We start from the raw sequence: 57,671 nt of genomic DNA on the forward strand, positions 1-57,671 counted from the left end.
GCTGTGCCGGTTTCACCGACACTTCTTGGGGTTGTATGGTTAAGTGACTAAGCGTACATGGTGGATGCCTTGGCAGTCAGAGGCGATGAAGGACGTACTAACCTGCGATAAGCTGTGAGAAGTCGGTAAGAGACGCTATTACTCACAGATTTCCGAATGGGGAAACCCACCCGAGATAACTCGGGTATCTGTTACTGAATACATAGGTAACAGAGGCGAACCGGGAGAACTGAAACATCTAAGTACCCCGAGGAAAAGAAATCAACCGAGATTCCCTCAGTAGCGGCGAGCGAACGGGGATTAGCCCTTAAGCATCTTGGAAGTTAGTGGAACGGTCCTGGAAAGGCCGGCGATACAGGGTGATAGCCCCGTACACGAAAACAACCTTGATGTGAAATCGAGTAGGGCGGGACACGTGACATCCTGTCTGAATATGGGGGGACCATCCTCCAAGGCTAAATACTCCTGACTGACCGATAGTGAACCAGTACCGTGAGGGAAAGGCGAAAAGAACCCCTGTGAGGGGAGTGAAATAGAACCTGAAACCGTGTACGTACAAGCAGTGGGAGCCCTTCGGGGTGACTGCGTACCTTTTGTATAATGGGTCAGCGACTTACATTTTGTAGCGAGGTTAACCGTATAGGGGAGCCGTAGGGAAACCGAGTCTTAACTGGGCGTCTAGTTGCAAGGTGTAGACCCGAAACCGGGTGATCTAGCCATGGGCAGGTTGAAGGTTGAGTAACATCAACTGGAGGACCGAACCCACTAACGTTGCAAAGTTAGGGGATGACCTGTGGCTGGGGGTGAAAGGCCAATCAAACTCGGAGATAGCTGGTTCTCCCCGAAAGCTATTTAGGTAGCGCCTCGGACGAATACTACTGGGGGTAGAGCACTGTTTGGGCTAGGGGGTCATCCCGACTTACCAACCCCATGCAAACTCCGAATACCAGTAAGTACTATCCGGGAGACACACGGCGGGTGCTAACGTCCGTCGTGAAGAGGGAAACAACCCAGACCGCCGGCTAAGGTCCCAAAGTTCTGGTTAAGTGGGAAACGATGTGGGAAGGCTCAGACAGCTAGGATGTTGGCTTAGAAGCAGCCATCATTTAAAGAAAGCGTAATAGCTCACTAGTCGAGTCGGCCTGCGCGGAAGATGTAACGGGGCTCAAACCAGGCACCGAAGCCGCGGATTCACACTTATGTGTGAGTGGTAGGGGAGCGTTCTGTAAGTCTGCGAAGGTGTATCGAGAGGTATGCTGGAGATATCAGAAGTGCGAATGCTGACGTAAGTAACGATAAAGGGGTGAAAAGCCTCCTCGCCGGAAGACCAAGGGTTCCTGTCCAACGTTAATCGGGGCAGGGTGAGTCGACCCCTAAGGTGAGGCCGAAAGGCGTAATCGATGGGAAGCAGGTTAATATTCCTGCACGACTTGTAATTGCGATGGGGGGACGGAGAAGGCTAGGTGGGCCAGGCGACGGTTGTCCTGGTGAAAGTGCGTAGGTGGTGTTTCTAGGCAAATCCGGAGACACAACACTGAGACACGAGACGAACACACTACGGTGTGGAAGCCATTGATGCCCTGCTTCCAGGAAAAGCCTCTAAGCTTCAGATTACAAGTCATCGTACCCCAAACCGACACAGGTGGTCGGGTAGAGAATACCAAGGCGCTTGAGAGAACTCGGGTGAAGGAACTAGGCAAAATAGAACCGTAACTTCGGGAGAAGGTTCGCTCTTGACAGTGAAGTCCCTTGCGGATGGAGCAGTTGGGAGTCGCAGTGACCAGATGGCTGGGACTGTTTATCAAAAACACAGCACTCTGCAAACACGAAAGTGGACGTATAGGGTGTGACACCTGCCCGGTGCCGGAAGGTTAATTGATGGGGTTAGCGCAAGCGAAGCTCTTGATCGAAGCCCCGGTAAACGGCGGCCGTAACTATAACGGTCCTAAGGTAGCGAAATTCCTTGTCGGGTAAGTTCCGACCTGCACGAATGGTGTAACCATGGCCATGCTGTCTCCACCCGAGACTCAGTGAAATCGAATTCGCCGTGAAGATGCGGTGTACCCGCGGCTAGACGGAAAGACCCCGTGAACCTTTACTACAGCTTGGCACTGAACATTGAACCTACATGTGTAGGATAGGTGGGAGGCTTTGAAGGCGTGACGCCAGTTGCGCTGGAGCCGACCTTGAAATACCACCCTTGTATGTTTGATGTTCTAACGCAGGGCCCTGAATCGGGCTCGCGGACAGTGCCTGGTGGGTAGTTTGACTGGGGCGGTCTCCTCCCAAAGAGTAACGGAGGAGCACGAAGGTTGGCTAATCCTGGTCGGACATCAGGAGGTTAGTGCAATGGCATAAGCCAGCTTAACTGCGAGACGGACAGGTCGAGCAGGTACGAAAGTAGGTCATAGTGATCCGGTGGTTCTGAATGGAAGGGCCATCGCTCAACGGATAAAAGGTACTCCGGGGATAACAGGCTGATACCGCCCAAGAGTTCATATCGACGGCGGTGTTTGGCACCTCGATGTCGGCTCATCACATCCTGGGGCTGAAGTCGGTCCCAAGGGTATGGCTGTTCGCCATTTAAAGTGGTACGCGAGCTGGGTTCAGAACGTCGTGAGACAGTTCGGTCCCTATCTGCCGTGGGCGTTGGATGATTGAAGGGAGTTGCTCCTAGTACGAGAGGACCGGAGTGAACGAACCTCTGGTGTTCGGGTTGTCACGCCAGTGGCACTGCCCGGTAGCTAAGTTCGGAATCGATAACCGCTGAAAGCATCTAAGCGGGAAGCGAGCCCTGAGATGAGTCATCCCTGACCCCTTGAGGGTCCTAAAGGGCCGTTGGAGACCACAACGTTGATAGGTGGGGTGTGTAAGCGCAGTGATGTGTTGAGCTAACCCATACTAATTACCCGTGAGGCTTAACCATACAACACCCAAGAAGTGTTCTGGGCCTTGTAGCGAATGAGTGAACTACTTACAAATTCAGTGATAATGACAAAGCAAACTAGCCAAGTCGTTATTCACGTCAGCTTTCTGGATTAAAGAATTTGCCTGGCGGCCATAGCGCCGTGGAACCACCTGATCCCATGCCGAACTCAGAAGTGAAACGCGGTAGCGCCGATGGTAGTGTGGCATTCGCCATGCGAGAGTAGGACACTGCCAGGCACCCAATTAAACAGCATTGTGAAATATCACGGTGTTGGCCGAGAGGATGACACCTCGTTGAAACGGCAGACAATTTAGCAAAAAGCTAACCAGACAGCGGAGCGGTAGTTCAGTCGGTTAGAATACCGGCCTGTCACGCCGGGGGTCGCGGGTTCGAGTCCCGTCCGCTCCGCCACTAATTTGAAGGCCTTCCCGACCGGGAAGGCCTTTTTGCTATGGGCGATTTTTGCCCGGTGACCCACAGATTTATATACCAGAGTGAACACAAAGCCCGGCTTCATGACCGGGCTTTTGTATTTTTGGGCCCGATGCGTTTCCCGGGTGCCGATATTGTCGAGCTTTACAGCCATCGCTGGGAAATCGAGTTGGGCTATCGGGAAATGAAGCACAGCCTGCAGCAGCATAGACATGCGTACATGTCATCGGGGGCTATCCCAAAGCTGGTAGCAGAGCTGGATAAACAGGCGGGGCAGTTTGTGCTGTCAGAACGCAGGGCGCGAAGTTACCCCGCTGCGTAAAGCCAAGGCCACAGAGGTATAGTGTGAAAAAAGGTAATAAAAACAATGCCAGTCAGGCTTAACTGACAGGTATTAGCCCTTACTGGCTGGCTTTTATGTTTGTGGCTCACGGCGTGGCGCCGTAAGCCGCGAAAATCTGGTGATAGCGGCCATCCTGGAGCATCGCCTCAAGGCGCTCATCAAACAGATTGCGGGCATCGGCCGTTCGGAAGGCAAAGTGATAGACGGTGGGCGGGAAGAGGTCTGCTTGCCTGACCTGATTGCGCTCGTAGTGCTCGCCAGCCTGGGCGGTGGCAATCAGCTGGTCGAGGTAGTAGTAGAACACCCGCTCCTCCAGTACCACAGCATCGACCCTGCCGCGCATCAGCTGATGTACCTGCACCTGCTGCTTGGCTACCTCCTCATAGTGGGGATTCTGGTTGGCCATGGTGGCGAACGCGCCCCCCAAAATGATCCTTGCCCGTTGAAAGGCGGTGACCCGTTTTGAATGCAGATCATCCAGTGTACTGATGTGGGTGCTGCGCAGGGTGAAGATCCGGTTATGGAAGGTGATGACGGGGCGGGTCAGAAAATGGGGATCAACCATACCGGGTCTGACGTTGATGATGGCATCCAGCTTGCCGGACTCGAACAGGCGGAAGGTACGCTCCAGCGGCAGAAATTCAAAGCTGGGATCATAGCCGCTGCCGGCGAACGCCTCATTCAGCAGGTCCAGCTCGATGCCACGGTGATTACTTTCGATGACATAAGGAGGGATGGCAAAGTTGACCCCTATCTTGAGTGGCTTGGCCTGCAACTGGCCGGACAGCAAACTGGCCAGCAGTAGCAATAAAGGAGTGATCAACTGCATGGCACCTCTCACAAAGTGTTCCTGTCGAGAATATCCATCACTGTAAAGGAGGCAGCCATAAAACGTCATATCCCTTTCGGGCTGAGTGGTTCAGCCTTGAATGCATAAAAAAAGACCCTGAGGTATCAGGGCCTTTGCAATATTTCTGTTCTAGAAAGGTTAGCGTCACCTGATAAGAGGCAATTCTAAATATAATCAATATATTTCAACATGATAATGACATTTTCATTATTATTGTCAATTATTTTGTTAGGTTTCCCACGGTGTGGAAAGGAAAACTTTACACTTTTGGGCCACGGCTCAACATGAGCACATTTATAGTTGTCTCGCCAGAACGGTTTCTTTTGACGCTGTCCCAATTACGTGTTGAAAGGCTAATCTTGAAGTAGGCCATCACCTTGAGGTCTACCATCATGGATACCCCTGCCTTTCAACACCTGTTATCCCTCTTTCCACAGCTTACCCAGCGCCAGCGTCGTGTTGCCCAGCAGCAGCTCACGGCGCCACAAGCCATTACCTCGCTCAATACCCAGTTACCGGCATGCAGCGGTTGCCCTCATTGTCAGGCCGATGTCTCCCAGCTGGCGCCTTGGGGATGGAGTCGGGGATTGCGCCGCTAGGGGAGCCCGCAGAATTCGGAAAAAATCGTACGCTAAGGTTTTCCGGGCATCCGTAAGGGCCGAAACTTCCCGTCTTCCAGTCTGCGGCTCTGCCGCCAGACGTAATCGCCGGTTAGGTTGATGTGCTCCCAGCCCAGCGGCGACAGGAATTGCAGCAGCTCGCCGTCCACCGGCTTGCCGGCCTCGACCAACCCCTGGGTGGCGCGTTCCAGGTACACCGTGTTCCACAGCACGATAGCCGCCGTCACCAGGTTGAGGCCGCTGGCCCGGTAGCGCTGCTGCTCGAAGCTCCGATCCCTGATTTCCCCAAGGCGGTTGAAGAACACCGCCCTGGCCAGCGAGTTGCGCGCCTCACCTTTGTTCAGGCCGGCATGCACGCGGCGGCGCAGTTCAACACTTTGCAGCCAGTCCAGGATGAACAGCGTGCGCTCGATCCGGCCCAGCTCGCGCAGGGCCACGGCCAGTCCGTTCTGGCGCGGGTAGCTGCCGAGCTTGCGCAGCATCAGCGAGGCGGTGACGGTGCCCTGCTTGATCGAGCTGGCCAGGCGCAGGATGTCGTCCCAGTGGGCACGCACGTGCTTGATGTTCAGGGTGCCGCCGATCAGCGGGCGCAACGTCGGGTAGGCTTGCACGCCCTGCGGCACGTACAGCTTGGTTTCGCCGAGGTCGCGGATGCGCGGCGCGAAGCGGAAGCCTAGCAGGTGCATCAGGGCAAAGACGTGATCGGTGAAGCCGGCCGTGTCGGTGTAGTGCTCCTCGATCCGCAGGTCGGACTCGTGGTACAGCAGGCCGTCGAGCACATAGGTGGAATCGCGGACGCCGACATTCACCACGCGGGTGCTGAACGGCGCGTACTGGTCGGAGATATGGGTATAGAACAGCCGTCCCGGCTCGCTACCGTACTTCGGGTTGACGTGCCCGGTGCTCTCGCCCCGGCCACCCGCGCGGAAGCGCTGGCCATCGGAGGATGAGGTCGTGCCGTCGCCCCAGTGGGCGGCAAAGGCGTGGCGATACTGGTGGTTGACCAGCTCGGCCAAGGCCGCCGAATAGGTTTCGTCGCGGATGTGCCAGGCTTGCAGCCAGGACAGCTTGGCGTAGGTCAGGCCGGGGCTCGACTCGGCCATCTTGGTCAGCCCGAGGTTGATCGCATCACCGAGGATTGCGGACAGCAGCAACGTCCTGTCTTTGGCCTCGGCCCCGTCCTTCAAGTGGGTGAAGTGGCGGCTGAAGCCCGTCCAGTCGTCCACGTCCATCAGCAGTTCGGTGATCTTGATGCGCGGCAGTAACTGGCTGGTTTGGTCGATCAGCGCCTGCGCCCGATCCGGCACCGCCGCATCCAGCGGGGTGATTTTCAGCCCTGACTCGGTGAGGATGGCATCGGGCAGCTCGTTGTCCTTGGCCAGGCGGGTGACGGTGGCCAACTGCTCGTCCAGCAGCTGCAAACGCTCTTCCAGGTACTGGTCGCTGTTCGGGTTGATCGCCAGGGGCAGGGCCTGCTCGCGCTTGAGTGCGGCGAACTTCTCGGCCGGCAGCAGGTAGTCGTCGAAGTCGCGGAACTGCCGCGAGCCCTTGACCCAGATGTCGCCGGAGCGCAGGGCGTTCTTCAGCTCGGACAGGGCGCAGATTTCGTAGAATTTCCGGTCGAGGCCTTCCGGGGTGATCACCAGCGGCTTCCAGCGCGGCTTGATGAAGGCCGTGGGTGCATCGGCCGGCACCTTGCGCAGGTTGTCGGCGTTCATCTCACGCAGGGTCTGCACGGCTGCCAGCACGCCTTGCGCGGCCGGCCCGTGCTGTTCCCCAACTTTTCGCTCGGCGAAGAGTATGAACATGCGCCGCCGGCGACGAATCGCCAAATCTCACCGTATCTCCCGAGCGGACGATTTCGCACCGGTCTGCCCGTCGAAGGGCTTGCGATCGAACGGGGCGACCTTTTCTATGCATGTCCGCGAGCCAGCGTCTTTTATGGCACGGCGCTCGACGCCGACCTTCGGACGCGCGGCGTAAGCACGCTTGTCATGGCCGGGATAAGCACCACCGGCGTTGTTCTTTCAAGCGTCGCCTGGGCTAGTGATGCGGACTACGACGTGCGTTTGGTCCAGGACTGCTGCTACGACCCGGATCGGGATGCCCACGAAGCTCTGTTGCGTTCCGGGTTCGGCGGACGTGTACAGGTCGTGTAATTTTCGGGCCTCGCATGATCGCGGCCATAGCCGCAGGTGGATTGGTGCGAGGCAGGGCCAGTCCAAGTCAGGGTGCGGTCATCGCGGCGCCTGCAACTCTCAAAAACCCATCGCCGTAGCGGAGGTCTTGTAATCGCATGTCATTACGCACGCCCGATTTATTGTTCACAGCGATAGCACCTGCCATTTGGGGCAGCACCTACATTGTCACCACCCAATACCTGCCGAACTTCTCACCGATGACGGTCGCGATGCTGCGGGCGTTGCCGGCGGGTTTATTGCTCGTGATGATCGTCCGACAGATTCCAACGGGAATCTGGTGGATGCGCATCTTCATCCTCGGCGCACTTAATATTTCGCTATTCTGGAGTTTGTTGTTTATTTCGGTCTACCGCCTGCCGGGCGGGGTCGCGGCGACGGTAGGCGCTGTGCAGCCGCTGATGGTCGTGTTCATCTCTGCCGCTCTGCTAGGTAGCCCGATACGATTGATGGCGGTCCTGGGGGCTATTTGCGGAACTGCGGGCGTGGCGCTGTTGGTGTTGACACCAAACGCAGCGCTAGATCCTGTCGGCGTCGCAGCGGGCCTGGCGGGGGCGGTTTCCATGGCGTTCGGAACCGTGCTGACCCGCAAGTGGCAACCTCCCGTGCCTCTGCTCACCTTTACCGCCTGGCAACTGGCGGCCGGAGGACTTCTGCTCGTTCCAGTAGCTTTAGTGTTTGATCCGCCAATCCCGATGCCTACAGGAACCAATGTTCTCGGCCTGGCGTGGCTCGGCCTGATCGGAGCGGGTTTAACCTACTTCCTTTGGTTCCGGGGGATCTCGCGACTCGAACCTACAGTTGTTTCCTTACTGGGCTTTCTCAGCCCGGGGACCGCCGTGTTGCTAGGATGGTTGTTCTTGGATCAGACGCTGAGTGCGCTTCAAATCATCGGCGTCCTGCTCGTGATCGGGAGTATCTGGCTGGGCCAACGTTCCAACCGCACTCCTAGGGCGCGTATAGCTTGCCGGAAGTCGCCTTGACCCGCATGGCATAGGCCTATCGTTTCCACGATCAGCGATCGGCTCGTTGCCCTGCGCCGCTCCAAAGCCCGCGACGCAGCGCCGGCAGGCAGAGCAAGTAGAGGGCAGCGCCTGCAATCCATGCCCACCCGTTCCACGTTGTTATAGAAGCCGCATAGATCGCCGTGAAGAGGAGGGGTCCGACGATCGAGGTCAGGCTGGTGAGCGCCGCCAGTGAGCCTTGCAGCTGCCCCTGACGTTCCTCATCCACCTGCCTGGACAACATTGCTTGCAGCGCCGGCATTCCGATGCCACCCGAAGCAAGCAGGACCATGATCGGGAACGCCATCCATCCCCGTGTCGCGAAGGCAAGCAGGATGTAGCCTGTGCCGTCGGCAATCATTCCGAGCATGAGTGCCCGCCTTTCGCCGAGCCGGGCGGCTACAGGGCCGGTGATCATTGCCTGGGCGAGTGAATGCAGAATGCCAAATGCGGCAAGCGAAATGCCGATCGTGGTCGCGTCCCAGTGAAAGCGATCCTCGCCGAAAATGACCCAAAGCGCGGCCGGCACCTGTCCGACAAGTTGCATGATGAAGAAGACCGCCATCAGGGCGGCGACGACGGTCATGCCCCGGGCCCACCGGAACGAAGCGAGCGGGTTGAGAGCCTCCCGGCGTAACGGCCGGCGTTCGCCTTTGTGCGACTCCGGCAAAAGGAAACAGCCCGTCAGGAAATTGAGGCCGTTCAAGGCTGCCGCGGCGAAGAACGGAGCGTGGGGGAGAAACCGCCCATCAGCCCACCGAGCACAGGTCCCGCGACCATCCCGAACCCGAAACAGGCGCTCATGAAGCCGAAGTGCCGCGCGCGCTCATCGCCATCAGTGATATCGGCAATATAAGCGCCGGCTACCGCCCCAGTCGCCCCGGTGATGCCGGCCACGATCCGCCCGATATAGAGAACCCAAAGGAAAGGCGCCGTCGCCATGATGGCGTAGTCGACAGCAGCGCCGGCCAGCGAGACGAGCAAGACCGGCCGCCGCCCGAAACGATCCGACAGCGCGCCCAGCACAGGTGCGCAGGCAAATTGCATCAACGCATACAGCGCCAGCAGAATGCCATAGTGGGCGGTGACGTCGTTCGAGTGAACCAGATCGCGCAGGAGGCCCGGCAGCACCGGCATAATCAGGCCGATGCCGACAGCGTCGAGCGCGACAGTGCTCAGAATTACGATCAGGGGTCTGTTGGGTTTCACGTCTGGCCTCCGGACCAGCCTCCGCTGGTCCGATTGAACGCGCGGATTCTTTATCACTGATAAGTTGGTGGACATATTATGTTTATCAGTGATAAAGTGTCAAGCATGACAAAGTTGCAGCCGAATACAGTGATCCGTGCCGCCCTGGACCTGTTGAACGAGGTCGGCGTAGACGGTCTGACGACACGCAAACTGGCGGAACGGTTGGGGGTTCAGCAGCCGGCGCTTTACTGGCACTTCAGGAACAAGCGGGCGCTGCTCGACGCACTGGCCGAAGCCATGCTGGCGGAGAATCATACGCATTCGGTGCCGAGAGCCGACGACGACTGGCGCTCATTTCTGATCGGGAATGCCCGCAGCTTCAGGCAGGCGCTGCTCGCCTACCGCGATGGCGCGCGCATCCATGCCGGCACGCGACCGGGCGCACCGCAGATGGAAACGGCCGACGCGCAGCTTCGCTTCCTCTGCGAGGCGGGTTTTTCGGCCGGGGACGCCGTCAATGCGCTGATGACAATCAGCTACTTCACTGTTGGGGCCGTGCTTGAGGAGCAGGCCGGCGACAGCGATGCCGGCGAGCGCGGCGGCACCGTTGAACAGGCTCCGCTCTCGCCGCTGTTGCGGGCCGCGATAGACGCCTTCGACGAAGCCGGTCCGGACGCAGCGTTCGAGCAGGGACTCGCGGTGATTGTCGATGGATTGGCGAAAAGGAGGCTCGTTGTCAGGAACGTTGAAGGACCGAGAAAGGGTGACGATTGATCAGGACCGCTGCCGGAGCGCAACCCACTCACTACAGCAGAGCCATGTAGACAACATCCCCTCCCCCTTTCCACCGCGTCAGACGCCCGTAGCAGCCCGCTACGGGCTTTTTCATGCCCTGCCCTAGCGTCCAAGCCTCACGGCCGCGCTCGGCCTCTCTGGCGGCCTTCTGGCGCTCCTGCTGCGGCGTCCGCTCGTGGGCCGTGGCGCGGGTCCGCGCGCCGGCCTCGTGCGCCTGGCGCTCGCGGGCGAGGTCCAGGGCGGCCGTCTTCACGTTCTGCCTTGCGCAGATGAGATAGGGGAGCCCGCAGAATTCGGAAAAAATCGTACGCTAAGGTTTTCCGGGCATCCGTAAGGGCCGAAACTTCCCGTCTTCCAGTCTGCGGCTCTGCCGCCAGACGTAATCGCCGGTTAGGTTGATGTGCTCCCAGCCCAGCGGCGACAGGAATTGCAGCAGCTCGCCGTCCACCGGCTTGCCGGCCTCGACCAACCCCTGGGTGGCGCGTTCCAGGTACACCGTGTTCCACAGCACGATAGCCGCCGTCACCAGGTTGAGGCCGCTGGCCCGGTAGCGCTGCTGCTCGAAGCTCCGATCCCTGATTTCCCCAAGGCGGTTGAAGAACACCGCCCTGGCCAGCGAGTTGCGCGCCTCACCTTTGTTCAGGCCGGCATGCACGCGGCGGCGCAGTTCAACACTTTGCAGCCAGTCCAGGATGAACAGCGTGCGCTCGATCCGGCCCAGCTCGCGCAGGGCCACGGCCAGTCCGTTCTGGCGCGGGTAGCTGCCGAGCTTGCGCAGCATCAGCGAGGCGGTGACGGTGCCCTGCTTGATCGAGCTGGCCAGGCGCAGGATGTCGTCCCAGTGGGCACGCACGTGCTTGATGTTCAGGGTGCCGCCGATCAGCGGGCGCAACGTCGGGTAGGCTTGCACGCCCTGCGGCACGTACAGCTTGGTTTCGCCGAGGTCGCGGATGCGCGGCGCGAAGCGGAAGCCTAGCAGGTGCATCAGGGCAAAGACGTGATCGGTGAAGCCGGCCGTGTCGGTGTAGTGCTCCTCGATCCGCAGGTCGGACTCGTGGTACAGCAGGCCGTCGAGCACATAGGTGGAATCGCGGACGCCGACATTCACCACGCGGGTGCTGAACGGCGCGTACTGGTCGGAGATATGGGTATAGAACAGCCGTCCCGGCTCGCTACCGTACTTCGGGTTGACGTGCCCGGTGCTCTCGCCCCGGCCACCCGCGCGGAAGCGCTGGCCATCGGAGGATGAGGTCGTGCCGTCGCCCCAGTGGGCGGCAAAGGCGTGGCGATACTGGTGGTTGACCAGCTCGGCCAAGGCCGCCGAATAGGTTTCGTCGCGGATGTGCCAGGCTTGCAGCCAGGACAGCTTGGCGTAGGTCAGGCCGGGGCTCGACTCGGCCATCTTGGTCAGCCCGAGGTTGATCGCATCACCGAGGATTGCGGACAGCAGCAACGTCCTGTCTTTGGCCTCGGCCCCGTCCTTCAAGTGGGTGAAGTGGCGGCTGAAGCCCGTCCAGTCGTCCACGTCCATCAGCAGTTCGGTGATCTTGATGCGCGGCAGTAACTGGCTGGTTTGGTCGATCAGCGCCTGCGCCCGATCCGGCACCGCCGCATCCAGCGGGGTGATTTTCAGCCCTGACTCGGTGAGGATGGCATCGGGCAGCTCGTTGTCCTTGGCCAGGCGGGTGACGGTGGCCAACTGCTCGTCCAGCAGCTGCAAACGCTCTTCCAGGTACTGGTCGCTGTTCGGGTTGATCGCCAGGGGCAGGGCCTGCTCGCGCTTGAGTGCGGCGAACTTCTCGGCCGGCAGCAGGTAGTCGTCGAAGTCGCGGAACTGCCGCGAGCCCTTGACCCAGATGTCGCCGGAGCGCAGGGCGTTCTTCAGCTCGGACAGGGCGCAGATTTCGTAGAATTTCCGGTCGAGGCCTTCCGGGGTGATCACCAGCGGCTTCCAGCGCGGCTTGATGAAGGCCGTGGGTGCATCGGCCGGCACCTTGCGCAGGTTGTCGGCGTTCATCTCACGCAGGGTCTGCACGGCTGCCAGCACGCCTTGCGCGGCCGGCGCGGCGCGCAGTTCCAGCACCTCCAGCAAGGCCGGCGTGTAACGGCGCAGGGTGGCGAAGTTCTCGCCGACCAGGTGCAGGTGGTCGAAGCCTTCCGGCCGGGCCAGCAGCTCGGCCTCGCTGACGCTCTCGGTGAACTCGTCCCAGGGAATCACCGCCTCGATGGCGGCATAGGGGTCGCTGCCGCTTTCCTTCGCTTCCAGCAGCGCCTGGCCGATCCTGGAGTACAGGCGCACCTTGTCGTTGATCGCCTTGCCCTGCTTCTGGAACTGCTGCTGATGCTTGTGCTTCGCGCCGCTGAACAGCTTGACCAGGATGCGGTCATGCAGATCGACCAGCTCATCGATCACGGTCGCGGTGCTCTCCAGCACCACGGCGGCCAGGGTCGCGTAGCGGCGCTGCGGCTCGAACTTACCGAGGTCTTTGGGCGTCATCTGCCCACCCTCGCGGGCCAGCTTGAGCAGGCGGTTCTGGTGGATGTGCCGGCCCAGGCCTTCGGGCAAGTCCACCAACTGAAATGTCTTCAGCCGCTCGATGTGTTCCAGCATGTGCCGAGAGTTGGGTTTCAGCGGTGCCTGGCGCAGCCAGGTCAACCAGGTGATGCTGCTGCCGGCCTTGAGCTTCAACAGCTCGTCCAGCTTGGCCCGATGCGAGTCCGTGAGTGGTTCGACCAGGGCGCGGTAGACCCGCCGATTGGCTCGCGCAATGGCTTCCGAGCAGGCCCGGTCAATCACGCTCAGCGCCGGCAGGATGCGTCGTTTCTGCCGTAGGCTCTCCAGGGCCTGACCGGCCAGCAGCAAGCCTTTGTCGGTCTGCTGGGCCAGCTCGGTTAGCTCGCGCACCAGGGCGCGGAAGTCGGACAGGCCGAACGGGGCCAGTTGCAGGTAGGTGCGCAGTTCCTGGGCATGCTCGCGACGGGTCACGTCGCGCTCGCCGTACTTTGCCCAGCTCGCCGGCTCGGCCTGGACTTGCTTCGCCACCCACAGGATGACCGGCTCGGGCAGCTCGCTGTCGGTTCCCAGCGCGTAACCGGGGTAGCGCAGCAGGCAGAGCTGCACGGCGAAGCCGAGGCGGTTGGCGTCGCCGCGTCGCTGGCGGATCAGCGACAGGTCGGAGTCGTTGAAGGTGTAGTAGCGGATCAGGTCATCCTGGCTTTCCGGCAGCGCAAGCAGGGTGTCCCGCTCCGTGGCCGAGAGGATCAAGCGACGCGGCATGTGTCAGTCGTCCGTGCGGAGGTACTGGTAGAGGGTTTCCCGGCTGATGTTGAACTCGCGGGCAAGCTGCGCCTTGGGCTCGCCGGCCGTCGCTCGCTGCCGAAGGGTAGCAGCCTGCTCATCGGACAGGGCTTTCTTGCGGCCCCGGTACGCGCCACGCTGCTTGGCCAAGGCGATGCCCTCACGCTGCCGCTCGCGGATCAGGGCGCGCTCGAACTCAGCGAAGGCCCCCATCACCGACAGCATCAGGTTGGCCATCGGCGAGTCCTCGCCAGTGAACACCAGGCCCTCCTTCAGGAACTCGATGCGCACGCCGCGCTGAGTCAGCTTCTGTACCAAGCGACGCAGGTCATCGAGGTTGCGGGCCAGCCGATCCATGCTGTGCACCACCACTGTATCGCCTTCGCGGACGAAGCTCAGCAGCGCTTCGAGCTGGGGGCGCTGGGTGTCCTTGCCCGATGCCTTGTCGGTGAACACCTTGCTCACCTGGGTTTGTTCCAGCTGGCGTTCCGGGTTCTGGTCAAAGCTGCTGACCCGGACGTAGCCGATGCGGTGCCCCTGCACGATGTCTCCTTGGTTGAAGGCGGCTTAAGTGCACTTTCTGTTCCGTTGTGCCTCAAAGCCCATTTCTGTCAGGCTGAAATCTATAACCTTCGCGGGCATGTGTCAAAAAATGGGAAAGCAGACTCTATTCTGACTGTCGTTTTCAGAAGACGGCTGCACTGAACGTCAGAAGCCGACTGCACTATAGCAGCGGAGGGGTTGGATCCATCAGGCAACGACGGGCTGCTGCCGGCCATCAGCGGACGCAGGGAGGACTTTCCGCAACCGGCCGTTCGATGCGGCACCGATGGCCTTCGCGCAGGGGTAGTGAATCCGCCAGGATTGACTTGCGCTGCCCTACCTCTCACTAGTGAGGGGCGGCAGCGCATCAAGCGGTGAGCGCACTCCGGCACCGCCAACTTTCAGCACATGCGTGTAAATCATCGTCGTAGAGACGTCGGAATGGCCGAGCAGATCCTGCACGGTTCGAATGTCGTAACCGCTGCGGAGCAAGGCCGTCGCGAACGAGTGGCGGAGGGTGTGCGGTGTGGCGGGCTTCGTGATGCCTGCTTGTTCTACGGCACGTTTGAAGGCGCGCTGAAAGGTCTGGTCATACATGTGATGGCGACGCACGACACCGCTCCGTGGATCGGTCGAATGCGTGTGCTGCGCAAAAACCCAGAACCACGGCCAGGAATGCCCGGCGCGCGGATACTTCCGCTCAAGGGCGTCGGGAAGCGCAACGCCGCTGCGGCCCTCGGCCTGGTCCTTCAGCCACCATGCCCGTGCACGCGACAGCTGCTCGCGCAGGCTGGGTGCCAGCTCTCGGGTAACATCAAGGCCCGATCCTTGGAGCCCTTGCCCTCCCGCACGATGATCGTGCCGTGATCGAAATCCAGATCCTTGACCCGCAGTTGCAAACCCTCACTGATCCGCATGCCCGTTCCATACAGAAGCTGGGCGAACAAACGATGCTCGCCTTCCAGAAAACCGAGGATGCGAACCACTTCATCCGGGGTCAGCACCACCGGCAAGCGCCGCGACGGCCGAGGTCTTCCGATCTCCTGAAGCCAGGGCAGATCCGTGCACAGCACCTTGCCGTAGAAGAACAGCAAGGCCGCCAATGCCTGACGATGCGTGGAGACCGAAACCTTGCGCTCGTTCGCCAGCCAGGACAGAAATGCCTCGACTTCGCTGCTGCCCAAGGTTGCCGGGTGACGCACACCGTGGAAACGGATGAAGGCACGAACCCAGTGGACATAAGCCTGTTCGGTTCGTAAACTGTAATGCAAGTAGCGTATGCGCTCACGCAACTGGTCCAGAACCTTGACCGAACGCAGCGGTGGTAACGGCGCAGTGGCGGTTTTCATGGCTTGTTATGACTGTTTTTTTGTACAGTCTATGCCTCGGGCATCCAAGCAGCAAGCGCGTTACGCCGTGGGTCGATGTTTGATGTTATGGAGCAGCAACGATGTTACGCAGCAGGGCAGTCGCCCTAAAACAAAGTTAGCCATTAAGGGAGTTAAATTGAAAATATCATTGATTTCTGCAGTGTCAGAAAATGGCGTAATCGGTAGTGGTCCTGATATCCCGTGGTCAGTAAAAGGTGAGCAACTACTCTTTAAAGCGCTCACATATAATCAATGGCTCCTTGTCGGAAGAAAAACATTTGACTCTATGGGTGTTCTTCCAAATCGCAAATATGCAGTAGTGTCAAAGAACGGAATTTCAAGCTCAAATGAAAACGTCCTAGTTTTTCCTTCAATAGAAAATGCTTTGAAAGAGCTATCAAAAGTTACAGATCATGTATATGTCTCTGGCGGGGGTCAAATCTATAATAGCCTTATTGAAAAAGCAGATATAATTCATTTGTCTACTGTTCACGTTGAAGTCGAAGGTGATATCAAATTCCCTATAATGCCTGAGAATTTCAATTTGGTTTTTGAACAGTTTTTTATGTCTAATATAAATTATACATACCAGATTTGGAAAAAAGGCTAACAATGCGTTGCAGCACCAGTCGCTTCGCTCCTTGGACAGCTTTTAAGTCGCGTCTTTGTGGTTTTGCTGCGCAAAAGTATTCCACAAAGCCGCGACTTAAAAGCTGCCGCTGAACTTAACGTTAGATGCACTAAGCACATAATTGCTCACAGCCAAACTATCAGGTCAAGTCTGCTTTTATTATTTTTAAGCGTGCATAATAAGCCCTACACAAATTGGGAGATATATCATGAAAGGCTGGCTTTTTCTTGTTATCGCAATAGTTGGCGAAGTAATCGCAACATCCGCATTAAAATCTAGCGAGGGCTTTACTAAGCTTGCCCCTTCCGCCGTTGTCATAATCGGTTATGGCATCGCATTTTATTTTCTTTCTCTGGTTCTGAAATCCATCCCTGTCGGTGTTGCTTATGCAGTCTGGTCGGGACTCGGCGTCGTCATAATTACAGCCATTGCCTGGTTGCTTCATGGGCAAAAGCTTGATGCGTGGGGCTTTGTAGGTATGGGGCTCATAATTGCTGCCTTTTTGCTCGCCCGATCCCCATCGTGGAAGTCGCTGCGGAGGCCGACGCCATGGTGACGGTGTTCGGCATTCTGAATCTCACCGAGGACTCCTTCTTCGATGAGAGCCGGCGGCTAGACCCCGCCGGCGCTGTCACCGCGGCGATCGAAATGCTGCGAGTCGGATCAGACGTCGTGGATGTCGGACCGGCCGCCAGCCATCCGGACGCGAGGCCTGTATCGCCGGCCGATGAGATCAGACGTATTGCGCCGCTCTTAGACGCCCTGTCCGATCAGATGCACCGTGTTTCAATCGACAGCTTCCAACCGGAAACCCAGCGCTATGCGCTCAAGCGCGGCGTGGGCTACCTGAACGATATCCAAGGATTTCCTGACCCTGCGCTCTATCCCGATATTGCTGAGGCGGACTGCAGGCTGGTGGTTATGCACTCAGCGCAGCGGGATGGCATCGCCACCCGCACCGGTCACCTTCGACCCGAAGACGCGCTCGACGAGATTGTGCGGTTCTTCGAGGCGCGGGTTTCCGCCTTGCGACGGAGCGGGGTCGCTGCCGACCGGCTCATCCTCGATCCGGGGATGGGATTTTTCTTGAGCCCCGCACCGGAAACATCGCTGCACGTGCTGTCGAACCTTCAAAAGCTGAAGTCGGCGTTGGGGCTTCCGCTATTGGTCTCGGTGTCGCGGAAATCCTTCTTGGGCGCCACCGTTGGCCTTCCTGTAAAGGATCTGGGTCCAGCGAGCCTTGCGGCGGAACTTCACGCGATCGGCAATGGCGCTGACTACGTCCGCACCCACGCGCCTGGAGATCTGCGAAGCGCAATCACCTTCTCGGAAACCCTCGCGAAATTTCGCAGTCGCGACGCCAGAGACCGAGGGTTAGATCATGCCTAGCATTCACCTTCCGGCCGCCCGCTAGCGGACCCTGGTCAGGTTCCGCGAAGGTGGGCGCAGACATGCTGGGCTCGTCAGGATCAAACTGCACTATGAGGCGGCGGTTCATACCGCGCCAGGGGAGCGAATGGACAGCGAGGAGCCTCCGAACGTTCGGGTCGCCTGCTCGGGTGATATCGACGAGGTTGTGCGGCTGATGCACGACGCTGCGGCGTGGATGTCCGCCAAGGGAACGCCCGCCTGGGACGTCGCGCGGATCGACCGGACATTCGCGGAGACCTTCGTCCTGAGATCCGAGCTCCTAGTCGCGAGTTGCAGCGACGGCATCGTCGGCTGTTGCACCTTGTCGGCCGAGGATCCCGAGTTCTGGCCCGACGCCCTCAAGGGGAGGCCGCATATCTGCACAAGCTCGCGGTGCGACGGACACATGCGGGCCGGGGTGTCAGCTCCGCGCTGATCGAGGCTTGCCGCCATGCCGCGCGAACGCAGGGGTGCGCCAAGCTGCGGCTCGACTGCCACCCGAACCTGCGTGGCCTATACGAGCGGCTCGGATTCACCCACGTCGACACTTTCAATCCCGGCTGGGATCCAACCTTCATCGCAGAACGCCTAGAACTCGAAATCTAACGTCCGTTCGGGCATCGAGGTCCATGTCGGGGTGGGACGGGCCCGTGGCTTCAAGATCACTTGCAGTCCGACCGCGATGTCTTGGTTGCGCGAGAGGTTGTCGACAGGCCATGCTGAGTGTGCGATGGTTGATCGCTTCCTCGCCGCTCTCCACGGCGACGATGGCCGCCGCCATCAGCAAGTGCGCCAGTTCCCCTATGGTGCCCTCGCTGCGTGTGAGCAGGTAGCGAGCCATGTCCAGCGTGGCAATTGGGGAAGGCCGGCGCAGCGGGAGCGAAGCGGCGAAGCTGGCCAGCAGTGAGCAGCAATCGTCGTTGGCCTCCCATACCGGCAGCATCATCGGCTCGAAGCGATTTTCCAACTGGTCATCGGAGCGGATGGCTAGGTAGGCGTCGCGCGTGCCTACCCCAACCAACGGGATGCGCAGTTCGTTGCCGAGGAAGCGCAGCAGGTTGAGGAATTCCCGGCGGTTGACGCTGTTGCCGGCCAGCACGTTGTGCAGCTCGTCGATCACCAGCATGCGCACGCCGACCTTGCGCAGCAGTGCCAGAGCCAGTTGCTCCATTTCCGGCAACCGTGGGCGTGGGCGCAGCGGCGCGCCCATCGCGGCGAGCAGCGCGACGTAGAAGCGGATCACGGACGGCTCGGACGGCATCTGCACGACCAACACCGGGATGTGCTCCTGGTCGGCGTCGGAGCTGGCCGGGTGGGTGCGGCGGAACTTCTCGACGATCATCGACTTGCCATTGTTGGTCGGGCCAACCAGCAGCAGGTTGGGCATGCGTTGCTTGTTTGGCCACGCATAAAGGGCTTCCAGCCGGTTCAGCGCCTCGACTGCGCGCGGATAGCCGATCCAGCGGTCGGCGCGAAGGCGCTGGATGCGCTCGTCCGCCGGAAGACGGGCCAAGCCCTGGGCCGCCGGCAGCAGGTGGGACAGGTCGATGATGGGATATTCGTCCACGGCTACCACTCCTCAATCTGGTCGAACGGTTTGGCGGGTGGCAAGTTGTCTGCCTGCGGGTCGGCAATATCCGTATCCGGCGGAACGGGCTTGTCCGGCCGAGCTGATGTCTTGAGGTGCTGGCGGCGATCCGCGTCACGCCGCGCCTTGCGTGTGGCCTTCTGCGCGCTGGTCACAATCTCACGCATCTGGCCGATCATGCGGAACAGCGCCGACTCATCCACCTGTTCGCGCCCTTGCTGCCGCAGTTTCGCCAGCGCCTGCCGTTGTTCCCAGAGGGTGACAGCCGGATGCGACAAGGTACGGTAGGGAATTTCCAGGTAATGCTGTCCCTCCGGTTCCAGGACCCAGATACGGCTGATGTCGCGCGGATCGCGCCGGATCAGAAAGGACGGCCAGCGTTCACGCCGCGCAATCCACGGCTTGAGCGCATCGGCGTAGTAGTGGATGTGGTCGATGACAAAGCCGGTGCGGGTCAGCGTGCGCCGGAGGATCGGCAGAAAATCGACCAGGAACGAAGTAGCGCGTGTGACGACGGCCGGTACGCCGACACGCGCCACGGCCTCGGCCCAGCGCGCGGCCGGCGGTTGGAGCAGGCCGTTGTGCACCGAACCGTGGTAGGTGCCGACCGCCAATGTGAGCCAGCGCTCTAGCTCGCGCAGCGTCAGGGCGGCCTTGTTTTCGGAATCGTAGTCGCCGCGCTGGTCAGGGTTGGAGAAGGTCGTTCCCGGCAGTTCGTCGTGAATCATCTGCATCGCCGTGCCGATGATCCGTTCCACGATGCCGCCATAGTGCGGCTGTCCCAGCGGGCGATAGTCCAGCCGGATGCCATGCTGCTCGCAACCCCGGCGCAGGGCCTCGCTCTTGAACTCGGCCGCGTTGTCTAGGTAGAGCAGCAAGGGCTTGCCGCTCATCTGCCAATCCATTTCCACGTTCAGTCCTTCCAGCCAAGGGCGCTTGTCGCAGGCGACATGCACGAGGCACAGGCCAACCGAAACGGCAGACGGCGCTTCCAGCGTGACGACCATGCCGAGCACGCAGCGGGTGAACACGTCGATGGCGAGGGTCAGGTACGGGCGGCCAATAGGTTGCCGGTCGCGGTCATCGACCACGATCAGGTCGATGACCGTATGGTCTATCTGCACCTGCTCCAGCGGCGCGGTCACGGCAGGAGGCTCGCCGCCCACACCTTGTAGGTCACGAGCGGCATCCTGGCCTTCCCGCCGGCGGATGACCTTGCGCGGGTCAAGGCTAGCGATCCGTAAGGCCACGGTATTGCGCGCCGGCACTCGCAGTTTTTGAGCCTTGCACACCTGAGTGACTTCGCGGTGAAAGGCCGCTAGGCTGCGCTTCTGCTTGGTCAGGAACCGCTTTTGCAGTAGCTCGTGGATGACGCGCTCGACCGGTTCCGGCAAGCGCCCCTTACCTTTACCTCCACCGGACTGGCCGGGCACCAGATCCGTCACGAGGCCGCTGCCTTGCCGGGCACGCCGGATCAGAACGTATACCTGGCGCCGAGACAAGCCCAGCGCCTGAGCCGCCATATCGGCCGCTTCGTGCCCGACCGTCTCCGACTGCGCCAACGGACTGATGATCTCCGCACGACGGCGCGCACGCTCCCAAGCCTCATCAGGCAGAGTGGCCACGCCTTGTTCTGGAATCCGTGGGGTGTCCGTCGCCATGCTCACCTCGCTTTGGTGCACACGAGTATTGAGCATAGTCGAGATTGGTGCAGATCACTTCTGATATTGAACTGTCAGGAGCTGGCTGCACAACAGCCATTACGCCCAATCAACTGGTGCAGTCGTCTTCTGAAAATGACACTGACGAAGCGGCGCGGCCCTGCCTGACATCAAGTTAGGGTATAGCCTAGATTGACATGCGCGATGCAACCCTTAACTTGCTTGCACCTATCGTTTCCATGCTAGCTTTATCGTAACGCTCAAGAAATTGGGCTTAATGCCGAAAACAATAAAATAAAACAGCCAACCCTTGAGGTTCTTATGCGCCAGAATTTACCAGTGACGGGTGCGTATTCCGGCGAAGTTGAACAGCCATTCCGGCCAACGTGAACACCCTGATCCTTAACGCGCTCACGTCACCCCGTTTCTAACTCGAGTGTTCAGATTGGGTCAACTCACTTCTCCTCTTTCTCATCGATTCTCCCTTCAGTGACAGCCGGTGAGCGTTGTGCATCAGCCGGTCCAGGATCGCATCTGCCAGAGTGTTGTCCCCCAAGCTCGCGTACCACTCTTCCGTTGGCAGCTGACTGACCACGACCGTCGAGTATTTCCCGTACCGATCATCCATGATCTCCAGCAGGGCGTTGCGCTGCTCGGCATTCACCGCTTCCAGTCCCCAGTCATCCAGGATCAGCAGCTCTATCCTTGCCAGTTGACCCAGCAGTCTGGCGTAACTGCCATCTACCTTGGCCTGGCTCAGCTCAAGTAGCAGACGCGGCAGCCGGTAGTAACGAGTGCTGTGCCCCTGCTGACAGGCTTGGTAGCCCAGCGCACAGGCTAGGTAGGTTTTTCCGCAGCCACAGGGGCCGGTAATGAGCAGGTTCTGGCCCCGGCGCAGCCACTCTCCTTGGGCCAGGTTTGCCACCTGTGACCGCTCCAGGTTGCGTGCAGACTGGTAGTCCACCTCTTGCACCGTGGCCTGGAGTTTGAGCCTCGCCTGCTTGACCAGCCGAGCTTGTTTACGCTGCTCCCGGCTCAGTTGTTCGTGTTCGACCAGCAGGCTTAGCCGCTCGATGAAGGGCAGCCCTTCGTAGGTACTTGCCTGTTCCAGTTGTTGTTGCACGGCATCCGCCATGCCAGTCAGTTTCAGGTGTCTCAAGCGGGTCAGCGTTTGTTGGGTCATGGGTTTTTTCCTCGTTAGTGGAAGCTCTGGGGGCCGCGGATGTTCTCGTGCTCTTGCGGCAGTTCTGGATAACTGAGCGGACTTGCGGGCAGTTGGTCGCGGCCACTGGTCAGCACCGACTTGAGCTGCTTGAGCCGCACCAGTCCTTCCCGGTTGGCCAGCTGGCAACAGCCTTCGACTCGTGATGGCGGATACTCCCGGCTAAGACTCAGCAGTCCCAGGCAGAGTCGGTATGCCTGCTCGGCATGGGCTTTCTCTGCCAGCCGTTCGCTAACCCAGCACAAGGTGCCCGGTCCGATGTCGGCAGCCCACTGCTTAAGACGCCCTGGCGTCCAGCGTTGCTGCTTGCTGTGACGTTCCGGCATGTGCTCAGGGAGTGTGCTCATCCCCGGGATGGTTTTACGCGGATGGCTCGCGACCAGCTGTTGCTGGTGATAGACCTGAAGCAGGGTATCGCCCGCATGGAGCTCCAGTTGCTGACCCACATACTGGTGCGGCACCGAGTAATGGTGCTGCTCATAACTGACGTGATAGTCGATGTTGACCTTGACCGTTTTGATGGCGACATAGCGATAGGGATGCACCGGTAGTGACCCCAGTGCCGGGCGGTCCAACTGCTCAAACGCCTCGCGTCGGTTACCGGGCAGCTGCTTGAACGGGCGCTCGTTGAGCTCATTCAACAAAGCCCGGATGCACTGGTTTAGCTCGGCAAGCGAGAAGAAGGTCTGATGGCGTAGACGAGCCAGGATCCAGCGCTCGACGATCTGCACACCCACCTCGGCCTTGGCTTTGTCCTTAGGCTTGTAAGGGCGAGCTGGCATCACCGCCACCTGATAGTGCTCGGCCAACTGCTGGTAGCTGGGGTTGAGCTCGGGATCGTATCGGCAAGCCTTGCTGACACCGCTCTTGAGGTTGTCGGGGATCAGCAGTACCGGTGTCCCGCCGAAAAACTCAAAGGCACGGACATGGCTTTGCAGCCAGTCCGGCAGTGACTGGGACCAGGTGGCCTCGGCAAAGGTGTAGTTGGACGCACCGAGCACGGCGACAAAGACTTGTGCCTGACGGACCTCACCCGTAGTCGGCGACACGATGGGCACCGTGGGCCCGCAGTAGTCGATAAAGAGCTTTTCCCCCGCCTTGTGGATCTGGCGCATGGAGCGCTTTTGCAACTGACACCAGGACTTGTAACGGTCACAGAACTGGGAGTAGCTGTAACAGCTATTGGGATAGCGCTGGGTGTACTCCTCCCAGAGCAGCTGTTTGGAGACCCCCTTGCGCTTGAGCTCCTGATGGACAGAGGGCCAATCCGGCACAACATGGCGGGCCGAGATGGTGGTATCGGCCTGCGGATAGAACAGGGCAGCCAGTCGGCCATCATCAAGCTCGGTAGGTAAGGGCCAGGTAAGGCCGAGCGCCTGGGCACTTTTGAGGAGTTTCTGGATGGAGCCGACACTGACCTTGGTACAGATACTGATTTGGCGAACAGAGAGGTCAGCTTCCAGCCGCAGTCGCAGCACTTCACGAATTTTACGCATTGCAATCCTCTTGGCAGACATAGGCTCTTCCCTGGCAAAAGGGAGAGCGTATCAAAGGTTTTTAAATCAATGCGTTAAGGATGATTCCGGTGAATGTGAACAGTGATTCCGGGATGTTGAACACTGTTTCCGGAAAGGAGGGGCGAAGTGTTCAGGTTGAACCGGAATGAGCGTTCACATTGGTCCGGAAATGGTGTTCACGTTGAATCGGAATTGGTGTTCATGATCGGCCGGAATATGCAACGGGTCGAAACTTAGAACTCCCAAAAGATGCCAATATTCTTTCGACTACCTCCCCTCAAAGCCATATCACGTACGTTAATCCTGACTTCATTAAAATCAGTGGTTTCACTGAGGAAGAACTATTAGGCCAGCCTCACAACATCGTAAGACACCCAGATATGCCGCCTGCTGCATTTGAGCATATGTGGAGTACATTAAAATCTGGCCGCTCATGGATGGGGCTAGTAAAAAATCGCTGTAAAAATGGCGACCACTATTGGGTAAGTGCTTATGTAACGCCAATAGCTAAGAATGGTTCGATTGTTGAATACCAGTCTGTAAGGACCAAGCCTGAACCTGAGCAGGTTTTGGCTGCTGAAAAATTATATGCTCAATTGAGAAGCGGGAAGGCCGCGAGGCCGAAATTGGCTGCTAGCTTTTCCGTGAAAATACTCTTGCTCATATGGGGTAGTATTATATCAAGCGCAATGGCTGCCGGCATGCTTACTGATACATCAATAAGCAGCTTATTGTTAGCCACTTTAATGTCAGGAAGCTTAAGCTCTGTTAGTGTTTTGGCTATTCTCTCTCCTCTTGGAAGACTGGTTGAAAGAGCCAGGAATATTTCCAATAACCCATTAAGTCAATCCCTCTACACTGGGCGCACCGATGAGTTTGGCCAAATAGAGTTTGCTTTACGAATGATGCAAGCTGAAACAGGCGCCATAGTAGGTCGCATAGGTGATGCATCAAATCGGCTTAGCGAACACACCCGAGGCCTACTAAAGGATATTGAGTCAAGCAATGTACTTACAGTTGAGCAGCAGGCAGAGACAGATCAAATAGCAACGGCAGTAAACCAAATGGTGGCAAGCATTCAAGAGGTTGCGAGCAATGCACAGCATGCTGCAGATGCGGCCGGAAGAGCAGACACTGAGACGGCATCTGGCCAGCGTCTGGTAGCCCACACAAGCCAGTCAATCACTGCCCTTGAAGGTGAAATTAGGCAAGCCGCTCAGGTTATTCATGAGCTTGAAGGTCAAAGTAACGAGATATCAAAAGTTCTTGACGTTATACGAGGGATCGCCGAGCAAACGAATTTGTTGGCACTCAACGCAGCAATTGAGGCCGCGCGTGCTGGTGAGCAGGGGCGTGGTTTTGCTGTTGTCGCCGATGAGGTTCGCAGTCTTGCTGCTCGCACACAGCAATCGACAACGGATATTCAAAGCATGATCAGCGCTCTACAAGAGCGAGCGCAATCCGCTGTTACAGTCATGGAGCAAAGTAGTCGGCAAGCGCACACGAGTGTAGCTCACGCAGAGGAAGCAGCTACAGCTCTTGATGGAATTGGCCAACGCGTTAACGAAATTACCGACATGAACGCGCAAATAGCGACTGCGGTCGAGCAGCAGGGAGCAGTAAGTGAAGACATAAACCGCAGTATTATCAATATACGCGATGCTGCTGATACCAATGTACAGACCGGGCAGAATAATTTGCAAAGTGCGAAATCTGTCGCTCAGTTAACTAGCGCTCTGAGCGAACTGGCAAAACAGTTTTGGGAAAAACGAGGATAACGCTTTTCAGTATCTCGACAGGGATAACTTACTTTACCATCGGTTATCCCTTTTAGCCGCACAAATTTTAGCCATGGCTTTTCAGGAAGTCAGGGCTATCAGAATGGCCTTAGAAAGCCTAGTCAAAGAGCTGTCACGAGAACACCGTTAGCTTAGCGTACGATTTTTTCCGAATTCTGCGGTTCCCCCCGCTACCGTTGCAAGCTGTGTCTGCGCACCAGCACCGTTCTGACCAACACGCCTCTGGCCCGGTTGCGCAAAGCCCAGTGCTGGGAAGACTACGCGCAAGCCCTGATCGAAGGGTTGACCGTTCGCAAGGCAGCTCTACGTTGCGGGGTCAGCAAAAACACCGCTTTCCTCTGGCGTCACCGTTTCTTGCGCGCGATGGCAACCCATCAAGCCACCCGAGCAGAGGGCATCGTTGAGGTAGACGAGACCTTCTTCCTCGAATCGTTCAAGGGGCAACGGGGACTGCCACGTCCGCCAAGGCATCGTGGTGGCAAGGGGCGAACCCGTGGAACCGGGCCGGATTACATCCCGGTGATGGTGGTGCAAGACCGAGCAGGCCACCATGCGGATTTTCAGCTGGAAAAAATGAATGCCGAGGCGGTGCATATTCCGGTCGAAAATGAACACCTATTCCGGTTTAAAATGAACGCTGATTCCGGCTTGCGTGTACACCGATTCCGGACACCTCAGAGCACGTACTCTGATGTCAGATGAACCGTCCTGTTCCAACGTCCTGGATCCATAACTGCCGCGCTGCGCTTGGCTGCTGGCTTGTTCGGTGAGTCGAAAAGATGCCTCCCCTCAAAGCTCAGCTTCTGCTCGAAGAATCCCTGTCAGCATACTTTCCGGAAATGGTGTTCACAGATTCCGGAATCACTGTTCAACTTCACCAGAATACGCAGGCGGTCATCGCAGTCTTGAAGCCGCTGGTGTCACCGGATGCGGTACTGTGTAGCGATGGTGCGGGTGTGTATGCCAGTTTTAGCCAAGTGCAGGGCGTAACCCATCAGGTCGTGCATAATCGCCAAGGCGAACGGGTGAGCGGTGCGTATCACATCCAGCACGTGAACGGGTATCACCATCGGTTGAAAGAGTGGATGGAGCGTTTCCATGGCGTGGCGACGCACTACCTGAAGAACTACCTCGGTTGGCGCAGGATGCTGGAGCGTTACGGGAAGGGGATGAATATCCAAGCGTGTTTGCATGAGGCGCTGGGGCACCCCATGCAACTCGTAATTGGGACATAGCCATAAAAAAACCACCCTTTCTTCGGGTGGTTTTTTATTTCTGCTATTTGGCTGCGTTATCTCGCCATCCGCCAATCCCTTTGAGTAGCAGATCCAGCAATAGGTGTTGCAGGGCTACGGCTTTCTCTGGGGCGGAGAGGTAATCCAGCGACATGCCTTGTTGGGTGTCCATGCGTGCGATCACCGCTTCATCCACGGCCTTGGGGTAGTCACCCAGCATGATTGCGTCGCGATCATTGTTGTTGACCTGCTCCATCAGGGTCGCGTTTTCACTGAGCTTGCTGGCCATGCCGTGTAGCCAGTCGAGCTTGTCGCCCTCTGTTACTTCGACACCGAACAGGTCGTTCATCCGCGCCAGCAGTTCGGAGATGAAGTCTTTCTTCTCCTCCTTCGGAGCAGCACTGCCCAGTGCCGAGATGCCCTGCAAACCATAGCCTTCGGCATCTTCCTTGAGCTTCAGATCCTGGGTGCGCTTGGCCTTGAGGTTGTAGTGAGTCAGCATCACGGCAGAGAGGTCGATCTCGTCCTCTTCGAGGATCTCCTGACGCAATAGCGGCAACAGATGGCGGGCAAAGACACACAGCCGCTCCATCTCATAGTCATCAAAGGCGGTGATCTGCGAGACAAACTCGTAGAAGCGCACATAGCCGTTGAGGTCTTTCTTGAAGATATCGAGCTCGGAGCGGGCCTCGCCAGCTTCTTTGAGGCGACGTTCGGCATTGGCCTTGTCGGTGGCCGAGCCGCCCTGTTCAACCAGTTTCAACATGCGCCGACACTCGCGGATGGTCTCCGTGGTGAAGCCATAGCGTTTGCTGAAGCGGTCGACCGCCGGTTTGATATAACCCAGCATGGCTTCCTGACCCCGCTTCGGATCGAAATAGGCATCGGTAAAGGCCACCACCTCATTCCAGGTGAAGATGCCGGTGCTCTTGAGCTTGTGGAACAGGTCATAGACCAGATTGGGATCCGACACGGTTTCCAGCGCTGCCGTCTCGTAATACTTCTGGAACTCCTCCAGCACATCCTGGGGATCGTTGACAAAATCCAGCACAAAGGTGGAGGTCTTGCCCGGACACGTCCGGTTCAGGCGCGAGAGGGTCTGAATGCAGTCCACGCCCGTCAGCTTCTTGTCCACATACATGGCGCACAGCTTGGGTTGGTCGAAACCGGTCTGGAACTTGTTGGCAACCAGCATCACCTGATAATCCTGGGTGTCGAACGCTTTGCGCATGTCGCGCCCATTCAGCTCAGGGTTCATGTTGCGCTCATTGAAGCTCTGGCCGTCGTCCTCGATCTCTCCCGAGAAGGCCACCATGGCACGGATGCCCCGGTATTTTTGCTCCTGCACGTACTTGTCGAACGCCAGCTTGTAGCGCACTGCTTCCATCCGGCTGCTGGTGACCACCATCGCCTTGGCTTGCCCGGCCAGCAGAGGAGCCACGTTCTGGCGGAAGTGTTCGATGATCACCTGCACCTTCTGGCCTATGTTGTGCGGGTGCAACCGTACCCATTGCGAGAGCTTGCGCTTGGCCCGCTTGCTGTCGACTTCCTTGTCGGCCTCTTCGCTGTCCATCGCCAGCTTGTAGGCCAGCCGATAACTGGTGTAGTTCTTCAGCACATCAAGAATAAAGCCCTCTTCGATGGCCTGGCGCATGGTGTAGACGTGGAACGGTTCCGGCTTGTTGTCATCGCTGCTCGGCATGTTCGGCTTAGGCCTGCGACCGAACAGCTCCAGCGTCTTGGCCTTGGGTGTCGCGGTAAAGGCAAAGTAGCTGATATTGGCGCTACCTGCACGGGCGGCCAGGGTCAGGTTGATAACATCTTCGGTCGAGAGATCCTCCTCGTCATCCAGCTGCTCGGCCATCAGCACTTCCCGCAACTGGCGGGCTGTCTTGCCGGTTTGGCTGGAGTGGGCCTCGTCGGCCACCACGGCAAAGCGGCACCCCTTCAGGGTGGTGGTTTCCTGGATGGCCTTGAGCACAAATGGGAAGGTCTGGATGGTGACGATGATGATCGGCGTACCCAAGGTGAGGGCGCCAGCCAGCTGGGCCGACTTGCTGCCGTCCCCCTCTTCGCGGTTGATGCGGGAGATGACGCCATCGGCATGTTCAAACTGGGCAATGGTCTCCTGCAACTGGCTATCGAGCACGGTGCGGTCGGTAATGACGATCACCGAATCAAACTGCTTCTGGCCGCCTTGTCGCAACGAGGCGAGCTGATGGGTCAGCCAGGCGATGGAGTTGGATTTGCCGGAGCCAGCGGAGTGCTGGATCAGATACTTCTGGCCACTGCCTTCGTGGCGCACGGCGCCCAGCAGGCTCTCAACCACATTCCACTGGTGATAACGGGGGAAGATCAGGCTCTCTTTCTTCTTGATGCGCCCCAGATCGTCCTCTTCATGCTGCACATGCAGATGCATGTAGCGGGCGAGGATTTTCAGCAAGGCTTCCGGTTGCAGTATTTCCTGCCACAGATATTCGGTGCCATAGCCAGTTTCAGGCTGATCATTACCGGCTCCGCCGTCTCGTGTGCCGCGGTTAAAGGGCAGAAAGTAGGTGCTCTCGCCAGCGAGCTTGGTGGTCATCGCCACCTCGAACTGGTTCACCGCGAAATGGACCAGGGCCCCGCGTCGGAAGGCCAGTAGCGGCTCCACCTTGCCGGCTGTTTTCAGCGGTCTGTCTCTGCGGTACTGCTGTTTTGCGTTTTCCAGGCTCTGCTTGAAGCAGGATTTCAGCTCCAGCGTCGCAATCGGCAGGCCGTTTAAAAACAGCGTCAAATCGAGCCGTCCGTCGTAGCCGTGGGGACTGTAGATGAGCTCGGGCACCACCCGTAGTCGATTCATGGCATAGCGGGCCGTCAGCTCGGGGTTGAGATCATGGTCCGGCTTGAAGGTCGCCACACTCAGGCGATGGCCGCGATCCTCAATCTGATTGCGCAACAGCCACAGGGTACCACGCTCAGGGCTTTCCAGAGCCCGTACGGCGGCATTGAGCAGATGACGCTCCGGCTCCTCGCCATAGGTCTTGCAGAACTTGGCCCAGCCTTCGGGCTGGCTCTGCTGCACATAGGCGAGCAGATCCTCGGGGTAGAGCGCCCGCTCGCGGTCGTAATGAGCTGACTGCCCAACCAGCCAGCCCGAAGCGGCCAACTGCTCAATGATATGGTCTTGAAACGCCTTTTCCCGAGCTTTGTTATCCATTGTTCTTCCACATCCGTTCTATCGAGAACATGCCTAGATTGCCCACCTCAATGGGGTCAGGGTACTGTTGAGATACAGTGGGTGAGTAGGCTCACCCGATTGATTCAGTTGCAGATAATGAAGTTCAGACAGCAGGGCACGAATGTGGGATGAACGCCGTAAAAACGCCCCATGGTTGCCCCATGCTGCCACTACCACGCCAGCGTATTTGGCTAATTCGATCAGCCACTCATCATTGGCCACACCGACTGGGTCCGTAGCCGCTTTCATTTGGCTAGGGTCGGTCGCCCGATAGGCGAACAGGTTAGCCATCACCAAGCCGCCGTAACCCCAGCGTTTGGCAAAATCAATACAACGCCGAATGGTTGGATCATCCAGTGTCTCATCTGCCGTGGACGGGTTCAGGCCAATAAACAGGGCGTAAGGCTTGTCAGACGCCCAGACCCGACTAAGCGCGTAGCGATAAGTGCGGCAAGGGGAAAGCACCGCATGGCGAGAACGAGCAGGATAGTCCAGTTCAGCCAGCAAGCTCATGCCGCCACCTCGCTCTTGGGTGGTTGCCAGCCACGCAGATCAATTTTTCCAGTCACGGCGGCGGAAATCAGGGCGATGCGGCGCTCTTGGATGAACTGTATTGCCTTATTCGCTGTTGCTATCAACAGATCTAGTTTTTCGATTTTACAAACAATCGTCGAAATAATTTCTTTTTGCTCTTCTATCGGTGGGATAGGAATACGACATTCGCCCAAGGCATCCCTATTTATTTTTGGCATGGCGACTCGATCAGCTTGATTAACAGCAAATCGAGTAAAACAGTCTGATAGCAAAAACCAGACAAGGAAATCATTTGCTAATGCTTTGCACCCATTTATTGGGTACATGTCAGCACTACAGATTACATCATCCTTAGGGCTAATACAGGCTTTTGCTAATGCAGGACGTATTTTGCTATATATAACCTCGCCTTTTTTACATAGATATTTCCCACTGTCGGCGCCTTGTTCTTCAGCTGTTTGTAATTCAAGTAAACGACCTGTTCCACTTTCAATATGATTTGGAGCTATCAGTATATAGTCTTTATATGGCTTAACCGTTGGATCCACCTGACCATTGCGAATGTTGGCACAATGGTTAAATTTCATTACATCCCAATGCTCCGGCACTTCCCCAAGCCATTCTACGCCGGAGTCTTTCATCGGGGCATTGGGGTTTAACCCCTTGGTGACAGCATGGGAGATCACCGCCTGACGCTTTTCTTTCAGCAATTCAATCAATTGCTGCTGCTTGGCGATCAGCTGATCGATACGGGCCGTTTCGTAGTCGAGGAAGGCGGCGATGGTGCGTTGTTCTTCGATATTGGGTATGGGTATGTTTATATTTTTCATCTCTGAATAGTTTGTACTCCAGAGATCGGCAACTATGCCTTTACCAAAGCGATAGAATTCTTCCTGGAAGGGGTAACTTCTCAATAAGTGATGCACAAACTGTGGTTCAATTGATCTAAGTTCCAATACAATGCTTATTAATGATACTGAACCATCTAAATTAGATATACCTGACGAACCTTTTCTATCAGAGCGACTGTTGATTACAAAATCATCTTTTCGAACCAGCTTTCTATTATCACCAGCATCTGACTTTGCTGCCGTATCTAGTTGCGGAACAATTCCATTCTTAGTCACAGACAATGGAAGATATTCTTTATCACTACATTTTTCACGACGCTCGAACAAATACTGTCCAAGTCGCTTAACTTGCCATGCTGCTGGTAACTCACCCAACCACTCCACGCCTGAATCTTTATATTCAGGATAAGGCTGATACTTCCCCAACTGATTTACGGCACTCATGAATGCACCTCGGCCAGCAGTTGCATAATCTCCTTGGCGACCGCATCCAGATCGGCATCAATCTCGGCCAGCGGGCGCGGCGGCTGGTATTGGTAGAAGTGGCGGTTAAATGGAATTTCGTAACCGACTATGCCCACCTGGCCATCCAGCGGATCGGTCTTGCTGACATCAATCCAGGCATCGGGCACATGGGGCCGCACCTCACGCTCAAGATAGGCGTGAATATCTTCACCCAGCGGCACGTTTTCGTAATCGCGCAGCTCGGAGCTGGCCTCCGGCTCGCCCTTGCTTATACAGACCTTGGCAGCATCATCCTGCTCACCAAGCTGATTGATGAGCAGCTTGAAGGCCGGGGCGGGCAGCTTGGTATCAGCGAGCGCTTTGTTAAGCTGCTTTTTAAACTGCTCGCGGCACAGCAGCTGTTCCGGCAGTTGTGGCAGCGCGGCGAGAATGGCCGCTTGCAGACAGGCGTCGAGCTTCTCCCACCCCTTGTCGGCTTGCAGGGCCGCCAGACGCTCGGCATCCTGCGGATAGAAGGCCAGCTTCAATGGCCGCTCCACCGTGATGCGGCGATAGCCAAAGGCCGAGGTCGGGAAGATCTTGGCTATGGGGCTGGCTTCATAGCGGCTATAAAGGGCGACGATCTGGTTGATGGCCTCATCGCTTAACTGTTTGCGCTTGGAGCCCAAGGATTTCCGCATTGGGGTGTGCAAGTCGCTGGCATTGATGAGCAGCACCTTGCCCTTGCGCTCGGCAGGCTTATGGTTGGAGAGCACCCAGATATAGGTGGCAATGCCGGTGTTGTAGAACATGTCGGTGGGCAGAGCGACCAGGGCATCGAGCAGATCATTTTCCAGCACATAGCGGCGGATCTCGCTTTCACCACTACCGGCGCCGCCAGTAAACAGCGGCGAGCCGTTCAGGATAATGCCGATACGCGAGCCTTCGCTGTTGGCACTGGCCGGGCGCATCTTGGAGATCAGGTGCAGCAGAAACAGCAAGGAGCCGTCAGAGACGCGCGGCAGACCGGGGCCGAAGCGGCCTTCAAAGCCTTTGCGCTGATGTTCATCGCTGACCTGCTTTTCCACCTTCTTCCAGTCCACGCCGAAGGGCGGGTTGGAGAGGCAGTAGTCGAACCGCTCGAACGGCAACTGGTCGTCACTTAAGGTGTTCCCCAGCTTGATATGGCTGATGTCCTGGCCCTTGATCAGCATGTCCGCCTTGCAGATGGCGTAAGACTCGGGGTTGAGCTCCTGCCCAAAAGTGGCCAGACGGGCCGCCGGGTTGAGCTCATGCAGGTACTCCATGCCGCAGGAGAGAAAGCCGCCGGTGCCAGCGGTGGGGTCATAGATGGAACGCACCACGCCGGGCTTGGTCAGGGCTTCGTTATCGCTGGCAAACACCAGCGAGGTGGTGAGCCGCACGATATCGCGCGGGGTAAAGTGCTCCCCGGCAGTCTCGTTCGAGCTTTCGGCGAAGCGGCGGATCAGCTCTTCGAACACCAGCCCCATGTCGTAGTTATCGACCGCCTCGGGGGAGAGATCGACATTGGCAAACGAGCGCACCACCTTGTAGAGCAGATTGGCATCTTCGAGCAGGCCGATGCTGGCCTCGAAGTTGAAATGCTCGAACACCTCGCGGGCATCGGTCGAGAAGGCGCGCACATAGGCATCCAGGTTATCGCCAATGTGATTTTCACCCAGCGAATCGAGCGTCAGTTTGGAGGTGTTATAGAAGCTCTGGCCCGCGGCGCTGAGCAGCAGCTTGTCGCGAGCAACCTCGGGCAGCGCCTTGGTGCTCTCGACGGCAACGAGCACCTTCTGCTTGTTGGCTTCCAGCACGCATTCGAGGCGGCGCAATACGGTAAAGGGAAGAATAATGCGCCCATACTGGGACTGTTTGAAATCACCGCGCAACAGGTCGGCGACCGACCAGATCAGCGAGGCCAGAGAGGCAATATTGGTTTTCATACGATTCCTTATTACCGCCGGACAAGGCCGGAGGGGCTGAGCCAAGTGCGTCTGAGCTTACCATAGCGAGCCCCGCTTGCGGGCAGATAGGCGAACAAGATCAGAGCATTAGCTCATAGTTTACGGAGGTTATGCGGGCGAAACACCCCTGAACGGAAACCCATGTCGCGTTTTCAGGCAGATGGGGCGATAACGCCATGGCGTGGCGGCTGACCCTTGGCATTGTCTAGCGCCCGTGACGAGCTAGGGAAGGTGCGAACAAGTCCCTGATATGAGATCATGTTTGTCATCTGGAGCCATGGAACAGGGTTCATCATGAGTCATCAACTTACCTTCGCCGACAGTGAATTCAGCAGTAAGCGCCGTCAGACCAGAAAAGAGATTTTCTTGTCCCGCATGGAGCAGATTCTGCCATGGCAAAACATGGTGGAAGTCATCGAGCCGTTTTACCCCAAGGCTGGTAATGGCCGGCGACCTTATCCGCTGGAAACCATGCTACGCATTCACTGCATGCAGCATTGGTACAACCTGAGCGATGGTGCGATGGAAGATGCTCTGTACGAAATCGCCTCCATGCGTCTGTTTGCCCGGTTATCCCTGGATAGCGCCTTGCCGGACCGCACCACCATCATGAATTTCCGCCACCTGCTGGAGCAGCATCAACTGGCCCGCCAATTGTTCAAGACCATCAATCGCTGGCTGGCCGAAGCAGGCGTCATGATGACTCAAGGCACCTTGGTCGATGCCACCATCATTGAGGCTCCCAGCTCGACCAAGAACAAAGAGCAGCAACGCGATCCGCAGATGCATCAGACCAAGAAAGGCAATCAGTGGCACTTTGGCATGAAGGCCCACATTGGTGTCGATGCCAAGAGTGGCCTGACCCACAGCCTAGTCACCACCGCGGCCAACGAGCATGACCTCAATCAGCTGGGTAATCTGCTGCATGGAGAGGAGCAATTTGTCTCAGCCGATGCCGGCTACCAAGGGGCGCCACAGCGCGAGGAGCTGGCCGAGGTGGATGTGGACTGGCTGATCGCCGAGCGCCCCGGCAAGGTAAGAACCTTGAAACAGCATCCACGCAAGAACAAAACGGCCATCAACATCGAATACATGAAAGCCAGCATCCGGGCCAAGGTGGAGCACCCATTTCGCATCATCAAGCGACAGTTCGGCTTCGTGAAAGCCAGATACAAGGGGTTGCTGAAAAACGATAACCAACTGGCGATGTTATTCACGCTGGCCAACCTGTTTCGGGCGGACCAAATGATACGTCAGTGGGAGAGATCTCACTAAAAACTGGGAATAACGCCTTAAATGGCGAAGAAACGGTCTAAATAGGCTGATTCAAGGCATTTACGGGAGAAAAAACGGCTCAAACATGAAGAAATGAAATGACTGAGTCAGCCGAGAAGAATTTCCCCGCTTATTCGCACCTTCCCTAGAAGTACGTTGCGGTGCCGTTTGCTAGGGAAGGTGCGAATAAGTCATATGGCACGAGAGCATTTACTGGTAACCCATTGATATTAAATGACTAAAATTTTCATTTTTTGTTCGTGGGATACTTGTTCGCACTTTCCCTAAGAGCCATAGCCAACTGAGCAATGGTAATTAAGCTCTTTTCATAAGCTCGTACAACCGCCTCGTTGAACGCTTGAAGTTCATTATCCGTCAACGGCCCCTCTAGAGGATCCAATCGCTTAACCGCATCCCCCTTACGCACCCCTTTTAGCCTCCATCCATCAAGTAAACACACCACGTTCTTGCTAACACCGGAATAACCCAGCTTGTGCCACTGTCGCAGGAAGGTGCGAACAACACCTAACCGATATTCATGAGCCGCATCCAAAGAAGACCTGTATCCAATCAACATGACATCGTCAATACGAGTAGCTTTAGTTGCACGAATCATTGCTAAGAAACACCAGAAACTACTATGTACGTGAGCAGCAGACATGTTCCTTGCATAAAATGACAGTGTATAAAGAGCCCCCTTCAGAGACTCTGGTTCCAGAAGTCCATGTAGCACTCCAACCGGAATAGAGGTGTTTTTATCTAGCCGCCATTTTTGATCATGCAGCATAAAATAGTATCCGTTCGCCCTTGCCGAGATTCGCTCGGGATCTAATGCTGGTAAGATGCTATTCGTCATCATTCTTCAAGTCCTCAGGCAAGCGAGTACCGTTAGCTTTTTGTAATGCCAAAGCGGCCTCAAACCCTTTTTGCTGAATGAAACGCTTGTTGTAAGTCGCTGCGGTTCCTGAGCCCGCCCTCCAACCCATTAAGTACGAGCGGACTTGCTCTTGGCGTTCCTCGCTGACTTGCTCATCCATGGCATCCATTCGCTCTGAAAACTTGCGATTCCATGTGTGACGGAGCGAGTGCCCTGTTGCTGCATACAATTGCGGCGAAACGGCCCTGACCACGGTAAATATTTTGTGATACCCCCCCTTGGAGATAGGGTTTCCCACAGTTGGCCCACGCTTGTAAGTCACGAACAGGTAGTCATTTTTCTTCGCATTTCGGACATTACGACGATCTTGGGTGATATAACGATGCAGTTCTTGAACTAAGGATTCAGCCAACGGTAATAGCCGCTCTCTAGTTTTAGCATTAGGCTCATTGGTTCTCGAATCCGCTCGTTCATCTGCTCGCCTCACGACACGGATCCTGTTCGTGCTAAAATCGATATCCTGTATTCTGATGTTTAACAATTCACCACCTCGAATACCAAGATAAAACAGAAGCAAGATCATCAGTCGATTGCGACGCTGGACATCTATTGAGAAAGGGTTTGACTCTGATCCAGGCTGGATGAGTTCAAATAGTGCATCCAATTGAACATCACTCAATGACCTGTCTTGCAAATCACTGTTTCTGCCCTTTTTAGACGGTCGCCGCATCTTTGTCTGCTCCGCCATGGCATTGATCTGTTCAACAACTTCCAATTCTGGCGTCTTTAAGATATGCATCGCATACCAGCGTAAGTAGTTGGCAAAGGTTGTCAGCCGAGAATGCTGTGTCCCGTTATCAACGGTATTGATCGTTGCATCTTCCAACCAAGGTTTAGAGGGCACCATCAATGGCTTCTTTCCTTGCTTGCACTGAGCAAAATCGCGCAGATCGTCCAGCTCATGTGGCTTAAAGAAGTCTTTGTTCAAAAACCGCTGCTCAAGGTTAATGCCTCGACGATCTACAAAGCGTAACAACAAGACTAGGTTGTTAGCAGCAGCTAGCGTTGTTGAGAAAGCATTGCCTCTATTGCGGATTTGGGTTGTTAAAAACAAAGTTGGGTAATACATGGGAAGGCCAGTAGCACGATCCACCACCATGCAGTAGCGCTCGCCACTATCCATGACAAATGTTGTAACTCTGTAGTTCTTTTCCATGCGCCCACAACCCATAAACATTACATAATTACAAGGTACACTACATGTTAAACATCACCAATTGATACAAGACACTTTCTCCCGGCGTTAGAAACAAAAAACCCCTGCTTTAACAGGGGCCTATGCGTCAATTCTTTACATTTTGTTCTAAGGTCAATCTCAGAACGGGATATCGTCGTCGAAATCCATCGGCGGCTCGTTATATACCGGCGGCGCAGATTGTGGCTGCTGGGCCGGACGGCTGTAGCCACCTTGCTGCTGCATGTTTTGCTGCGGAGCCGGCGCCGGGCGCTGCTGATTCATCGGCTGCTGGGCAGGCATGCTCTGCTGCGGCTGACCCCAGTTGCCCTGGGATTGACCACCCATGTTCTGGCCCATGCCCTGACCACCTTGCGGACGGCCACCCAGCATCTGCATCACGCCAGTGAAGCTGTCGACCAGCACTTCAGTGGTGTAGCGCTCCTGGCCGCTCTGATCTTGCCATTTGCGGGTCTGCAGTTTGCCTTCCACATAGACCTGGGAGCCCTTCTTCAGGTATTCGCCAGCCACTTCGGCCAGCTTGCCCATGAAGACAACGCGGTGCCATTCGGTACGCTCTTTCTGCTCACCGGTCTGCTTGTCGCGCCAGGTTTCAGAGGTAGCCAGAGTAATGTTGGTCACAGCACCGCCACTCGGCATGTAGCGTACTTCCGGGTCTTGCCCGAGGTTACCGATCAGAATGACTTTATTGATGCCTCGACTGGCCATAATCTCTCTTCCACCTTATTTACCGGCCAGGTCGAAACCTGGTCCAACACGACTAGATACCTGATTAGTTGCTGTGTGCGGGACACAATGTCCCGCAGACGCATGTGGCGGTCATAGTAACAGTTGCGAAGCGGATTGGCAGCATCCTTAACCAGCTTGATGTGTCAAAGGTAGCGGCTGGCTCCTGTTGTGGCGATAGCCGGGTTGCAGCTGTTTCCGGCGTGTCTGGCATCACATGTCTGCCATATATTCCTGTTATGCTGGCCGACTGGCGAATGGTAACTGGTTTTTAAATAGAATAAAAACATATGGTTACGATATTTATGAGATCCATTCTCATACTTTTTAATATTGTGCTCCCATACCTCCTTGGTTGACTCAGTAGGCGAGATGAGGTGGTTTATCGCTGCATTCTATCAGGCGGTGCGAGGCTGATTTGGCAGCAGGGGATGGGCGATGTTGAACGGTGCGGGAGCATCGCTACAATTCGCGCTGCAATAACACAGCCCGCCGCTTGGCGGGCCATCTGTTTATGGTGCGGCTGTGCTGACGCTGGCAGCGGAAGAGGCCACTGGTAATGTGGGCAAGGTCGTGGTGGGCGTCTCGGCGGCGGTTTCTGCCGCGGGTTTGGCGGGCGTGACCGGTTCAGTGGCTGCTGCTGGCTTGGCCTCATCCACAGCAGGTTTGGGCTGTTTGAGGCAGGGGTGCAGACTGCCGATGGTGCTCAGAGATTGGCAAGGCACTGGCAGGCCGATGGGCACCGGTGCTCCGAGAAACTTTGGCCCCTTGTCCAGCACATAAAGATCGAGCAGCCCCATCAGGCGGGCAAATACCTCCCGCACCCGGGTGCGGATCCCCTGATAGGCACTGGGGTCTTCGGCATTGAAGCCGACCGCGTCGATACCGAAATGACGGGCGATGAAAATGGCCCGCTCGTTATGAAAGCTCTGGGAGACCACGGTAAAGCGATCCTGACCGAACACCTCTTTGGCGCGCACCACAGAGTCGAGGGTGCGGAATCCGGCGAAATCCATGTAAATAGCGGAGGCGGGGATACCCGCCTTGATCAGGGCGCGGCGCATCTGGCGCGGCTCGTTGTACTGCACGGTGGCGTTGTCACCGGAGACGATGATGAAGTCCACTTTGGCGTTGTTGTAGAGCTCGGTCGCCGCCTTGATGCGGTATTTGAAGTAGTGGTTGGGGCCGCCACCGGAGAGATATTTGGAGGTGCCCAGCACCACCGCAACCCTATTGTAGGGCACCTGGTTTACTTGATCGTAGGTGTAGTGGCGGGCATCTGAGACGATCCACTCGCTGTAGCTCAGCAGCATGGCAATCAGGGCCAGCAGCAAAACGAGGCAGGCGAGGAGGATCTTGGCAAACTTCTTCATGCGCGGTGCGGTCAGGATCTGAAGTGGGGAATGGCTATCGGTATTCTATTACAACTCTGACGCTGGCGTCAGGCTTGATGAGGGGCGTACGTCTCATTCGGGCAGAGGTTGTCGTAAAAACAAGGGGCAGATGAGGTCGATCCCTTGATTGCGGTTATGGATGCTCAAGAGATTGCGCCAGTTCATAGCCTTCAAGGGGGTCTGTAAGGAGCCTGCAAATCCAATGGTGTAACCCCCCCGAATGAGTCATTTTCAATAAGAAATACCTTCGTGGCCAAGCAAAAAACCTTATCGCGTCAGCGACAAAAGCGACGATGAGAGTTTTTTCAGTCTCCGTAATCTGAGGGCAAGGCCAGCGGTTCGCAGCGGAATACGACGACGATTATCAGCGCAGATGACGGCAAGCGTCAGAGCACCAAGCAACTCCTTGTCCAGCGGGAACCCCAGAATAATCTGTCCTTTACCCTTATCGCTTTGGTAGCGCTTCTCTAGATCACGGCACTGGCCGCTGTCGCTGCAATAGGAGGCGGTATTGACCACCAGTACCACCTAGCACTCGGTCAGTTGAGGAGCGTGTGGTGCTGGGCATGGTTGAGCTCCCGTATCTCCACATTGAAATAATCGGGGCTCGTCGTAGAGGCCGCACCTGCTCCCAATTACAGCAGCAGAGTGACCATGTTATCGCCAGGATGCCTTATATGTTATCCATCATGCGTGGTTACGGCACCTACAGTTCACTCTCAATGCAGGGGAATGCGAATGCCGGTTAGCCAGCCGTGGCCCCAGAAGACCAGCAGTGCGGTGGCCACCAAGCCCGCCCCGACGCTGATGCCTGTGCCCGTCCAGTTGGCCGCCGGGCGCGATGATTTTTGCCAGTCCCGCACCGAAATCCAAGCGCTGCTCACTAGCGCCCACAGGCCGATGCCACCAAACAGCACCAGCGATCGCGCCTCGCTATTGACCAGCAGGTGGGCCACCGCCCATAGCAGGGTACCGAGCAGTTGGGGATGCACCAGCCAACGGCGTAGATGGTTGGGCCCCTGAGCGGAGAAGAAGAGGATTAGCGCAAACGGCATCATCACCGTCATGGCCATCGGCCCCCACTCGGGCAGGAAGTAGAGCGGTAACGCACTGGCTGACCGCCAGCCCGCGATGAGGCAGGCGATGGCGACAAACACCAGCAGAGAGAAGAGTCCCCTATAGCGATTCTCACCCAGCCGCTTGCGCAGCCGCGCCCGATGGGCCACCGCAAAACAGGGGTAGAGATGGATCAGGGTAAACAGTGCAACCCCCAGGGTCAGCAGGAACATGAGTCTCTCCTTGTTCTTGGTACGACCACTATGCCGTAAAGGGAGATATGCGCCTATAGAAACCAGTGGCTGAGCTGGATGCAGGGAGTGCGAAGGGAATAAAAAAGCCGACCTCGAAGGGTCGGCGAAAAGGGCTAAGGGCAACCGGATTTCTCATGAGTTGAGAAAGGCCCCCACGAGGCAAGGGATGGTCGATGCCCGGATAGCAGCATCGACCCAAATATCAGCGGGGCAACCGATAGAGCGCCGCTACGTTGCGCGCAGTGAGTTGAATGTTGGTGCTGGCGCTCTCCAGCGCCTCCGGCAGGGACATGGCACGGTTGACCACGGCGAATACTGCATCCAGCCCATGCTCGTGTACCACACCACAGTCATCGGTCAGGCAACCGGAGATACCGATCACCGGCTTGCCGAACTGCTTGGCACAGCGTGCGACACCGATTGGTGTCTTGCCGTGGATGGTCTGGCTGTCAATGCGGCCTTCACCGGTAATGACCAGATCCGCATCGGCCACTTCCTCGGCCAGTTTCAGGGCTTCGATGACGATCTGGATACCGGGCTTGAGCTCGGCACCGAGCAGGCCGACCAGTGCGGCGCCCATACCACCGGCCGCCCCCGCTCCCGGAATATCCTTCACCTGCTTGCCAAGGGCCTGCTCGATGCAGTCGGCATAACGGGCGAGGTTGGCATCGAGTTGCGCCACCATCTCTGGGGTCGCCCCCTTTTGCGGGCCAAACACCGCAGAGGCGCCTTTCGGGCCGCACAGCGGGTTGTTCACATCGCACGCCACCTCGATAACCAGATCGCTCAAGCGCGGATCCAGACCGCTCAGATCGATGGTCGCCAGCTCACTGAGACCTGCGCCGCCCAACTCGATGGCTGAGCCATCGGCTTTGAGCAACTTGCCGCCGAGCGCCTGGATCATGCCGGCACCGCCGTCATTGGTGGCGCTGCCGCCGATACCGAGGATAAGGTGCTTCACCCCCATCTCCAGCGCCGCCAGGATCAGCTCGCCTGTGCCGAAGCTGGAGGTGAGCAGCGGATTGCGCAGCTCGGGAGCGACCAGATGGATACCGGAGGCGGCGGCCATCTCGATGACGGCGCGCTCGCCATCACCCAGCAGACCGACGAAGCCCTGTACCTTGTTGCCAAGGGGGGCGGTCACTTCGACCGGCAGGATGCGGCCACCGGTGGCATCGACCAGCGATTGCACCGTGCCCTCGCCGCCATCAGCCATCGGCAATTTGATGTAGGTGGCGTGCGGCAGCACCTGCTTGAAACCGGCCTCGATGGCATCAGCCACCGCCATGGCGCTCAGACTCTCCTTGAATGAATCGGGGGCAATAACAATTTTCATATCAATTCCTTAGGCGAGGCCAAACACGCCAAACATCAGGGTGGAGACAGTGGCAATGGTCAGACCGACTGCGGTTTCGTAAGGGATAAGTTTCAGGCGCTCACCCACCCCCATGTGGACGCTGCCACCGGTGGCATGGAAGAAGGAGCCGTGGGGCATGTGGTCAAACACGGTGGCACCGGCATGGATCATCGCCGCACCCGCCAGACTGCTAATCCCCAGTTCAAGCAGGGTGGAGCTGAATACGTTGGAGGCCACCACGGTTCCGGCGGTGGTCGAGGCGGTCGCCAGCGACATCAGGGCACCGGAGATGGGGGCCAGCAGGTAAGAAGGCAGACCGGAGGCGGTCAGGCCGCTGATCAACACATCTTTCAGGCCGGAGTTGGCGATGATACCTGCCAGGGTACCGGTACCCAGCAGCATGATGGCCACCGGCGCCATGCGGGCGAGGCCGGAGACCGCAAACTGGTTCACCTTGCTGAATTTACCCATCATCAGGGCACCGACCAGACCACCGAGGGGCAGCGCAATCAGCGGATCCACCACGATACCGGCGACCGGGCGCAGAGCCAGCAGCAGGATGGCGACCAGCGGCGCACTGATGGCGGCGGCAAAGCCCGGCAGTTTGGTACCTTCGAAGCTCACCACCTCGTCGGCGGCAACCTTGCTGCCCTTGTTGTTGAGACGCTTGGCGAGCCAGTAGGCCATCACCAGACCGAACAGACCCGGGATGATGCCCGCCGCCATCACAGAGGTGAGGGGTAGATGGAAGGCATCAGCAGCGGCGATGGCGTTGGGATTGGGGGACATGACGTTACCCGCCTTGCCACCGCCGATCATCGCCAACAGGATGGCCGCCTTGGAGAGGTCGGCACGGCGGGCGATGGCCAGCGCAATGGGGGCGACCGTGATGACGGCCACGTCCACGAACACACCGACCGCAGTCAGGATCAGGGTTGCCAGCGCCAGCGCCAGCAGGGCGCGGGTTTCACCGAGTTTCTTGACGATGGTCTCGGCGATAGTGGTGGCGGCACCCGATTCGATCAGCACGCCCGCCAGTACACCGGCCGCCAGGATCCGCATCACCGCAGTGGTGATCCCCTGGGCACCGCCGATCATCAGGGCGACGGTCTGGGTCAGATCGGCACCGCCAATCAGACCACCGGCCAGGGCACCCACGATCATGCCGTAAGCGGGCGGCACCTTCTTCAAAATGAGGATGATGGCAATGGAGAGCGCCGCGATGGCGCCAAGGGCTGTAACCGGGATCATGACGGACACCTTCAATGGGAGTGAATGGCCGCCATTATGGAGATCTGTAATCAGAATTCTTTGGCTAAACAACCCAAAAATGCGTCATTTAAAAGTATTTTTTTGTCTAATTTCACAATCACAAGTCGAGATTAAGGCCGAGATAGAGCAAAAATTTGTCGTCTAACTTGTTGAAATCCAACCCGGTTATCTGCTCGATCCGCCCCAGCCGATAGCGCAGGGTATTAGGGTGAATGAACAAGGCTTCGGCACAGCGATGCAGATCACAATCCTGCAAGAAATAGTGGCGCAAGGTCTTCTGCAGCGCCCCCTTGCTATCCTCTTCGGCCAGTTTCAGCAAGGGGGCTCGCAGCTGATCCGCCTGCCAGGAGTCCATCAGACTCCCCAGCAGCACCGGCAAACGGTAGTCCTCAAAAAAGTAAACCTGCTTGCGCGGCGCCTGCCGCATGCCTCGACGCAGGGTATCCCGCGCCGTCTGGTAAGAGCGCGCCAGCCCGTCGATCCCGGCGAAGTAATCGCCCACCGCGATATGCACCTTGAAGTGGGGAATGCGCGCCAGCAACTGCTTGATCCGGCTGCGCTCCTGCGCCGATTGCCAGACGCCATCACTCAATTGCGCCGGTTTGAGCACCACGATCTCGTCAAGCCCGTTGATGGCGACCAGATTGTCCCGCTCTGGGTTCTCCAGCTGATGGACCAGCTCCCGCAGACGAGCCGGATCCGCCTCCTCCAGCGCCAGCACAGCCACCACCCGAGGCTGGGCCAGATCCAGCCCGAGAAAGCGGGCCGCCTGCTGCAATTTATCGACTCGCCCCTCGCCACGAATGAGCTGCAACACCAGCTCCTCCTTGTGGCGCTTGTCCCACTGCAACTGCTCGGTGAGCGCTGCCTGCTCCAGGATCAGCTCGGCGGTCATCCGCACCAGCTCGGCGTAAGCACGAACGATGTCCGGATCGCCGGAGATACCGATCACCCCGATCAGCTCCCCCTGATAGGAGATGGGTAAATTGATGCCGGGTCGCACCCCTTTGAGCTGCAAGGCAGTCGCCTCGCTGATCTCCACCACCCGGTTTTCGGTGAGTGCCAGCACGGCCCCTTCGTGGCGCTGATGGATCCGCTCCGGATTGCCGGACGCAATGATGAGACCATGTTCGTCCATCACGTTGACCGAGAACGACAGTATCTTCATCGCCCGTGCGACGATCTGGCGGGCAAGGTTATCGTTTAGCTGCATAACATCTCCGGACAAGGGGCTGATCTGGCGGCGCCACCACGCGCCGATTCAGAGCACATGGGCGCAAAGATGCCACATCATCAAGACAAGCGAGAGGGGGATCGCTAGAATAGGCCACTTTACCCGATGTGTGCTCCGCCATGGAGCAGGAATTGCGTGCTTGCACCCGCCTGCCCGTGATGGCCCATCCCTCCGATCTGGACTGTGCTATGGATTATGAATTTCGCCGCGACCCGTTTGGTGGCTATCGCGCCCGGTTCTCCATGGGCCATGAAGCCATCGGTCAGTGGCTGATCGACGAGGTTGGCAAGGATGAAGAGAAGCTCGACGAGCTCTTCTCCATCATTGATCAGCTCTCCAACCGCACCCGAGTCGAATACCGGCTCAACGGCGGTGACTACTCCCTGCTGCTGACCCATGAAGAGGCGGAGGTGAAAGCCAACGCCCTCAATATCGAGCTGGATGAGGATCTAGACGATCTCGCCTACTACGATGATGAACAGCTGGCCATGTGCGGGCTGGAAGATTTTGCCCAGGTGCTCGGCTCCTGGCGCGCCTTTATCCGTAACGAGGATATGGGCTGATTGACCCAATGTCGGGCAAACGTGCCCTTTTGCCTAACTTAACAGGATTGACTATGTCTATTTACGATTTTGATGACGAACTGCCGGAAGACGAAGAACAGGAATCCACCAAGAAAGCGGCTGCGCCTGCCAAGAAGAAAGGCAAGCAGGTGATGAACACCCAGGTCAACCTGAGCCCGCGCGATGCCAGTCGTCTGAACGGCATGCACGTTGAAGCGATCACCACGCTGGACGACGTCAGCCTGCCGAAGAACGTCATCTTCAAGGCTGGCCTGATCGCCCTGGGTGAACTGGAAGCCAGCAAGCGCGCCGATATCATCGCCCGCGTGATTGCCGAATCAGGCCGCTAATCGCCCTGAATGTAAAAAAACGGTGCCAGTCAGTTAAGCCTGACTGGCATTGTTTTTATTGGTTTTTTTCATGTACAGGACCTTAAGCGGCGAGTCCATTTAAAACGCCTTCCAAGGTCCTGTTTTGTATCGACTTTCTCTGCTTGGTTCGGCAAGCATTCTTGGACAAATAATCGGCCGCCCATTCCAGTCTTTCCCTTATTTCTGTCAGCGCCCTATGGGCCACTGCTTCCAATAGCGGTAGCCACCACGTCGCACTGTTCTTCGACGCTTTCAGCATCGATAGCGCCCCACTCATCACACTCTGCGCGACCCGTCTCTTCATCACCAGCGACAACAGGCTCGTCCACACCAACCCCTCCGCAATCGCTTTCTCGCCCGTCACAAACCCCTTGAGCCGGTTGTGCGATTTCCACTCTTTAAATAACAACTCCACCTGCCAACGGCAGCGATACAGGCTCATCACCTGCTCTGCTGACCATGTGGCTCGCGGTAGGTTCGTCATCCACAGACAGAACCGCTTTTCCTCGGCAAACCAGCGCCGGATCAACCGGTACTCGACCTGGCCGGACTTCACCACCATATCCAGTACCTCGGCTCGACAGCGTCGCCGTCCGGCCTCTTTCAGAGACAGTCCCGTCAGCTTGGGTACTTCCCGCCCATCACCGCGCCAGGCTTGGATTATCTTGGGGTTCAGGCTTTTCGTGCCGCGCACCAGATAAAATCCGCCAGCGTCGTTCACCTGCTCAAACCAAGCCCTGTCAATGTAACCTGCGTCAGCCAGCAGCAGGCAGTTGGTCAGCGTGTGGGCTTCAGGCAGAAATTGCCGTTCCCCTGCGGTATCGGCAGACACACTCATGCACAACGGGCTCTGCTCCGACAGCGACATGGTCATATGGCACTCGATAGCTGCCGGACTGATGGTCTTGAATCGGCCGGGAAAATCAGCAGCAAGGCGCCGATGCACCGCAAAGGAGGTGCCATCGTGCAGTAACACCTGCTTGAACGCGTCGAGGGAGGCCGCTTTGAGTTGATGGTCGATACGCAAGGCGATGGCCCGCTCGACCAGGGCTTTCATAAACAGGGGAAAGCTCTCTTTGCGCAGCTGATTGTGAAACGGTTTGTAGGAAACCTGATGCGCGTCCACCAGTTGCAAGGCATTGAAATGGCGGTGTAAACCGGCAATGTCATTGACCTGATCGCCGCCCATGGCCCGCAGCAGTGCAGGGACGAGCATGGCGGGGGTAATGGCGCGCTGGCGCAGGCAAAACTTGCATAGCCGAGCAATGCGCTCGAGTACGGCGGGAGCGAGGAGTTGCTCCAGATAGTGATTAGCATTGATAATGGTCATAGGCTTCGCGCGTGTTGATTTTGTTTGGCGATAAAATCAGATCACAAACGAAGCCTTTTTTATATCTATTTCAATTGGTTGCCGCTAAAGATCCTGTGTATGTGGTTTTTTTAATTCCACACTGCTGTGGCTTTGGCTTTACGCGGTGAGGGTTACTTGGCTCCCTTCGTTCAATTGCCCCGCCTGTTTCTCCAGCTCCGCCACCCGCTTCGGGATAGTCCACGGCGATATATACGGCATGCCGCTCAGTTCATGAATGAGATAGACCGACGCCATGTGAAAACTCAGCTGACTCACCGTGTATCGTTTAGCAAGTCGGGTCGATGAGCGAAGCGCCATCGGCCGCCCCGCAAGCTTCGTGATGAAGGGGATGGAGCGCAGATGGATTAGCTGCGGATGTCGGACTTACTGGTGGGTCAGCATGCTGCTCTTGTTGGCTGCCAGGGTGGTTCGGCCCGAGCTCTCCAGCCAGGTTTTGATCCGCTTGGCATCGGCAGCCCGATCGTTGGTGGTTTCGGCATTAAGCAGCACCATGATCACCGGCTCGCTATTGACCTTGGTGCCCAGCACCAGACAGCGGCCCGCTTCGCGGATATAACCGGTTTTGGAGAGGGTGAATTCCCACTGCCCTTCGCGGATCAGCCGGTTGGAGTTGAGGTAGTGCAGTTGGCGCTGGTTGGTGCGCACATAACTCTGCTGGTCGGTGGAGTACTGGCGGATCAGCGGATAGGAAGCGGCCGCGGCGGCGAGCTTGGCGAGATCCTGCGCGGTGGAGACATTGCGCGGGTTGAGACCGGTGCTGTCGGCGTAGCGGGTATTCCACATCCCCAGCATGCGGGCTTTGGCGTTCATTGCCTCGACGAAGGCGCGCTGGCCACCGGGATAGTGGCGGGCCAGTGCCGAGGCGGCGCGATTTTCAGAGGACATCAGAGCGATATGGAGCATCTCGGCGCGGCTGAGCTTCGAGCCGATGGCCAGGCGCGAGCCGGTTCCCTTGATGCGGTCGATGTCGGCATTGGTCACGGTGAGTATTTCATTGAGGCGCAAGTTGGCATCCAGTACCACCAGTGCCGTCATCAGCTTGGTGAGCGAGGCGATGGGCATCACCCGGTTGCCGTTGCGCTCGGAGATCACCTCGCCGGTTTTGTGGTTGGCCACCACGAAGGCAGCCGAGCTGAGGTTGGGCACATCCCGTTGTTCGAGAAAGCCGTTACTGCTCTTGCTGCTGGCGGAAAAAGGGTTGGCATGGGCACTGTTCATCGTGGCCGGCAACATGACCGCACCAAGCAACAGGGGAAGGAGGGAACGCATCATCATGATCAGCTCTACCGGACGAAATACAGGGACATCTCGCTAAGTTATATGTCGTGAACTGGCGCTTCACAATCATTCTTATCTTGATATTGATAATTTACGGCGTTAAGCGTGCGCTGATGGTGAGGAGAACGGAATAAAAGGGTTCTATAGAGTCTTTTTTTGCGGAAGTAACGGACAGACCATTATGGTGAGCGGGAGCCGGTGCTAAAAAATCGGGACCAAAATGGCCCCGATTGACGCGGTGAGTTGCTTGCCGTTTAGTGGGCATCTTCCCGTTTGATCTTGACGTGCATGGCGATCACCACGAGCCCACAGTGCGATGACAAGCCATCGCGCTGTGGGTATCCGCAACACCTCGATTAGAAGTCGTAACGGGCAGCCAGCTGGAAGTCATCCTGGTTGGCCGTTGCTTGACCGGCAACGCTGTCCAGATTGTTGATGCGGTACTCGCCAATCACCCGCAGGTTCTTGTTGAACTTGTACTGGGCACCCAGGGTGTAGTAATCCACGTTGTCTTTCTTGGTGCCGGCTTTGTCCTGCTCCTGCTTATTCCACAGGGCCATCAGACCGAAGCCGTTCTCGAAGTTGTAGCCCAGCGCGGCTTCCCAACCGGTGTGATCGGTGCCGGTCGCCAGGAAGTCGCTGCCATCGGCATAGCTCAGAGCGGCGTAGGCGGCCTTGTTGTCGAATTTGGCGGAGATCAGCCACAGCTTGGCATCTTCGGTATTCTTTTCCTGACGTTGGCCGACGTTGTAGGCGGTACCCAGCGACAGATTGAACGGGAAGGTGTAGGCCACGGCAGCGCCATAAGCGGGGTCAGCCGCGGAGGTCTTGTTGCTGCTTTTGTTTTCCTCTTTGCCACCATCAAATTTGTAGCTGGCATCAAACTGGAAGCCATTGAACAGGCCGGAGTATTTCAGCACGGAACCGGCGCGGTTGGTGGCGAAAGTGTCGGTCTTGGCACCCAGTGCTTCGTTGCCGTAGCCGTCGGAGAGGGAGACATCAGTCCAGTCGGCCAGGAAGCCCGGGGCCCCTTTCTGGCGACCGAAGGTCACGGTGCCCCAGTCAGCGCCCACGCCAGCAAAGGCCAGGCGGGTACGCAGGTTGTCGGAGCTCTCGCTGATGGTCTTCTCGCTGTCGTTGATGTACATCTGAACTTCGTACTGAGCCAGTGCCTTCAGACCGCTCTGGATCTGGGTCTCGGCCTTGGCGCCGAAGCGGACAAACTGGTTGGCCCCTTGCTTGGCGCTGTAATCCTGGGTGCCATTCGGGTTGGCAGTATCGACGTTTTCTTTCTTGTCGCCGAAGAATTGACCGGCGTAGATACGGCCATAGAGATCCAGCATGGTGGTGTCATTTTTATACACTTCAACGGCTTGAGCCTGGAAGGCGGCGGTCAGAGCCAGTGCCACTACAGTCAGCTTTTTCATCTTAATCCCTTGTGTTGCAAGCTTTTGTTTTGAAGACGGGGCCATGCTAGGCCGCGGGGATGACAGCGGGGTGACAGTGGGATGAAGAGTCGATGGCAATTGGGTTGCAATTGAATGAATTGGCTACATTCTTGCTCGCAACGGCTACTTTTGTGCGCAAAGGTTTGCCCTTGTGGTAGAATGCCGCCCGTTTTCGAGCTCCATAGGTTGGATATGCGATGAGACGTGAACTGGCAATCGAGTTTTCCCGAGTGACGGAAGCGGCTGCACTGGCTGGCTACAAGTGGCTCGGACGTGGTGACAAGAATATCGCTGATGGGGCGGCCGTAGCGGCCATGCGCCATATCCTCAATCAGATCCAGATCGATGGTGAGATTGTGATCGGCGAGGGTGAAATTGACGAAGCCCCCATGCTCTACATCGGCGAGAAGGTGGGCACGGGTCAGGGGGACGCGGTGGACATCGCGGTCGACCCCATCGAGGGTACCCGCATGACCGCCATGGGTCAGGCCAATGCGCTGGCTGTGCTGGCGGTGGGCGACAAGGGTTCCTTCCTGAAAGCGCCTGATATGTACATGGAGAAGCTGATCGTGGGTCCCAAGGCCAAAGGCGCCATCGACCTGAATCAGGCTCTCGAGCTGAACCTCAAGGCCGTGGCCAAGGCGCTGGGCAAGCCGCTCTCCCGTCTGACCGTCATTACCCTGGCCAAGCCGCGTCATGACAAGGCGATCAAGGAGATGCAGGGGCTGGGCGTGCGGGTGTTCGCCATCCCTGACGGCGACGTGGCCGCCTCCATCCTCACCTGTCTGCCGGACAGCGAAGTGGACATGCTGTACGGCATCGGTGGCGCTCCGGAAGGGGTGATTTCGGCGGCGGTGATCCGTGCGTTGGACGGTGATATGCAGGCCCGCCTGGTACCCCGTCACCAGGTCAAGGGCGACAGCCCGGAAGTGCGTGCGCTGGGCGAGCAGGAAACTGCCCGCTGCGAAGCGCTGGGCATCGACGTGAGCAAGGTGCTCAAGCTGGAAGACCTGGCCAAGAATGATAACGTCATCTTCTCGGCCACCGGCATCACCAAGGGTGATCTGCTGGACGGCATCACCAGCGACGGCGTGATGGCGACCACCGAGACGCTGTTGATCCGTGGCAAGTCGCGCACCATCCGTCGCATCAAATCGATCCACTTCCTGGATCGCAAAGACAGCGTGGTGCGCGACATCATCCTGTGATGATGGTGCGCTGAACCGGCTGTCTTGCTTCAAGCCCGATCGCTCGTGCGATCGGGCTTTTTTGTGCGTCAGCTACGCTTGTGCTGCCGCTTCGGCTATGGCGGCTCAGACCGTTCCAAAGGAGTGGAGTGTATGGAGTGTCGTAGCGGCTGCGCTGCCTGTTGCATCGCCCCCAGTATCAGCAGTGCCATTCCCGGTATGCCAGATGGCAAACCGGCTGGTGTCCCCTGTATCCAACTTGATAGTGCCCTTGGCTGCAAGATCTTCGGTCAACCGGAGCGGCCGGCGGTGTGTAGCGGTTTTCGCCCTATGATGGATGTGTGCGGCAGCCACCGTGCCGAGGCCATCTGGCTGATCGGCGAGCTGGAACGGCTCACCACCTGACGAGGGCAGGGCGAAGAGATAAAAAAAGAGGCCGCATCATGCGGCCTCTCGCGTTTCTGTTGGTCGGGGATCAGACTCCCGCCAGCGCCAGTGCCTGACGATAGTACTCGTTGGCCTTGTTGGTAAGGCGGCGCTTGTCCATCAGCTGGCCGAGGGCGTGGTAGGCGGCGGCGCTCGGCGCCCGCTCAACTTCCTGCTCCAGCAGCTTCTGGGCATCGTCCAGCTGACCGGCCAGCAGATAGAGCTGGGCCAGTGCGGTGTCGACCTCCGGTTGCCCCTGCTGTTTTTGCAGCAGCGCCAGCAGCGGCTGGTAGCTGTCGAGCTTCAGCTTGGGCAGGCGAGCCAGCAGTTGCGGCATCGGCTGTTTGCGCAGCGCCTCCTGCCACAGGGTGGCGGCTTCGCCATCGGCGCCCAGCAGGCGCAGCATATCGCCGTAGTAGGCCAGCAGTTCCGGCTCAAGGCGCAGTTTGCGCGGCAGATCCTGCCACACCGCCGTGAGGGTTTCGAGGCTGCCGGCAGCCTGTTGCAGGCGACCACACCAGGCCTGTTGCAGTAGATCCTCTTCCTGTTTCGGGGTCAGCTTGCCCACCTTGTGCAGTGCCGGGATCAGGTCGCACAGAGCGCTCCAGTCCTGACGGGCCAGATGCACCTGGCGCAGTTGATCCAGCACCATGGGGTGGCGCGGGTTGAGGGCGTAGACCGACTCCAGCATCGCCAGCGCGGTATCGTACTGGCCCTGCTCGATCTGCAATTGGGTTTGGGTCAGGGTGAGCGCCAGCTCGGCCTTGGGGTTCTCCTCCTGCGCTTTTTGCAGGTATTGATCCCGGCGGGCCTCGTCACCACGGGCCTGGGCCGCTTTGGCGGCGCTCAGGTAGTTGAGCAGCGGGGTGTCGCTGTTGCTGGCCCCCTTGATCAGCAGCTTTTCAGCCTGACTGTAGTGTCCTTCGGCCATCGCCAGAGTAGCTGCGACGGTCTGTTGATTGGCTTTGCGGCGACGGCGCGAGCCGTACCAGCCGAGGGTCTTGCGGCGCAGGCCGAATACCCGGCCCAGCAGCCACTCGACGATCAGCAGGGCGCCGTAGAACAGCACGGCCAGGATTACCGCGCTGGTGACGGAGGATTCGATGGTGTAATTGCCAAGGGAAATCAGCACATAGCCCTTGTTGCCGGAGGCTTGCGGGCCAAAGATCAGCCCTGCGACCATCACGGCAACCAGAATGATTATACGGATCATGGCGCCCTCCTCAGCTACTGGCCAGAATGCGTTGCAGGCGTTCGGTCAGCACCTGCTCCAGCATGGCCTGGGTCTTGAACTGGGCCGGATAGTCGATCTGGATCTGTTCACCCTTGAGCTTGTCGATCTCGCCCTGCATGTAGTGGGTGGCGCTGTTGTCGGTATCGAAATACTGGGTCAACCAGCGCTGGGCCTTGTCCAGGCTGTCTTCGTAGAGTGCCTGCTGCTCGCGATAGACGGAGAGCTGGGCCTGCAACAGCTTGGTCTTGAGGTTTTCACGCAGGAAGATCTCCTGCTGCGGGGAGAGCAGCGCCTCTACCGCGCCATCGCGGCGGCGGATGGTGACGAAGTTCTCGGTGAACTTGACCCAGTTCTTCTTCAGGTTGCTCTCCCACTCGTCGGGATTGGTGCTGACCGCCTGATCCGGCTCGGCCTTGGCTTCCGGCATGCTGACGGTAGAGAGGGGCAGCAGCTCGATCTGGTCGGACAGAGCGGCCAGCTTGAGGGTCAGCCCCTCGCGGTCGATGCGCGGCATCCCCTTGAGTTTGGCGATATCTTCGGCCAGCGCCTTGCGGATCGGCATCAGGCTGGGGTCGTTGAGGGCGGCGATCCGCTCGTCGGCGTTGCCGAGCAGGGTGATGGCGGAGACGAGGTCATGCTCCAGCCACAGCTTGCGGCCCGCCATCCGTACCAGATACTCGGATTCGGCCAGCATCCAGTCGTTGGGGCGCTTGTCGTTGAGATCCAGTACCCGATTCTGCAGACCCTGCATCTCCCCTTGCAGTCGCTGCTGGGTTTGATCCAGCGCGGCCAGCTGCTCGGCATCCTTGCTGCTGGTCTGGTCGATCTTGCTCAGGGCGCTCGCCAGCTGTTGCTTGAGCTGGGCCAGTTCGGCCTGCTGGGCCACTGCGTTCTTGTGACCGTGCAGATAGAGGCCGCCGGTCAGGCCAAGGGCCAGCAGGATGGCGACCCCTCCCAGTACGGCACCGGAGCGGTTCTTGCTGCCATTGACCACAGCGGTCGGCTGGGGTTTGACCTGGGATTCTTGTTGTTCTGTCATTCCATCTTCCTCAGTTCCAGTGCGGCCGTCAGGGCCTGGTTGGATGCACCTTGGGCAATCGTGATATGGATAAAGCCCGCTGCGTTGGCCATCTCGGCTACGCGCGGGCTGGGGACCACCAGCAGGCGGTCGAAAAGCCAGGGCCGCTGGTGGTCGGGAACCAGCTCCAGCAGCCGTTGCAACAATTCACCACTGGTAATGAGCAGGCTGTCCAGCCCCGCTGCCTGCCAGTGGTGGGTCAATGTGTCCCCGTCTAGCTCGGGGTAGTGGCGCTCATAGGCCGCACAATAGTGCACCAGAGCACCGCGTGAGGCCAGCGTGCTGGCGATGAGATCCCGCCCGCCATTGCCACGCAGCAGTAGCACCCGTTTGCCTGCTACCTGCTGCAGGGCGGGCAGGGCCAGCAGCCCCTCGCTGCGCGGATCGTCCGGGCAGATTGCCGTGATGCCGATGGTGGCAAACGCATCTGCGCTGGCCTGACCCACTGCAAAGTACTCAATATGTGGCCAGGTATGACCAGTTTGCAACAGAAAATCGTGTGCAAAAAGAACGGCATGGATGCTGACTGCGATAACCATGTCGGCACTGCGCAGCAGGTCGGGTAAGCGAGGGAGTTCACTGCCCGCCACGGTTTCCAGCAGCGGACAGCAGAGTGGCGCATGACCGTGCTGGCGCAGCAACTGCACCAGCTCGGCGGCCTGAGCGGCCGGACGCACCACCAGCGGGGTCATGTGCGGTAGACCTCGGCCAGGATCTCGTCGGCACCGGCGGCCAGCAGGCGCTGGGCCAGTTGCTCGCCGAGGGCCTCGCCATCGGCCAGCGGGCCGCGGATCTCGTCGCGGATCACCCGGGTTCCATCGGGACTGCCCACCAGACCGCGCAGCCAGATCTGCTCGCCCTCGACCAGTGCGTAGGCACCGATAGGCACCTGACATCCCCCTTGCAGGGCGCGGTTCATGGCGCGCTCGGTCAACACCCGGGCGCGGGTCTCGGCGTGCTCCAGCGGTGCCAGCAGGGCGTGCAGCTCAACATCGTTGAGGCGGCATTCGATGCCGACGGCGCCCTGACCGTTGGCGGGCAGGCTCTGCTCCGGCTCGATAAAGGCGGTGATACGCTGCGCCATCTCCAGTCGTTTCAGACCGGCAGCGGCGAGGATGATGGCGTCGTACTCACCGGCATCCAGCTTGGCGAGGCGAGTGTTGACGTTGCCACGCAGGTCGCGGATCACCAGATCCGGGCGGGCGGCACGCAACTGGCACTGGCGGCGCAGGCTGGAGGTGCCGACCACAGCCCCTTGCGGCAGCTCGGCAATCGCCTTGAAATGGTTGGAAACGAAGGCATCGCGGGGATCTTCGCGCTCGCAGATGGTGTGCAGACCGAGTCCTTCGGGGAACTCCACCGGCACATCTTTCATGGAGTGCACGGCGATATCGGCCCGCCCTTCCAGTATGGCGGTCTCCAGCTCCTTGACGAACAACCCCTTGCCACCGACCTTGGCCAGCGGGGTATCGAGGATCTTGTCACCCTGAGTGCTCATGGGCACCAGTTCGACCTGCAACTGTGGGTGCAGGGCTTCGAGCCGGTCTTTGACAAAGTTGGCCTGCCACAGGGCCAGCGGGCTCTTGCGAGTGGCAATTTTCAGGGTTCGGGCTGCCATAACAATCAGTTGTTTCATTTTTAGAAGGAAATCGATATTACCACCCTTTGCCCGGGCTTTCATGGCGGAGCCGGCAAAAGCGGGGCCAAGCTCAAAAATGTATGCTGAAAATGATTTTCATTAAGCAAGTAGTATTTATTAAGTAATTGAATGTATTGGTATTTAATAATTTCCCCTGATACTTGATGTGGTCATACCAGAAATAATCTGGCGTTTAGCTGAAGGCTTGTTTACCACCGCTGTTTGCATTGTTAACATGATCACACTTTTTTGACGTATCCCCCTTTTGGTGCGTCATTTTCACTTAGGTGATAGGCAGGGCATTGCAGGAACACATCGATACGCTGGTTGCGCGTTATGACGACATTACCCGTCTCAAGATGCAACGGGCGTTAGGCCTCATGAGTCGCTATGGGCAGCAGGTATTTCAACTGCTGCCTGTCATGCTGCACTTCAATCACCCCCTGCTGCCCGGTTATGTCTCCGGTGACGTCCCTCACGGTATCTGGAGCTTCAGCGCCAGCACCGAGCAGCAAGCCTTTATCGATGACCTCTGTCACAACGCCAACTGTCAGAGCGGCCTGGCAACCCATGATCGAGCCATTCAGGGGCTCTACTCCATGGGCAGCACCTCCTCCATCGGTCAGTGCTGCCACTCCGATCTCGATATCTGGGTCTGCCACGTGGCCGGTTTGTCGCAGGAGCGGCTCGAACTGCTGGAGCAGAAGTGCCGGTTGCTCTCCAAGTGGGCGGAGCAGCGCGGGGTCGACCTCAACTTCTTCCTGATCCCGGAAGACAAGTTCCGTCAGACCAACGATGCCCAGATGCAGGGGGAGAGCTGCGGCAGTGCCCAGCACCTGCTGCTGCTCGATGAGTTCTACCGCAGTGCCATGCGCATCGCCGGTAAGCGACTCATCTGGTATCTGGTTCCTACCGAGAGTGACGAGCACTACGACGACTATGTAAACGGGTTGTTCGAGAGTGGCAAGCTCAAGCAGGACGATTGGCTCGATCTCGGCAGTTTTGACCGTATTCCGGCGGAGGAGTATTTCGGCTCTGCCCTGTGGCAGCTCTACAAGGGGATCGATTCTCCCTACAAGGCGGTGCTCAAGTCGGTGCTGATGGAGGCTTACTCCCACGAGTACCCCAACACCCGTTTGCTCTCAATGATCAGCCGCGACTGGTTTCAGCACAACGAGGGGATGCACTACCGGCTCGACAACTACTGCCTGATGCTGGACAAGGTGACCAACTACCTCAAGTCCATCGGCGACATGGCGCGGCTCGATCTGGTGCGGCGCTGCTTCTACCTCAAGGTGTGCGACGGCCTCAGCCATCCCAAGGATGATCACTCTCCCGAGTGGCGCCGCGAGCTGATGAGCCAGCTGGTCTCCTACTGGGGCTGGAGCCAGGATAAACTGTACCATCTCGATCATCGCCACGAGTGGAAGGTCGAGGAGGTGAAGATCGCCCATGCCGAGTTGCTGGAGGCCCTGATGCAGAGCTACCGCAACCTGATCCAGTTTGCCCGCCGCAACAACATCAGCGAGTCGATCAACCCGGAAGATATCGGCATCCTGTCGCGCAAGCTCTATGCCGCATTCGAGAGCCTGCCGGGCAAGGTGCAGCGGGTTAACCTCAAGATAGCGCCGGATCTCAGCGAGCCGGATCTCAGCTTCGTGCAGGTGCCGCACGGTCGCCTCAACCGCGCCGGCTGGTATCTCTACAAGCATTCGCTGGAGCCGGTGGACATCATTGGCCGCGCGCCGCTCGAGTTCAACGGTTACATCAGCAAGCTGGTCTCCTGGGCCTATTTCAACGATCTGCTGACGCCCCAGTCGCGGGTGCACCTGTTCAATCAGGGGTCGGATCTGCACATCGACAATCTGCACCAGTTCTGTCGCGATCTCTCAGGCTGCTTCCCCGAGAAGTATCCGCTGGCCACCAACCTGGCGCTGAGCCGGCCGTGCGAGATCCGTCAGCTCTCCATCTTCCTCAATCTGGAGATGGATCCGACCAGCCACTGGGTCGGTCAGGTGATCGAGTTCGATGCCAATACCGTGGATGTCTTCTCGTTCGGCCGCAATCAGGAGTGTCTGGTGGGTTCGGTGGATCTGGTCTATCGCAACTCCTGGAGCGAGATCCGCACCCTGCACTTCCAGGGGGATGAAGCGGTAGTCGATGCTCTCACCACCATCCTCGGCAAGATGCATCAGGATGCCGCTGCCCCCGAGATGATCGAGGTGTTCTGCTACAGCCAGCACTTCCGATCTCTGGTACGCTCCCGCTTCCAGACGCTGGTGGCGGAGTGTATCGATCTGCGCCTGGCCCGCGACAAGCAGCAGTTGGTCAAGACCATGGCCCTTGGCCGCGAGAAGTACGGCATCTTCTTCGAGCGGCGCGGGGTGTCGGTGAAGAAGCTGGAAAACGCCATCGATTTTTATCGCCACATCTCCCACAACAAGCTGGATCACCTGCCGCTGCGGCTCGACAAAACCCACAGCCAGCATCTGCCGAGCATCGTTGATGCCTACGCCAGCGAAGGCTTGGTGCAGTTCTTCTTCGATACCCGGGATGCGGGCACCAACATCTATATCCTCGATGAGGCGAACCGGGTGGAGATCTACCAGCACTTCGCCGGCAACAAGGATGAGCTGGTGGCGGGGGTCAACCGCTTCTATACCTCCAATCACGAGCGGTTCAGCGATGATGGGCAGTTC

The 57,671-nt window shown here is 57.9% G+C and carries 41 protein-coding genes, 1 tRNA gene, 2 rRNA genes and 10 pseudogenes (1 of these 54 only partly in view); 21 read left to right on the plus strand and 33 right to left on the minus strand.

Annotated features, from left to right (window positions below; all coding sequences use genetic code 11):
• Nucleotides 1-37: 37 nt before the first annotated feature.
• The 4 genes and pseudogenes from NMD14_01650 to NMD14_01665 all read left to right on the plus strand — a co-directional run bounded on the left by NMD14_01650 (nt 38) and on the right by NMD14_01665 (nt 3,745).
• Nucleotides 38-2,926 (plus strand): 23S ribosomal RNA (locus NMD14_01650).
• Nucleotides 2,927-3,050: 124 nt separating this feature from the next.
• Nucleotides 3,051-3,165: ribosomal RNA gene (gene rrf, locus NMD14_01655) — 5S ribosomal RNA — on the plus strand.
• Nucleotides 3,166-3,263: 98 nt separating this feature from the next.
• Nucleotides 3,264-3,340, plus strand: a tRNA-Asp gene (locus NMD14_01660).
• Between the two features lie 124 nt (nt 3,341-3,464).
• Nucleotides 3,465-3,745, plus strand: a pseudogene (locus NMD14_01665) (IS4 family transposase).
• Nucleotides 3,746-3,789: 44 nt separating this feature from the next.
• On the opposite strand, the gene NMD14_01670 reads toward NMD14_01665, so the two are convergent.
• Nucleotides 3,790-4,533 carry a transporter substrate-binding domain-containing protein gene (locus NMD14_01670; GenBank protein XEI33214.1) on the minus strand — a complete coding sequence of 248 codons (744 nt, stop codon included), beginning with the start codon at nt 4,531-4,533 and terminating at the stop codon, nt 3,790-3,792.
• Between the two features lie 413 nt (nt 4,534-4,946).
• On the opposite strand from NMD14_01670, the pseudogene NMD14_01675 reads away from it, so the two are divergent.
• Nucleotides 4,947-5,150, plus strand: a pseudogene (locus NMD14_01675) (IS1595 family transposase).
• Nucleotides 5,151-5,185: 35 nt separating this feature from the next.
• On the opposite strand, the pseudogene NMD14_01680 reads toward NMD14_01675, so the two are convergent.
• Nucleotides 5,186-6,937 (minus strand): annotated as a pseudogene (locus NMD14_01680) (Tn3-like element TnAs1 family transposase).
• 3 nt (nt 6,938-6,940) lie between these two features.
• On the opposite strand from NMD14_01680, the gene NMD14_01685 reads away from it, so the two are divergent.
• Together NMD14_01685 and NMD14_01690 are read left to right on the plus strand one after the other, a co-directional pair.
• The gene (locus NMD14_01685) at nt 6,941-7,333 is read left to right on the plus strand and encodes a cysteine hydrolase (protein ID XEI33215.1); all 393 of its coding nucleotides are present in this window, start codon (nt 6,941-6,943) and stop codon (nt 7,331-7,333) included.
• Nucleotides 7,334-7,470: 137 nt separating this feature from the next.
• Nucleotides 7,471-8,355, plus strand: coding sequence for an EamA family transporter (locus tag NMD14_01690; GenBank protein XEI33216.1), 885 nt, complete (start codon nt 7,471-7,473; stop codon nt 8,353-8,355).
• Nucleotides 8,356-8,386: 31 nt separating this feature from the next.
• On the opposite strand, the pseudogene tet(A) reads toward NMD14_01690, so the two are convergent.
• Nucleotides 8,387-9,585: pseudogene (gene tet(A) / locus NMD14_01695) on the minus strand (tetracycline efflux MFS transporter Tet(A)).
• A gap of 105 nt (nt 9,586-9,690) precedes the next feature.
• Between tet(A) and tetR(A) the strand changes: the two are divergent.
• Nucleotides 9,691-10,341: a tetracycline resistance transcriptional repressor TetR(A) gene (gene tetR(A) / locus NMD14_01700; GenBank protein ID XEI33217.1), complete on the plus strand. Its 651-nt coding sequence runs from the start codon at nt 9,691-9,693 to the stop codon at nt 10,339-10,341.
• A gap of 31 nt (nt 10,342-10,372) precedes the next feature.
• Here tetR(A) and NMD14_01705 read toward each other — a convergent pair whose 3' ends face one another.
• The 4 genes and pseudogenes from NMD14_01705 to intI1 form a co-directional block, all read right to left on the minus strand.
• Complete coding sequence (locus tag NMD14_01705) at nt 10,373-10,615, minus strand: relaxase (GenBank protein ID XEI33218.1); 243 nt, start codon at nt 10,613-10,615, stop codon at nt 10,373-10,375.
• Between the two features lie 57 nt (nt 10,616-10,672).
• Nucleotides 10,673-13,639 (minus strand): Tn3-like element TnAs1 family transposase, encoded by a 2,967-nt coding sequence (locus NMD14_01710; GenBank protein XEI33219.1) that lies wholly within the window; start codon nt 13,637-13,639, stop codon nt 10,673-10,675.
• A 3-nt stretch (nt 13,640-13,642) separates the two neighbouring features.
• The gene (locus tag NMD14_01715) at nt 13,643-14,203 is read right to left on the minus strand and encodes a recombinase family protein (GenBank protein ID XEI33220.1); all 561 of its coding nucleotides are present in this window, start codon (nt 14,201-14,203) and stop codon (nt 13,643-13,645) included.
• Nucleotides 14,204-14,539: 336 nt separating this feature from the next.
• Nucleotides 14,540-15,552, minus strand: a pseudogene (gene intI1, locus NMD14_01720) (class 1 integron integrase IntI1).
• A gap of 157 nt (nt 15,553-15,709) precedes the next feature.
• Between intI1 and dfrA17 the strand changes: the two are divergent.
• From dfrA17 to NMD14_01740, 4 genes and pseudogenes are all read left to right on the plus strand, one after another.
• Nucleotides 15,710-16,183 carry a trimethoprim-resistant dihydrofolate reductase DfrA17 gene (gene dfrA17, locus NMD14_01725; protein XEI34692.1) on the plus strand — a complete coding sequence of 158 codons (474 nt, stop codon included), beginning with the start codon at nt 15,710-15,712 and terminating at the stop codon, nt 16,181-16,183.
• Between the two features lie 229 nt (nt 16,184-16,412).
• Nucleotides 16,413-16,760, plus strand: a complete 348-nt coding sequence (locus tag NMD14_01730) for a quaternary ammonium compound efflux SMR transporter QacE delta 1 (GenBank protein XEI33221.1) — start codon at nt 16,413-16,415, stop codon at nt 16,758-16,760.
• The gene (sul1, locus tag NMD14_01735; protein ID XEI33222.1) at nt 16,754-17,593 is read left to right on the plus strand and encodes a sulfonamide-resistant dihydropteroate synthase Sul1; all 840 of its coding nucleotides are present in this window, start codon (nt 16,754-16,756) and stop codon (nt 17,591-17,593) included. Before NMD14_01730 ends, sul1 begins: the two co-directional genes overlap by 7 nt.
• 127 nt (nt 17,594-17,720) lie before the next feature.
• Nucleotides 17,721-18,220, plus strand: a pseudogene (locus tag NMD14_01740) (GNAT family N-acetyltransferase).
• On the opposite strand, the gene NMD14_01745 reads toward NMD14_01740, so the two are convergent.
• From NMD14_01745 to istA, 5 genes and pseudogenes are all read right to left on the minus strand, one after another.
• Nucleotides 18,189-19,181 carry a TniB family NTP-binding protein gene (locus NMD14_01745; protein ID XEI33223.1) on the minus strand — a complete coding sequence of 331 codons (993 nt, stop codon included), beginning with the start codon at nt 19,179-19,181 and terminating at the stop codon, nt 18,189-18,191. The pseudogene NMD14_01740 and the gene NMD14_01745 sit on opposite strands and share 32 nt — an antisense overlap.
• 2 nt (nt 19,182-19,183) lie before the next feature.
• Entirely contained in the window at nt 19,184-20,863 is a 1,680-nt protein-coding gene (locus NMD14_01750) for a DDE-type integrase/transposase/recombinase (protein XEI33224.1), read from the minus strand.
• Between the two features lie 74 nt (nt 20,864-20,937).
• A pseudogene (locus NMD14_01755) lies at nt 20,938-21,009 on the minus strand (EAL domain-containing protein).
• A gap of 281 nt (nt 21,010-21,290) precedes the next feature.
• The gene (istB, locus tag NMD14_01760) at nt 21,291-22,046 is read right to left on the minus strand and encodes an IS21-like element ISAs29 family helper ATPase IstB (GenBank protein ID XEI33225.1); all 756 of its coding nucleotides are present in this window, start codon (nt 22,044-22,046) and stop codon (nt 21,291-21,293) included.
• A 14-nt stretch (nt 22,047-22,060) separates the two neighbouring features.
• Nucleotides 22,061-23,602: an IS21 family transposase gene (istA, locus tag NMD14_01765; GenBank protein ID XEI33226.1), complete on the minus strand. Its 1,542-nt coding sequence runs from the start codon at nt 23,600-23,602 to the stop codon at nt 22,061-22,063.
• Nucleotides 23,603-23,859: 257 nt separating this feature from the next.
• On the opposite strand from istA, the gene NMD14_01770 reads away from it, so the two are divergent.
• The 3 genes and pseudogenes from NMD14_01770 to NMD14_01780 all read left to right on the plus strand — a co-directional run bounded on the left by NMD14_01770 (nt 23,860) and on the right by NMD14_01780 (nt 26,636).
• Complete coding sequence (locus NMD14_01770; GenBank protein ID XEI34693.1) at nt 23,860-25,380, plus strand: PAS domain-containing methyl-accepting chemotaxis protein; 1,521 nt, start codon at nt 23,860-23,862, stop codon at nt 25,378-25,380.
• A gap of 189 nt (nt 25,381-25,569) precedes the next feature.
• A pseudogene (locus tag NMD14_01775) lies at nt 25,570-25,986 on the plus strand (IS1595 family transposase).
• Nucleotides 25,987-26,270: 284 nt separating this feature from the next.
• Nucleotides 26,271-26,636 (plus strand): annotated as a pseudogene (locus NMD14_01780) (IS1595 family transposase).
• A 43-nt stretch (nt 26,637-26,679) separates the two neighbouring features.
• Here the strand turns inward: NMD14_01780 and NMD14_01785 are convergent.
• From NMD14_01785 to NMD14_01800, 4 genes are read right to left on the minus strand one after another with little or no spacing between them, the layout of a single operon-like run.
• A complete protein-coding gene (locus NMD14_01785; GenBank protein ID XEI33227.1) occupies nt 26,680-29,835 on the minus strand; it encodes a type I restriction endonuclease in 3,156 nt (1,051 codons plus the stop codon).
• A 33-nt stretch (nt 29,836-29,868) separates the two neighbouring features.
• Nucleotides 29,869-30,369, minus strand: a complete 501-nt coding sequence (locus NMD14_01790; GenBank protein ID XEI33228.1) for a DUF1643 domain-containing protein — start codon at nt 30,367-30,369, stop codon at nt 29,869-29,871.
• Entirely contained in the window at nt 30,366-31,685 is a 1,320-nt protein-coding gene (locus NMD14_01795) for a restriction endonuclease subunit S (protein XEI33229.1), read from the minus strand. The genes NMD14_01790 and NMD14_01795 overlap by 4 nt, the downstream gene beginning before the upstream one ends.
• On the minus strand, nt 31,682-33,655 hold the full coding sequence (locus NMD14_01800) for a type I restriction-modification system subunit M (GenBank protein ID XEI33230.1): 1,974 nt from the start codon (nt 33,653-33,655) through the stop codon (nt 31,682-31,684). The genes NMD14_01795 and NMD14_01800 overlap by 4 nt, the downstream gene beginning before the upstream one ends.
• Nucleotides 33,656-33,970: 315 nt before the next feature.
• Here NMD14_01800 and NMD14_01805 point away from each other — a divergent pair, with 315 nt between their 5' ends.
• Complete coding sequence (locus NMD14_01805) at nt 33,971-34,951, plus strand: IS5-like element IS5 family transposase (protein ID XEI33231.1); 981 nt, start codon at nt 33,971-33,973, stop codon at nt 34,949-34,951.
• 247 nt (nt 34,952-35,198) lie between these two features.
• Here NMD14_01805 and NMD14_01810 read toward each other — a convergent pair whose 3' ends face one another.
• The 9 genes from NMD14_01810 to NMD14_01850 all read right to left on the minus strand — a co-directional run bounded on the left by NMD14_01810 (nt 35,199) and on the right by NMD14_01850 (nt 44,355).
• Nucleotides 35,199-35,738 carry a hypothetical protein gene (locus NMD14_01810; GenBank protein XEI33232.1) on the minus strand — a complete coding sequence of 180 codons (540 nt, stop codon included), beginning with the start codon at nt 35,736-35,738 and terminating at the stop codon, nt 35,199-35,201.
• A gap of 58 nt (nt 35,739-35,796) precedes the next feature.
• Nucleotides 35,797-37,044, minus strand: coding sequence for a site-specific integrase (locus tag NMD14_01815; protein ID XEI33233.1), 1,248 nt, complete (start codon nt 37,042-37,044; stop codon nt 35,797-35,799).
• A gap of 159 nt (nt 37,045-37,203) precedes the next feature.
• Entirely contained in the window at nt 37,204-37,791 is a 588-nt protein-coding gene (locus NMD14_01820) for a single-stranded DNA-binding protein (protein XEI33234.1), read from the minus strand.
• A gap of 530 nt (nt 37,792-38,321) precedes the next feature.
• Nucleotides 38,322-39,182, minus strand: a complete 861-nt coding sequence (locus NMD14_01825; GenBank protein XEI33235.1) for a YdcF family protein — start codon at nt 39,180-39,182, stop codon at nt 38,322-38,324.
• Nucleotides 39,183-39,470: 288 nt separating this feature from the next.
• Nucleotides 39,471-39,722, minus strand: coding sequence for a hypothetical protein (locus tag NMD14_01830; GenBank protein ID XEI33236.1), 252 nt, complete (start codon nt 39,720-39,722; stop codon nt 39,471-39,473).
• 200 nt (nt 39,723-39,922) lie between these two features.
• On the minus strand, nt 39,923-40,492 hold the full coding sequence (locus tag NMD14_01835; protein XEI33237.1) for an NnrU family protein: 570 nt from the start codon (nt 40,490-40,492) through the stop codon (nt 39,923-39,925).
• 223 nt (nt 40,493-40,715) lie between these two features.
• Nucleotides 40,716-41,849, minus strand: coding sequence for a glycerate kinase (locus tag NMD14_01840; protein ID XEI33238.1), 1,134 nt, complete (start codon nt 41,847-41,849; stop codon nt 40,716-40,718).
• Between the two features lie 9 nt (nt 41,850-41,858).
• A complete protein-coding gene (locus tag NMD14_01845) occupies nt 41,859-43,121 on the minus strand; it encodes an SLC13 family permease (protein ID XEI33239.1) in 1,263 nt (420 codons plus the stop codon).
• A 118-nt stretch (nt 43,122-43,239) separates the two neighbouring features.
• A complete protein-coding gene (locus NMD14_01850) occupies nt 43,240-44,355 on the minus strand; it encodes a helix-turn-helix domain-containing protein (protein ID XEI33240.1) in 1,116 nt (371 codons plus the stop codon).
• A gap of 209 nt (nt 44,356-44,564) precedes the next feature.
• Here NMD14_01850 and NMD14_01855 point away from each other — a divergent pair, with 209 nt between their 5' ends.
• Both NMD14_01855 and NMD14_01860 read left to right on the plus strand, forming a co-directional pair.
• Nucleotides 44,565-44,939, plus strand: coding sequence for a YacL family protein (locus NMD14_01855; GenBank protein XEI34694.1), 375 nt, complete (start codon nt 44,565-44,567; stop codon nt 44,937-44,939).
• 53 nt (nt 44,940-44,992) lie between these two features.
• Nucleotides 44,993-45,289, plus strand: a complete 297-nt coding sequence (locus tag NMD14_01860; protein XEI33241.1) for a hypothetical protein — start codon at nt 44,993-44,995, stop codon at nt 45,287-45,289.
• 82 nt (nt 45,290-45,371) lie between these two features.
• Here NMD14_01860 and NMD14_01865 read toward each other — a convergent pair whose 3' ends face one another.
• The 4 genes and pseudogenes from NMD14_01865 to NMD14_01880 form a co-directional block, all read right to left on the minus strand.
• Entirely contained in the window at nt 45,372-46,640 is a 1,269-nt protein-coding gene (locus NMD14_01865) for an IS4 family transposase (protein XEI33242.1), read from the minus strand.
• A gap of 70 nt (nt 46,641-46,710) precedes the next feature.
• Nucleotides 46,711-46,973 (minus strand): annotated as a pseudogene (locus NMD14_01870) (hypothetical protein).
• 72 nt (nt 46,974-47,045) lie between these two features.
• Complete coding sequence (gene pbpG, locus NMD14_01875; GenBank protein XEI33243.1) at nt 47,046-47,957, minus strand: D-alanyl-D-alanine endopeptidase; 912 nt, start codon at nt 47,955-47,957, stop codon at nt 47,046-47,048.
• A gap of 359 nt (nt 47,958-48,316) precedes the next feature.
• Entirely contained in the window at nt 48,317-49,387 is a 1,071-nt protein-coding gene (locus tag NMD14_01880; protein ID XEI33244.1) for a porin, read from the minus strand.
• Nucleotides 49,388-49,605: 218 nt separating this feature from the next.
• Between NMD14_01880 and glpX the strand changes: the two genes are divergently transcribed.
• Together glpX and NMD14_01890 are read left to right on the plus strand one after the other, a co-directional pair.
• Nucleotides 49,606-50,616 (plus strand): class II fructose-bisphosphatase, encoded by a 1,011-nt coding sequence (gene glpX, locus NMD14_01885; protein ID XEI33245.1) that lies wholly within the window; start codon nt 49,606-49,608, stop codon nt 50,614-50,616.
• Nucleotides 50,617-50,748: 132 nt separating this feature from the next.
• Nucleotides 50,749-51,000, plus strand: coding sequence for a YkgJ family cysteine cluster protein (locus NMD14_01890; protein XEI33246.1), 252 nt, complete (start codon nt 50,749-50,751; stop codon nt 50,998-51,000).
• A gap of 70 nt (nt 51,001-51,070) precedes the next feature.
• Here the strand turns inward: NMD14_01890 and NMD14_01895 are convergent, their stop codons facing one another.
• Genes NMD14_01895 through hemC form a run of 4 tightly spaced genes read right to left on the minus strand, consistent with a single transcriptional unit; the run spans nt 51,071 to nt 54,951 of the window.
• The gene (locus tag NMD14_01895; protein XEI33247.1) at nt 51,071-52,234 is read right to left on the minus strand and encodes a heme biosynthesis protein HemY; all 1,164 of its coding nucleotides are present in this window, start codon (nt 52,232-52,234) and stop codon (nt 51,071-51,073) included.
• A gap of 10 nt (nt 52,235-52,244) precedes the next feature.
• The gene (locus NMD14_01900; protein ID XEI33248.1) at nt 52,245-53,294 is read right to left on the minus strand and encodes a uroporphyrinogen-III C-methyltransferase; all 1,050 of its coding nucleotides are present in this window, start codon (nt 53,292-53,294) and stop codon (nt 52,245-52,247) included.
• Entirely contained in the window at nt 53,291-54,025 is a 735-nt protein-coding gene (locus NMD14_01905; protein ID XEI33249.1) for a uroporphyrinogen-III synthase, read from the minus strand. The genes NMD14_01900 and NMD14_01905 overlap by 4 nt, the downstream gene beginning before the upstream one ends.
• The gene (hemC, locus tag NMD14_01910; GenBank protein XEI33250.1) at nt 54,022-54,951 is read right to left on the minus strand and encodes a hydroxymethylbilane synthase; all 930 of its coding nucleotides are present in this window, start codon (nt 54,949-54,951) and stop codon (nt 54,022-54,024) included. Before hemC ends, NMD14_01905 begins: the two co-directional genes overlap by 4 nt.
• A gap of 323 nt (nt 54,952-55,274) precedes the next feature.
• Here hemC and NMD14_01915 point away from each other — a divergent pair, with 323 nt between their 5' ends.
• Nucleotides 55,275-57,671 carry the 5' portion of a class I adenylate cyclase gene (locus NMD14_01915; GenBank protein ID XEI33251.1) on the plus strand. 123 nt of this gene lie beyond the right edge of the window, so 2,397 of the gene's 2,520 nt are visible here — the first part of the coding sequence; it begins with the start codon at nt 55,275-55,277; its stop codon lies off the right edge, out of view.

Origin of the sequence: Aeromonas veronii, assembly GCA_041319085.1 — a bacterium.
GTDB classification, from domain to species: domain Bacteria; phylum Pseudomonadota; class Gammaproteobacteria; order Enterobacterales; family Aeromonadaceae; genus Aeromonas; species Aeromonas veronii_F.

Excerpts from the sequence above, each read along its gene's own strand:
- NMD14_01670 (XEI33214.1), bottom strand. The coding sequence starts at position 4,533 with ATGCAGTTGATCACTCCTTTATTGCTACTGCTGGCCAGTTTGCTGTCC.
- NMD14_01690 (XEI33216.1), top strand. The coding sequence starts at position 7,471 with ATGTCATTACGCACGCCCGATTTATTGTTCACAGCGATAGCACCTGCC.
- NMD14_01710 (XEI33219.1), bottom strand. The coding sequence starts at position 13,639 with ATGCCGCGTCGCTTGATCCTCTCGGCCACGGAGCGGGACACCCTGCTT.
- NMD14_01730 (XEI33221.1), top strand. The coding sequence starts at position 16,413 with ATGAAAGGCTGGCTTTTTCTTGTTATCGCAATAGTTGGCGAAGTAATC.
- sul1 (XEI33222.1), top strand. The coding sequence starts at position 16,754 with ATGGTGACGGTGTTCGGCATTCTGAATCTCACCGAGGACTCCTTCTTC.
- NMD14_01750 (XEI33224.1), bottom strand. The coding sequence starts at position 20,863 with ATGGCGACGGACACCCCACGGATTCCAGAACAAGGCGTGGCCACTCTG.
- istB (XEI33225.1), bottom strand. The coding sequence starts at position 22,046 with ATGACCCAACAAACGCTGACCCGCTTGAGACACCTGAAACTGACTGGC.
- istA (XEI33226.1), bottom strand. The coding sequence starts at position 23,602 with ATGTCTGCCAAGAGGATTGCAATGCGTAAAATTCGTGAAGTGCTGCGA.
- NMD14_01785 (XEI33227.1), bottom strand. The coding sequence starts at position 29,835 with ATGGATAACAAAGCTCGGGAAAAGGCGTTTCAAGACCATATCATTGAG.
- NMD14_01790 (XEI33228.1), bottom strand. The coding sequence starts at position 30,369 with ATGAGCTTGCTGGCTGAACTGGACTATCCTGCTCGTTCTCGCCATGCG.
- NMD14_01795 (XEI33229.1), bottom strand. The coding sequence starts at position 31,685 with ATGAGTGCCGTAAATCAGTTGGGGAAGTATCAGCCTTATCCTGAATAT.
- NMD14_01800 (XEI33230.1), bottom strand. The coding sequence starts at position 33,655 with ATGAAAACCAATATTGCCTCTCTGGCCTCGCTGATCTGGTCGGTCGCC.
- NMD14_01805 (XEI33231.1), top strand. The coding sequence starts at position 33,971 with ATGAGTCATCAACTTACCTTCGCCGACAGTGAATTCAGCAGTAAGCGC.
- NMD14_01810 (XEI33232.1), bottom strand. The coding sequence starts at position 35,738 with ATGCTGCATGATCAAAAATGGCGGCTAGATAAAAACACCTCTATTCCG.
- NMD14_01815 (XEI33233.1), bottom strand. The coding sequence starts at position 37,044 with ATGGAAAAGAACTACAGAGTTACAACATTTGTCATGGATAGTGGCGAG.
- NMD14_01820 (XEI33234.1), bottom strand. The coding sequence starts at position 37,791 with ATGGCCAGTCGAGGCATCAATAAAGTCATTCTGATCGGTAACCTCGGG.
- NMD14_01825 (XEI33235.1), bottom strand. The coding sequence starts at position 39,182 with ATGAAGAAGTTTGCCAAGATCCTCCTCGCCTGCCTCGTTTTGCTGCTG.
- NMD14_01835 (XEI33237.1), bottom strand. The coding sequence starts at position 40,492 with ATGTTCCTGCTGACCCTGGGGGTTGCACTGTTTACCCTGATCCATCTC.
- NMD14_01840 (XEI33238.1), bottom strand. The coding sequence starts at position 41,849 with ATGAAAATTGTTATTGCCCCCGATTCATTCAAGGAGAGTCTGAGCGCC.
- NMD14_01845 (XEI33239.1), bottom strand. The coding sequence starts at position 43,121 with ATGATCCCGGTTACAGCCCTTGGCGCCATCGCGGCGCTCTCCATTGCC.
- NMD14_01850 (XEI33240.1), bottom strand. The coding sequence starts at position 44,355 with ATGCAGCTAAACGATAACCTTGCCCGCCAGATCGTCGCACGGGCGATG.
- NMD14_01855 (XEI34694.1), top strand. The coding sequence starts at position 44,565 with ATGGATTATGAATTTCGCCGCGACCCGTTTGGTGGCTATCGCGCCCGG.
- NMD14_01860 (XEI33241.1), top strand. The coding sequence starts at position 44,993 with ATGTCTATTTACGATTTTGATGACGAACTGCCGGAAGACGAAGAACAG.
- NMD14_01865 (XEI33242.1), bottom strand. The coding sequence starts at position 46,640 with ATGACCATTATCAATGCTAATCACTATCTGGAGCAACTCCTCGCTCCC.
- pbpG (XEI33243.1), bottom strand. The coding sequence starts at position 47,957 with ATGATGATGCGTTCCCTCCTTCCCCTGTTGCTTGGTGCGGTCATGTTG.
- NMD14_01880 (XEI33244.1), bottom strand. The coding sequence starts at position 49,387 with ATGAAAAAGCTGACTGTAGTGGCACTGGCTCTGACCGCCGCCTTCCAG.
- glpX (XEI33245.1), top strand. The coding sequence starts at position 49,606 with ATGAGACGTGAACTGGCAATCGAGTTTTCCCGAGTGACGGAAGCGGCT.
- NMD14_01890 (XEI33246.1), top strand. The coding sequence starts at position 50,749 with ATGGAGTGTCGTAGCGGCTGCGCTGCCTGTTGCATCGCCCCCAGTATC.
- NMD14_01895 (XEI33247.1), bottom strand. The coding sequence starts at position 52,234 with ATGATCCGTATAATCATTCTGGTTGCCGTGATGGTCGCAGGGCTGATC.
- NMD14_01900 (XEI33248.1), bottom strand. The coding sequence starts at position 53,294 with ATGACAGAACAACAAGAATCCCAGGTCAAACCCCAGCCGACCGCTGTG.
- NMD14_01905 (XEI33249.1), bottom strand. The coding sequence starts at position 54,025 with ATGACCCCGCTGGTGGTGCGTCCGGCCGCTCAGGCCGCCGAGCTGGTG.
- hemC (XEI33250.1), bottom strand. The coding sequence starts at position 54,951 with ATGGCAGCCCGAACCCTGAAAATTGCCACTCGCAAGAGCCCGCTGGCC.